The sequence below is a fragment of the Nocardia sp. NPDC004278 genome (genome assembly GCF_053602975.1).
This window is the reverse complement of record NZ_JBSGEQ010000008.1, coordinates 170,945-228,615: the sequence shown is the minus strand read 5'-3', so window position 1 is coordinate 228,615 and position 57,671 is coordinate 170,945. Positions and strand designations below refer to the sequence as shown.

Sequence of the window (57,671 nt, the reverse complement as noted above, 5' to 3'; positions counted from 1 at the left end):
CAGCATCAGTCCCCGAATCGGCAGCATCTGTGCCCGACTCGACCACATCCTGATCAGCCGACACCGCGCCCGCACCCGGCTCCGATACAACTGCTTCGGCACCGTGCTCAACAGCAGCGGCATCCACACCGCTCACCGTCGCCACAGTGTCGGGGGCAGGCTCGCCAGCAGCATCACTGATGACAGCCGCACCGTCCGAGTCGATCCCGTCATCCGCAGCACCGCGGGCCGAATCTGGTTGCGACACAACGGCCTCAGCATCGTCGAGATCCGATCCGGGCTGCGACGCCGCAGCATCGGTGGCCGACTCGACCACATCCTGACCGCTCGCGCCAGCATCTGAGCCAGGCTCCGACACGAACACTTCGGCACTGCGCTCAAGAGCAGCATCACCTGCCGCGCCGACCGTGGCCGTGGGCTCGCCAGCGGCAATAGCCACGGCGGTCACATCGTTCGACCCGACCTCGCCACCTGCGGGAGAACTCGGTTCGACACCGACGGTCGGTGCTGTCGCAGAATCGTCGACCGCAGACGGACCGGATACCGCGTCGGCGATCGGCGCATTGCCCGCGTCGGATACGACGGGCTCAACCACCGCAATCGGCTCGGCGACGACATCGTTGCGCGAGGCAGTCGGGGCGATCGCAGTGTTCGGCTCCGGTGCACCACCGGCACCCGCATGAGGTGTGGGCGCAACATCAGAGATGGCGTCCGCCTCTGGCGCAACGACATTCGACTCAGCCGAAGTGCCCGCCACAACATCACCTGGCAGAGCTGCGCCACCGGACTCGACCGGCGTAGCCGACTTGGCCGCATCACCGGACGCCGTGGTGCTCGGTTCGACCGAGGCGGCCTCGACCACCACCGCCTGATCATCCGGCTCGACCGAAGTCTCCACCGCGACAACGTCACCCGACGCAGACCGGTCACCCGGCTCGACAGCGATCGGCTCGACCACAGCGGCGGGGGTCGGACCGGCGACAACATCGGCGCTGGTCGTGGCCGATGCGGAAGGACTCTGCTCGACTGCCGTATTCGACTCGGCCGCAACCTCACCCGATGCGGTGTCGGCACCGGCTTCGACCGGCGTACCCGACTCGGCCGCATCACCGGCCAACGCCGTAGCGCTCGGTTCGACCGAGGCAGCCTCGACCACCACGGGACCCGACGCCTGATCATCCGGCTCGACAGCGGTCGGCTCTGCTGCGGGAGCGGGATCCGTGACAGCCTCGGGGCTGGTTGTGGTCGGTGCAGAATGCTCGACTGCCGTATTCGACTCGGCCGCAACCTCGCTCGTTGCGGTGTCGGCACCGGGCTCGGCCCCGATGCTCGGCTCGGCAATAACATCGGCCGATGCAGAGGGCGCACCGGGCTCGATCGTGGTTGACACGGTCTGATCCGAGGCAGCCTCGACAATAGGCTCGCTGGCCTCGACCACCTGCTGGTCATCCGGCTGCGTGAAGCTCTGCTCAACCGCCGTATTCGACTCCACCGCAACCTCGCCCGACGCGGTGTCGACACCTGGGGTGAGCGCACTGCGTGACTCAGCCGCGACATCGCCGGATGGGGCTTCGACGTCGCGCTCGAGCACATTGAGCGACTGAGCCGCAGCATCACCCGACGCGACCCCGTCACCGGACTCGCCCGCAACAACCGACTCCGCAACATCACCCGACGGGGCATCGGCATCGCGCTCGCCCTCGGCGACAACATCACCCGAACCAGGCACAGTGCCGGGCTCGGCCGAAGTCGACTCGGTCAGGTCCATGGCAGTCTCGGTACTGGACTCGCTCGGCGCGACGGCGCCTTCTCCATTCGGCACCTCGACGCGCTGCTCGACAGTCGCAGCCGAATCGGCCACAGCGTCGCTCGCTGCGGTCTCCGCATCCTCGGTCGCAACGGCAGGACCGGTGGCGAGCGCCGACGCATCAGCCGAAGCCGCACCACTGTCCGGCTTGCGCAGCGCCTCCGCCGGGACGACATCGAAGGCGTCGTCGTCGTAGGCCTCGTACAGCGGAGATCCGCCGCCGGTCGGGACTTCTACGTCGGAGTGGGCGCCGCAGCCGTATTCGACGTGGACCACTCGGCCGTCCGCGCCCATGGCATTGCCGCAGACGCCGAAGGCGGCGCGCAACGAACCCGCCAGCGGGAGGTAGAAGCCGCAGCGGCCGCAGGTGGATGGGGCGGCCTTGGCCATATCGGTTTCGGGGCCGAATTCGGCGTACCAGCGTTCGGCGGCTGCTTCGCGGCCCTCGCGGCTGAGCACCTTGGTGCGGCCGAGACCGATCTCCATGGCGACCTCGTCGACGGCCGGATCGCCGCTGGCGACATAGCCGGGCACCAGGCGCGGATCGTCGACGGGCGGGGCGAGCAGATCACCGGGCGCCAGATCGCCGGGGCGGATCCGCTGCTCCCACGGAATGAAGTCGGGTGCGACCAGCGCGTCCGGGCCGGGCAGCAGCGCCGACTCGCTCACCGTCGCGTAGGTCGCGTCGGGCGGGGCCGCCACCACGACGGCCCACTGCCAGCCGCGATAGCCGGACAGGGTGGCCTCGAATCGGTGGGTCGCGGCGGTCTCGTCCTCCGCGGTGACGCCGAGATGCGCGCCGACGCCGGTGGGTTCCAGCTCCAAGAGCGCACGGCGGGCCACGTCGACGGCATCGGCAAGGATCGGCCGCACGCCGGACTGCGAAACAGATACTGCGCTCACGGCCTACATTTTGCCGTATGGAGCGCAATCGGCGTTCGTTGGCCGTCGTTGTCCTGATCAGCCTGCTCGGAATAGCCGGGTGCGGCGACTCGGGCGGCGATCCGCCGCGACTACGCATCGAGGTGGTCGACACCCGCCCGCACGATCCGAGGGCGTTTACCGAGGGTCTGGAGGTCGACGGCACCGTGCTGTACGAGAGCACCGGTATGCCGGGCGCGTCGCGCGTGCGCGCCACCGATCTGACCACCGGCGACGAACTGACCAGCGTCGAACTGCCCGCACCCTACTTCGGCGAAGGGGTCACCAAGGCGGGTGCCACCTTGTGGCAGCTCACCTGGCAGGACCGGGTGGCGATCGCCCGCGATCCGGTGACCCTGGCCGAACGATCCCGAGTGTCCTACGAGGGTGAGGGCTGGGGTCTGTGCACCCGCGCGGGCAGGCTGGTGATGAGCAACGGGTCCGACACCCTCACCTTCCGCGACCCGCTCACCTTCGCCCCCACCGGCACCGTCACCCTCACGACCCACAACAACGTGCACCTGAACGAACTCGATTGCGCCGCCGACGGTTCGATCTACGCCAATTCCTACCCCACCGACGAGATCCTGCGCATCGATCCGGAAACCGGTGCGGTCCTCGCCGTCATCGATGCCAGCGGCCTGCTCCCGGCCACCGTCCAGGCGGGCACCGATGTGCTCAACGGCATCGCCCAACTCCCCGGTACCGACCATTTCCTGATCACCGGCAAATACTGGCCGACGATATTCGAGGTCAGATTCGTACCGGAGTGAGCTCGCTGCACTCGCTCGTGCCGGAGTCGAGCGTCAGCGAGGCGCAGGCATGAGCGAGCGCAGCGAGCGAACCATCGACACAGCCGAGCACTCGCTCGTGCCGGAGCCGAGCGTCAGCGAGGCGCAGGCATGAGCGAGCCAGGTCACCTTTCCGGACGGCTTGGAGCCGCAATTGAACCCAAGTCGCCGATGTACGACAGAATTGAGGACGTGACTACTCCCCGCGATCCCTCCGGTTCCGACCGTGGTCCGTGGGATGGCGAGGAGTCCCCACCGATCCAGCGTCACCCCGGCTACGACCGCTACCCGCCACCCCATACGCCACCCCGTCGGTCACCACTACCGCCGCTGCCACCGGAGCCACCAAGCCGCGAACCCCAACGCAACGAACCGCGGCGCAACGAACTACCCGCCACCAAGCCACTACCCGGCGGATCCGCGAAACCATCAGCCCCGCAACCGGAGCCCGAAACCGCATCCGGCAATGCCGAGCCCCAGCGCACCCCACGCAAGCTGACCGTCACCCGCGTCGCCGCGATGCGCGGCCGCGAACTCACCTCCCGCGGCGTCGCCACCTTCCAGCGCGCCGCCAAGGCTGACGGTGCCGATAAATCCGGCCTCACCGCACTCACCTACGCCACCATGGCGAATTTCGCGCTCGACGCCGCGATCGCGGTGGCCCTGGCCAATACGCTGTTCTTCGCCAGCGCCACCGCGGAGAGCAAGACGAAGGTCGCGCTGTACCTGTTGATCACCATCGCCCCGTTCGCGGTGATCGCCCCGCTCATCGGCCCGATGCTCGACCGCCTGCAGCGCGGCCGCAGACTCGCGCTGGCCACCTCCTTCGGCCTGCGCGCGGTGGTCGCGGTGGTGCTGATCATGGCCTTCGACAGCTGGGCGCTGTACCCGCTCGCCCTGTGCATGATGATCGGCAGTAAATCGTTCTCGGTGCTCAAGAGCGCGGTGACGCCCCGCGTGCTGCCACCCGAAATCGACTTGGTGCGCACCAATTCTCGGCTCACCGTCTTCGGTCTGGTCGGCGGCACCATCGGCGCGGGCGCGGTCGCCGCACTGGCCGCCGCCATCGCGGGTTCCAATGGCGCACTGGTCTTCGCCACCGCGATCGCGATCGCGGGCACCTGGCTGAGCCTGCGCATCCCGCGCTGGGTCGAGGTCACCGAGGGCGAGGTCCCGGCGACCCTGAGCTATCACGCCAATACCGAAGTGCTCGATCCGACGACCGAAGCCGCGGTTCCGCCGCGCAAGCGCAGGCAGCCACTCGGCCGCGCGGTCGTCACCGGACTGTGGGGCAATAGCGCCATCCGCATACTGACCGGCTTCCTCACGTTCTATGTGGCCTTCGTCGCCAAGTCCACCGAACACGGCGGCTGGCAGCAGGCGGCCATGCTCGGCGTGGTCGGCGTCGCCGCGGCCGTCGGCAATTTCGTCGGCAATGCAACCGGCGCCCGGATCAAACTGGGCAAACCGTCACTGATCGTGCTCGGCTGCACCGCGGCCTGCTGTGCGGTGGCCCTGCTCGCGGTTTTCCTGAACAACCTGCTCGGCGCCGCACTGGCGACCCTGGTCGCGGCGGCGGCGAGCGCGCTGGCGAAGGTATCGCTGGATGCCTCCATCCAGGACGATCTGCCGCCCGAATCGATCGCCTCCGGCTTCGGCCGTTCCGAAACCGTATTGCAGCTCAGCTGGGTCATCGGCGGTGCGGCGGGCGTGCTGCTGCCGACCACCTACTGGCAGGGTTTCGCGTTCATCTCCGCGCTCCTGCTGTTCGGCCTGCTACAGACCTTCATAAGCGACCGCGGCCACTCCCTGCTGCCCGGTCTCGGCGGCCACCGCCCCGAACACGCGGAGCAGGAAGTCGCGACGCCCCGACACGCCGACGCCGACCGAGCCGCGCAACGCGGCAGAGAACGCGGTGGCGACACTAAGCACATGCAACGAGGCACAGGAGACCCGATCTGGTGAACAAGCCAAGTACCCGCACCGTCGTCGCGCTGGCCGTGGCGGCCCTATTGGTGTTCACTGTCGCCTTTGTCGGCGTGCTGACGGTGCTCGTCCGCAGAGCCGAGCACCCCGATCCGACCGTCACCGCATATGCCCACGGCAGAACGGTCACGGTCGAGCCGTTCCTGTACTGCACGGTGAAGCTGGAGGAATGCAAGTACGGCGAGACCACCGTGCTCGATGTCCCCGCCGGATATCCGCTGCAGCTGTCGCTGCCGAAGAAGATCGCCGATGCGCCCTGGCTGGCCCAGCTGGTCTACACCCTGCCCACCGGTGAAAAGGTGGATCGGGTGGTGAGCCGCAACGACTTTCCCGAGGGCGCGCTCGCCGTCACCATCGACTCGAAGCCCGAGCCCGAACTTCGGCTCGTCGGTGTCGAATTGCAGCTGCCGATCCTCGCGCGCGATGAGACCGGCCGGGAGTTCTACGTTCCGCACGCGGCCTGGTCGATCAGCACGGCACCGTAGCGACTGCTTGCAGGCGCTCGAAAAGGTCAGCAGCGACCGCCTGCAGGTCGCTCGAAAGGGTCAGCAGCGACCGGTTGCAAGTCGCTCGAAAGGGTCAGCAGCGACCGGTTGCAAGTCGCTCGAAAGGGTCAGCAGCGACCGCTTGCAAGTCGCTCGAAAGGGTCAGCAGCGACCGCCTGCAGGTCGCTGGAAAAGGTCAGCAGCGACTACTCGAAAGCCCGCAGAAACGCTTCGCGCGCTGCCCGTGTCCGGGCAGCGCGCGAAATTCGTTATCCGCGAACGTCAGTGATCGAGTTCGCGCGCGACCGCCCGCACCACTTCCGAAATGCGCTGTGCGGTCTTGCGATCCGGATACTTGCCCTTGCGCAGATCCGGCTGCACCTTGGCCTCCAGCAGGGTGATCATGTCCTCGACCATCCCGTGCAGTTCGTCCGGCGTGTGCTTGCGCGCTGCCGGTTCCTTGTGTGCGTTGCGATCGCGGTCCTGGCCCTGCCGGACCGAGGGCGGCGATTCGAGCACCTTGAGGCTCAGCGCCTGCGGCCCACGGCGGCCCGCGGCCATCCCGAATTCGACGCGCTGACCGGGCTTGAGGCCCTCCACTCCATCCGGCAGCGCGGACGAACGGACGTAGACGTCCTCACCCTCGTCCTGGGAAAGGAAGCCGAAGCCCTTTTCGACGTCGTACCACTTCACCCTGCCGGTCGGCACTGCGCTCACCCGTTCATCATCGAAACTCGGGCCCCATCGGCCCGAGCACATCCGTCTGCCCGGGATCCGTCCGATGAAACGCGAACGGATCCTGTCAGTTTGCGAAAAGAACGCGCCCCACAGCTATGCAGGACGCGATAGACACTGAGTCTACCCCGGTGCGAATAACGCAAGCACATCAGTTTTACGGTCGAGCAGTGACGAACCCTTCCGCGCCACCGCCCCCGAGCCGCTCACCACGCCGTGCAAGCGATTGGTTGCTGTATGTGGCGCTCGGCCTGTTCGCGATCGGATTGCTTGCGATCGTCGCCATATTTCTGACGCCGATTTTCAGCGATTCGGACCCGGCCCTGTGGCTGTATCTGACCGCGATGCTGGCGCCGCTCGGTTTCCTGTGCGCGGTCGGCTTCGCGCTGTGGTCCGGCCGACGGTCGCGGTGAACCGGTTACCCCTGCTAATCGTTACCGAATCATCGATGTGATCCTCGTCACATCACAGACCGGTCACGGAGCCGTAGCCGCCCGTCACCGGCCGGGCCGCACCGTCTCTCAACTGCACGGAAGCATCACCGCCGCAACCGATACCGGTCCGAGACCGACACGGACCCGCCGGTTACCAAATAGTGATTTTTCGCGCGGATCGTCGTACGGTCTTACCCAGCCGGGACAACCGGCAACCACCGGCCCGCCGCATCGAACCTCGCCCCGCGGGTACCGGACCCCAACGGAAGCAGGGGTGAGGGCGGGACGGACGACCTCTCAGTCCGGACCACTTGCAGATGCGTACGAGAGGCAGACGAACCCGCAATGAGTGGACGCCATCGCAAGCCAACCTCCACCGGGCGCACCGTAGCCAAGGTCGCCGTCACCGGCGCGATCATCGGCACCGCAGGTGTTGCATTCGCTGGAAATGCCAGCGCGGCACCCGATCAGGACTGGGATCGACTCGCGCAGTGCGAGGCCGGAGGCAACTGGGGCATCAACACCGGCAACGGTTTCCAAGGTGGACTGCAGTTCTCCCCGAGCACCTGGAGTGCACACGGCGGCGGCGAATACGCCGCGACGGCCAACCAGGCCAGCCGCGAACAGCAGATCGCGGTCGCCGAGAAGGTCCTCGCCAGCCAGGGCTGGGGCGCTTGGCCCGGCTGCTCGGCCTCGCTCGGCCTGAGCAGCGCATCCACCCCGCGCACCGCCCCCTCTTCCCCCGAGACCCCGCGCTGGAACCCGGCCCCGGCCGCCCCGCAGCAGGCCGTCGCCGACCCGAGCCAGCAGGTCTTCGATGCGATCGACCGCGCTGTCGCCGTCGTGCAGGGACAGGGCGTCGAGATCCCGAAGGAAGCCCTCGATTTCTTCAACGCCGCCAAGGGCACTCAGCTCGACCCGGCGGTCGTGAGCTTCTACGAGGCGAACAAGGGCCTGCTGCCCTCCTGAGTCGCCACAGAGCCGACCGTACGACGAAGGTCCCCGCATCAATGGTGATGCGGGGACCTTCGTCGTATCCGCGGGTTTTCCGTCTGGGTTCTCAGCGGTTGATCACCGTGTTCGGGTGCATGTACGGCAGCTGATCGGCCGGGACCGGAAACTCGGTGTCCTCGCCGAACGGCGAAAGCCCACCGGAACGAGTCGATGACAGTTCGGTGACCGCGTGGCCACCGTCCTCCAGCGAGGGCCAGCCATTGTCGACGTAGGGTTTCTTCGATTTGTTCACCACGACCACATTGTGGCACGCGAGCGACCCGCGAGCACTCTGCCCTCCGCTGTCGCCCGGCGGCGGGTAGTCCACATCCACTAGGCTGACAAAATCGGCAACATTCGGACTGTGACGCGACAACTGATCTCGAGAGCACATGGGTAACTCGTCGGGGACACCCAAAGCCGTGCCAGGCACACGACCGCAAGCCCGCGACGTAGGTCACGCGGCACTCACGACCGGCAGAAGGCCCGGGGAGCCTGCGACCGATTCACTGGCGGGCTGGCTCGCGGCCCGTAGCGATGCGCAGCTGGTGGCCCTGCTCGAACTCCGGCCCGATCTGGCCGTACCACTGCCCTCCTCGATGGCCGTGCTCGCGGCACGCGCCGAGCAGCGCGCGTCGGTGCTGCGCGCCACCGACGATCTCGACACGCTGGAGTTCGCAATCGTGGAAACCCTTGCGGTGCACCGGTCGACGGGGTCGGGTGGGACGCCGATGAGCCGCAAGGCGCTGCGCTCGCAGTTGAAAGATCGCGTTCGGGTCGCGGCGATCGATGCCGCACTGACCCGCTTATCCGATCGCGCGCTGGTGTGGAACGACGGTGACGATCTGCATCTGATCCCGACCGCCGCCGAGGCACTGCCATGGCCGATCGGCGCCGCCACCGAGATTCCGGACGCCCTGACCGAGCCCGAGGTGGTGGCCGCCCTCGCGGCGGTCTCCGCCGCCGAACACGCACTGCTGGACAAACTGGCCGCCACCGGCCCGCGCGGACGCAGCAGGGACGCCGCACCGGGCACGCCCGCCGACCGCCCGATCCAGCAGCTGCTCGCCCGCCGGCTGCTGCACTGGATCGACGATGAGACGGTCGAACTCCCGGTCACCGTCGGTCAGGTGCTGCGCCGGGAGCCGGTGACCCATCCACACGCGCTGAAACCGCCGGATCCGACACCGACGAAACACACCCCCGCCGAGGTGAACGCGGTCGCGGCGGGCGAAGTGGGCGAACTGCTCCGGCACTGCGCCGACATTCTGGACGCCCTCGGCCAAGCGCCCGCACCCGCCTTGCGGGCCGGTGGGCTCGGGGTGCGGGAATTGCGCCGCATCGCCAAACAGACCGGAATCGACGAACCGCGCGCCGGACTGCTCGTCGAACTGCTCGCGGCGGCCAAACTCGTCGAGAAGGGAATGCCGGACCCGCCACCGGAATTCGACTCCACCGACGACTTCTGGGCACCGACCCCGGCCGCGGACGGCTGGCGCGACGCTCCGCCCGCCCGCCGCTGGGTGGCGCTGGCACTGGCCTGGCTCGACCTGGACCGCATGCCGTGGATGATCGGTATGCGCGATGCCAACGACAAACCGATTGCGGCACTGTCGATCGAACTGCGCACCCCGCACGCACCGCGCGACCGGCGCACCATGCTGAATCTGCTCGCCGAATATCCGACCGGCGCGGCACTGCATTCCGCCGATATCGGCCGGATCCTGTCCTGGCGACAACCGCGGTGGCGCAGGCACTTTCGCTCCGAGGCGGTCGAGCACACGCTGCAGGAGGCCGCGACGCTGGGATTCATCGGGCGCGGCGCACTCGGCTCACCGGCCAGGGCGCTGCTGCACGGTGTGCCGACCAGCGCATCCGATGCCGAAGCCGCGATGGAATCGGCCCTGCCGGAACCGGTCGATCATGTGCTGGTCCAGGCGGATCTGACGGTTATCGCGCCCGGACCGCTGACCCCCGAATTGCAGAGTCGGGTCGCCCTCGTCGCCGATGTCGAATCCGCGGGTGCGGCAACGGTTTACCGGATCAGTGATACCTCGGTGCGGCGCGCGCTGGATGCCGGGATGACGGCGGCCGAACTGCATACCCTGTTCACCACCCACTCCCGCACACCGATCCCCCAGGCGCTGACCTATCTGATCGATGACGTGGCCCGCAGGCACGGCCAGCTACGGGCGGGAATGGCGCAGGCGTTCGTGCGCAGCGACGATCCAGCGCTGCTGGCTCAGGTGCTGGCCTCGCCGGTGGCGAGTGAACTGGCGCTGCGGGGCATCGCACCCACCGTCGCCATTGCGCAGGCCCCGCTCGGCGAACTGCTCGAACGGCTGCGCGCGGCCGGATTCGCCCCGGCCGGCGAGGATTCGGCGGGCACGATTGTGGATCTGCGCCCGCGCGGCGCCCGAATCGCCGTCCGCCCGCATGCCAGGCAGCCGTATCGCCCGACGCCGCCGAGCAGCGAACAGCTGGCACTGCTCGTCGCGGAACTGCGCGCGAGCGAGCGGGCCGCCGGCGCGCGCAAGGGCGAGGCGGTGCGCACCGATGGCACCCGAACCAGTACCGCCGCAACCCTGGCGCTGCTGCAACTGGCGGCGCGGGTGCGGCGGTCGGTCAATATCGGTTATGTCGACGCCCAGGGCGTCGCGTCGCAGCGAGTGGTCGAACCGCTGAAGGTCGGCAACGGCCAGCTCGACGCACTGGACCCGGTGACCGGCGCGATCCGGCATTTCACATTGCACCGGATCGCGTCGGTCGCGCTGCTCGAATAATCAGCCCTTGGCTGCGCCGAGGCAGAAGGTGACCTTCGGATCCGGGACGGTCACGAAGCTGGTCGCATCGGCACCGCACAGCAGTTCGTCGGCCTGGCCGTCGATGCGCTTGACCACCTTGAAGGTGGCCTCCGATGCGGAGCAGTCCACGTACTTGTACGGGTTGGTGCCGACATCGGCGTAGCAGCTGCCCTGCTTGAAGTTCGGCGCCAGGCACATGTAGGCCTTGCTACCGCTCACCAGGTCCTCGGTGTAGGTGGTGTATTCGGCAGCGCAGTCGAGCTTCTTGTCCGCGGTCTGGAATACCTTGTAGACCGCCTTGGCCGAGGAGCAGTCGACCGGCTCGGATTTGGTGGCCGTCGACGAACTGTCGGTGACATTGATGCAGTCACCGACCTTCGCCTTGGCGGTGTCGGACTTACTTGCATCGTCGAGCGCCGAACAACCGGTCACCGCGGCCACCAATGCACCCACCGCCAGGAGGGCGAGCACAAGACGTGCCAGCAGCCTCGTTCCTGGGATCTTCAACGTGAAACCCTCTCTCACCGAACGCGTTCACGGTAGTCGTGAACGCGGTGAGGATACCGTCACGGTCGTCCGAACCGCATCAGCAGTTCGGACGACCGACCAACCCGGGACGCGGCTCAGTACAACCCGTGCAGTCCGGTCAGCCCCGACAACCCGAGGCTGAGGAATTTCGGGATCAGATTGGTGAGGACCACGATTCCTAAATAGCTCACTGGCAATGCCTTTCGCATTTCGAACATATGGACGTTTGTCCAGTACGTGCACTCTGTCGCTTCGGGCGACCCGATCGTTACGCTTGAAAATTATGAGGCTCGAGGAGGTCGCCGTCGACCTGTATGCACTCGCCCCTGGGGAGTTCATCGCCGCCAGGGCGGCACGCGTCGCCGAGGCCAAGGATGCGGGCGATAAGGAACTCGCCGCCGCCATCGGCAAATTGCGCAAACCGACGGTAGTCGCGTGGACGGTGAATCTGCTGGCCCGCGCCGCACCCGACGATGTCGAGGCACTGCTGCGGCTGGGCACGGCCTTGCGCGCGGCACAGCGCGAACTGTCCGGCGATCAGTTGCGCGCGCTGACCGTACAGCGGCAGCAGGTGGTCAATGCCCTTGCCAGACGCGCCGGTGCGCTGGCCGCCGACCGCGGACATTCGGTCGGCGAGGGGGTATTGCGCGAGGTGGGACAGACGCTGACGGCGGCGCTGGCCGATGACAAGGTGGCCGAGCAGGTGCGCACCGGAACATTGGCGACCGCGGCGAGTTACGAAGGCTTCGGACCGAGCGGGGCCGCGCTGCGAGCCGTCGATGCAACGAACACAACGGAATCCGCGGCAGAACCGGCGCAGGACGACGCGCGCCAGGACCTCGACGATGCGCTGGTAGCCCTCGAATCCGCCCGCACCGCAATGGAAACGGCACAGGACGAGGCCGAGCAGGCGGCGAACCGGTTGGCCGAGAGTGAATCTCGGATCGCGGCCGTGCGCGCGGAACTGGCACACGCCGAACAGCAGAAGCAGTTCGCCCGCACCGCCGAGCGCGGCGCGCAGGACGGGTTGCGTTCGGCGCAGAAGCAACTCGATCGGGCCGAGCGCTGGGTGCAACGGGCCCGCGAGCGCGTCGACGACGACTAGTTCTCAATCGCGCAGGGTGCCGGGGAAGAGGTACTCGTCCGAGGGCGGCGTGGTGCGGTTCAGCCAGGCATCGAAGAAGCCGGTCAGATCGGTGGGGGATTTCGACTGCATGAAGGTACGGAATTCCGGCATCGAGGCATTGCCGTAGGCGTGTGCGGTATTGAATTGCCGGACGGCGGCGAAGAATATATCGTCGCCCAACTGTTTGCGCAGCGCGTGCAGGAACAGCGGGCCGCGGTAGTAGACGGAGGTGAATTCATTTCCGACGCCCGGGTTCTCCAGAGGAATATCCCAGAACTTCGGCTCATCACGATTTTTCCGAATGGTTTTGCGGTATTCGGCGTCGACGTCTTTGCCTTCCATTCGCTCCGGCCACAAATAGTCCGCGGTGTAGCTGGCGAAGCATTCGTTGAGACAGATATCGGACCATTGCCGCACCGATACCGAATCGCCCCACCATTGGTGCGCGATTTCGTGCACCACGGTCGGCAGATCGGTCCACGGCGCGTAGATGGGGCGGGTCTGGGTCTCCAGCGAGAAATCCAGGTCCGCGTCGACGTAGATGCCGCCCGCCGAGTCGAACGGATAGGGCCCGTAGAGCGCCTCCGCGAAGTCGAGGATTTCGGGCAGGCGCTGTTCGGTTTCCCGATTGCGCTCCGCGTCCGGGGCGAAGGCGCTGATCAGCGGGGTGCCATTGGCGCGGCGCTGCTCGAGGTAGCTGTAGTGATCGATGGCGACGGTGGTCAGGTAGCCGAGCACCGGTTGGTGTGTCTCCCAGGTGACATTGCGCTTCGCACCGGTGACCGTGTTCTGCGTCCGCACCCCAGTGGAGACCACCTCCCACTCCTCGGGCACCGATGCGTGCAGCGTGAAGGTGGCCTTGTCCAGCGGGGTGTCATTGAGCGGGTACCAGGAGGTCGCCGAACGCGGCTCGCCCGCGACGAAGGCGCCGCCATCGGGCGCGTAGGTCCAGCCCGCGCCCTCGGTATCCGTGACCTGGCCCGCGTAGTCGACGGTCACGGTGAACGGCAGGCCCGGCAGCAGCGGCAGCAGTGGCGTCACGGTCAGTTCGTGCTCGCCGTTGCGGTCGAAGGCGGCGGGCAGATAGTTCACCGAGACCATGCGCACATCGGGGCCGTTGAAGTCGAGGTTGAACATCCGCAGCGCCTGGGTGGCGGTGGCGTCGATCCGAGTGGAGCCGGTGAGCTGGTGGCTCGGCGGGTCGTAGTCGATGCTGACCTCGTAGTGGTCGGCCTCGTAGCCGCCGTTACCGTCCAGCGGATAGTACGGGTCGTTCTGTCCGGCCGCGCCGACCACCGGATCGGTGTTCGGGGCCACCGGATCGGCGTGCACGGGTACCGGAGCCGCGACCAGCGCGCCGACCACCGCCGCACACCACAACCCGGACAACCTCATTCGATGACCACCCCTTCCGGCCCACCCGACCTGGGTGGATGGTAACCGCCTCAGTCGGCGCTACCGCTGAGTGCCACCGATGCGCCGAGACCGAAGATCATTGCACCACCCGCACCGCCGACCGCCTCCAGCCGTTGCGGTGAACGCGCGAACCAGGCGCGCGCCGATGCGGCCAGCAGGCCCCACGCACTATCGGAGACCAGCGCGATAGCCAGGAAGACGGTGCCGAGCATCAGGAACTGCAATGGCAGCGAACCCGCCGCCGGATCGGCAAAATGCGGCAGCACCGCCGAGAAGAAGACGATCGCCTTGGGATTGGTCAGCCCGACGACGATGCTCTGCCGGAACACCCTCGAATCGGCCGGGTCGACCTTGACGTTCAGTGCCTCGCGCAGCGCCTTGCGCTCGCGAATCGCCTGGATACCGAGGTACATCAGATACAGCGCACCCGCGAACTTCACCACGGTGAGAGCGAGCGCCGATGCCGCGAGCAAGGTGCCGAGCCCGACCGAGACCACCAGCAGCGCGACGAAAACGCCCACCGCATGGCCCAGTACCGAGACCAGGGCGGCGCGGCGGCCCAGCGCAAGCGCGCGGCCGATGGTGAAGAGCACACCCGGTCCAGGGATGACGATGAGGACAATCGATGCGGCAGTAAAAGCCAGCAGATTTGACGCCGGAACCATCCACCGAGTCTATTGGGCGGGCGCAAGGGAATTCGGATGATCAGGAACCCAGGTCACCGGGCAACTGGTGCGGGTCGAGCAGCAGACGTTTGGCGGAGGTGCGCCGAACCTTGTCGGCGAGCGCGAGATTATCGGTGAGCAGCCGCCATTCGACCTCGCTGATGGCCGCGCGGGCCCGCTCGATGACCGCGCCGTCCCGGGTGCCCCAGGCGATCGGCATCGCGCTGACCGACTGCCAGCGCTCGCCGACCTGACGCGGCGCCCGATCGGTGCGTACCGCGACCGATGGCACCCGCTCGCCCGCGCGCTTCTCGTGTCCGGGCAGGTCGCGCACCTTCCTGATCACCAGGGCCCAGCGCGGCTCGGGAGTCTCCGGTTTCGAGACGTCGACCAGGGCGAGCAGCACCACCCCGCTCGGATGGGTCTCCGAGACGACCGCGGGGACCAGCTCGCCGTCGGCATAGAGCTTATCGATGCTGGAACGGTGCGGCGTCCAGAACGCCACCCACACCGCGACCACCGCACCGAGCGCGAACGCGACGGCCAGCAGATAGGCCCACGGATGGTTCAGCCAGATCAGGTATGCGGTGCCGGTCGCGGCGATGACGGCGGCCGCGATCGCCATCACGCGCAGTCGACGCAAGTCGGCGAAGACTTCGTTGACCGCATGGGCGTGGTGCCGGTCCACCGCGAATTCGAAGCGTCGCACGTCTCATTCCTAGCACACGTATCGGAGCCGACACCTCCACATAAATGACGCTGCCGGGCGAAGCCCGTCGACCGCCCGCGCTTGCCCGCGCGCAGGCGCGGGCGCCGCTTATCCGATGGGCGGTCCCAGCAAGTCATCGGCATCCGTTATGCGATAGGCGTACCCCTGTTCGGCGAGGAAACGCTGTCGGTGCGCGGCATATTCGGCATCCAGGGTGTCACGCGCGACGACCGAATAGAAGTGGGCTTGGCCACCATCGTGTTTCGGCCGCAACAACCGACCGAGGCGTTGCGCTTCTTCCTGGCGCGAACCGAAGGTTCCCGAAACCTGTACCGCGACAGACGCTTCGGGTAAATCGATGGAAAAATTCGCGACCTTGCTCACCACGAGCACCGGAATCTCACCGCGTCGGAAGGCGTCGAAAAGTTCTTCACGCTCTTTGGTTTTCGTCGAACCCTGAATAACCGGGGCATTGAGATCGGCGCCGAGTTCATCCAATTGCTCGAGATATGCGCCGATGACCAAGGTCGGCGCATCCTTGTGATGGGCCAGAATCGATTCCACCACAGGGATTTTCGTGCGCGCGGTCGAGCAGAGCTTATAGCGCTCCTCTGGTTCGGCGGTGGCGTAGGCCATTCGCTCGGCATCGGTGAGGGTGACCCGGACCTCGATACAGTCGGCCGGGGCGATCCAGCCCTGGGCCTCGATATCCTTCCACGGGGCGTCATAGCGCTTCGGTCCGATCAGCGAGAAGACATCGCCCTCGCGGCCGTCTTCGCGCACCAGGGTCGCGGTGAGACCGAGCCGGCGCCGCGATTGCAGATCGGCGGTCATGCGGAAAACCGGTGCGGGCAGCAGGTGCACCTCGTCGTAGATGACCAGGCCCCAGTCGCGGCTGTCGAAGAGTTCGAGGTGTTTGTACTCGCCCTTGGTGCGGCGGGTGATCACCTGATAGGTGGCAATGGTGACCGGACGGATCTCCTTGCGCTCACCGGAGTATTCGCCGATTTCCTCCTCGGTCAACGAGGTTCGCGCCAGCAGTTCGCGCCGCCACTGCCGTCCGGCCACGGTATTGGTGACCAGGATCAGCGTTGTGGCCTTCGCCATGGCCATCGCCGCCGCGCCGACCATCGTCTTGCCAGCGCCACACGGCAGCACGACCACGCCGGAACCACCGGCCCAGAACGATTCCGCGGCCATCTCCTGATAATCGCGTAGATGCCAGTGGCCGCCGGTGTAGTCCAGCTCGATCGGATGCGCCTCGCCGTCGACGTAACCCGCCAGATCCTCGGCGGGCCAGCCGATCTTCAGCAGCATCTGCTTGATCCGGCCGCGCTCGGACGGGTGCACGACGACGGTGTCCTCATCGACGCGGGCACCGAGCATCGGGGCTATCTTCTTGTGCCGCAGCACCTCCTCGAGCACCGCCCGATCCAGACTGACCAGCGTCAACCCGTGCGCGGGATTCTTCACCAGCTGCAACCGGCCGTACCTGGCCATGGTGTCCACGATGTCGACCAGCAGTGGCTGCGGCACCGCATATCGCGAGTAACTGACCAGCGCGTCCACCACCTGCTCGGCATCATGCCCCGCCGCCCGCGCATTCCACAGCGCCAGCGGTGTCACCCGATAGGTGTGCACATGCTCGGGTGCCCGCTCCAACTCCGCGAACGGCGCAATGGCCTGCCGCGCCACCCCGGCCAACTCATGGTCGACCTCGAGCAGCAGCGTCTTGTCACTCTGAACAATCAGCGGACCATCGGTCACAGCTGCACCTCGCTAGCACTCGGCTCCGCTGCGAACAGCGGTGCTGTGTCTATGGTTCCCTCGCTGCGCTCGGTCACGGCTGCGCCTCGCTAATGCTCGGCTCCGCTGCGACCGGAGGTGCTGTGTCTATGGTTCCCTCGCTGCGCTCGGTCACGTCGTCTCCTCGTATACGGCGTCGGCATGCGTGTCCGATCGCGCGTGCGACTTCGGCCCATTCTTCCCGACACCACCGACAACCCGGCGAATGCGGGGCCAATGCCGACGGGCATAGCTCGCGTCGGCCTCGCACATACAGCGTGTGAGACGGCTGTTTTGTTCCGGGACGCCAGGCCACCGGTGCTCGACTGGACCGAGACGAGCGCGGGAGATGTGGGTCAAGATCGGGGCCATGATCGAAACTGCGGCGGTTCTCGGAGTGGCAGCGGCGGCGTTGGGGATGGTGCTGACGCCAGGGCCGAACATGATGTATCTGGTTTCGCGCAGTGTTTCCCAAGGTCGGCGGGCTGGATTGGTGTCACTCGGGGGCGTGGCGGCCGGGTTCGGGGTGTATCTGGCGGCGGCCACGGCCGGGATCACGGCGGTGTTCGCGGTGGTTCCCGGGCTGTATATGGCGGTGAAATTGGCGGGGGCGGGATATCTGCTGTGGCTGGCCTGGCAGGCGGTGCGGCCCGGTGGGACCTCGGTCTTCGCGCCCACCGAGCTGCCCGCGGATCCGACCCGGCGATTGTTCACCATGGGTCTGGTCACCAATCTGCTGAATCCGAAGATCGCGATCATGTACATGGCGTTGATTCCGCAGTTCGTGGTGCCCGCGCACGGGCGGGTGTGGTTGCAGAGTCTGTGCCTCGGGTCGGTACAGATCGCGGTGGGTTTGTCGGTGGACGCGCTGATCGTGCTCGGGGCGGGTGGGATCGCCGCCTTCCTGACCGGTCGCCCGCTGTGGCTGCGGATCCAGCGCTACGTCACGGGCACGATGCTCGGCGGGATCGCCGTAATGGTCGCGGCCGACCGGGCCCGCCCGATGCCCGCATGAACGCTCCCGGCTTTCGCGCGGAACTGTCCCGGCATCGCCTCGATACGCCCGGCGGATGGAGTCACATCGGCTGGGCACGAGTGGCCATATCGTCGGCGCGCTGACAAGTCCGGGGCACTCAGCGGATGCAACCACCGCCACACATCACGGCGCCGCCGCGGTTGTGCGCGGTGGCCTCGATGCGACCGGTGCGGCGGGTATGTGATCGTGTGCGCATGGCGCATTTCGATTCCGCGGTCAACACCGTGCAGCATGTCGGGGAGTTGTTCGGCGTTGTCGCGTTCGCGACCTCGGGGGCGCTGCTCGCGGTGCGGCGGGGGTTCGATGTCTTCGGGATCGTGGTCTTGGCCTGCAGTACGGCGCTGGGTGGCGGGGTGATCCGGGATCTGGTGATCGGCCGGACCCCACCGGCGTCGTTCGTCGATCTCAGCTATCTGTGGACCGCACTGCTCGCGGCCGCGGTCATCTTCTTCTGGCATCCATCGCCGCGGGTGACCAGCGGACCGCTGGAGGTGACCGATGCATTCGGGCTCGGCTTGTTCTGCGTCACCGGCACGGTGATCGCCTACAACCACGGCCTGGGCGCACCGTCGGCAACGCTGCTCGGACTCGTCACCGCAATCGGCGGCGGGGTGATCCGGGATCTGCTCGGCGGGCAGACGCCGAGTGTGCTGATACCCGAGCAGATCTATGCGGTACCAGCCCTTTTCGGCGCCGCCGCGACGGCGACGCTGCTGCATTTCAATGCCTACAACCCGATCACCGGCGGCGGTGCCGCGCTCGGCGCCATCACATTTCGACTGCTCGCGCTGCGCTACGACTGGCACGCGCCGCAGGCTCGGCGGCGCCCACAGGACCGGGCCTAGGTCGTCGAGTTCACTCGAACGCCCGCGCGGAGTCGGCGCACGCCCTCGTCCAGGGTTTCGTCACGCTTGCAGAAGGTGAAGCGCACCAGGTGCTTCCATGCCTCGGCATGGTCGGCGAAGACGCTGATGGGCACGGCCGCGACACCGAGCCGACCCGGAAGTTCCCGGCAGAACGCCAGACCGTCGGTACCCCCGAGCGGCGTGATATCCGCGCAGATGAAGTAGCCGCCAGCGCTCTGCTTGACCCCGAAACCGGTATCCGACAGCGCGGCGGCGAGGCGCAGGCGCTTCTCCGACAGCGTATCCCGTAGTCCCGCGACCCAGCCGAGTTCATTGTTGAGCGCGTGCGCGACGGCGGGCTGGAACGGCCCGCCCGCCACGAAGGTCATGAACTGTTTGGCCGCGAGCACACCGTCGATGAGATCCGCGGGACCGCAGGCCCAGCCGGTTTTCCAGCCGGTGACGCTGAAAGTCTTTGCCGCGCTGGACACCACCACGGTGCGATCGGCCATACCGGGCAGGGTGGCGAGGCTGATGTGCTCGTTGCCGTCGTAGACGAGATGTTCGTAGACCTCGTCGGTGAGCACCAATAGGTCGTGTTCACAGGCGATTTCGGCGATCGCGGTGAGATCGGCGCGGTCGAGTACGGTGCCGGTCGGATTGTGCGGTGAATTGACGATCAGCATCCTGGTCGCGGGTGTGATCGCGGCGCGCAGGCTGTCCAGGTCGAGGACGAAGCGATCACCGTCGGCGACGAGGTGGGCGGTGCGCCGTCGGGCCCCGGCCAAGGCGATCGCGGCGGCGTAGGAGTCGTAGAAGGGCTCGATCAGCACGACCTCTTGGCCGGGTTCCACCAGACCGAGTACGGCGGCGCTGATCGCCTCCGTCGCCCCGACGGTGACCAGCACCTGGGTGTCCGGGTCGTATCGGGTGCCGTAGCGGCGGGCCCGGTCGGCGGCGATGGCGCGGCGCAGGATCGGCATGCCGCGCCCCGGCGGGTACTGGTTCAACCCGTCGGCGATGGCCTGGCGCGCGACCTCGAGCATGCCTGCGGGTCCATCGGTGTCCGGAAAGCCCTGCCCCAGATTGACCGCCTCATGGCGGACGGCTAATTCGGTCATCTCCGCGAAGATCGTGGAGGCAAAGGGGCGCAGGCGAGCGACGGTCGCGGGTTGCGAGGGCATACCCCGGAGCGTAGCCCAATGGTCGCTATTGTTGCCGTTAGATAGCGAAAGGCTATGTTTCACTTTTGAATTGCGGCTTCCACCTGCATGGTTGTGCGTTTCCCCCACGACGGCTAGCCTCGCCGTGTTCTACCTCACAAACCGCTCACAAGGCGGTAGCTCGAAAGGGGCGCTAATGGCCTCGTATCTGGACCTGGTACTGAATCCGGCCGCGTCGGAGGTCGCCGGAACCGTACTGGGTTTCGTCCGACATGTCGTACACGAACTGATCTCCGGATTCGGCTCCTCCACCGGCGACTGGTTCAGCGGCTCATCGACCGGCAATAGCGGCACCGGATCGTCCACCGGGAACTGGTTCCTGGGTTCGTCCACGCCGTAGCCCGACCGGCGGTGTCAGGCCCGGCGATGAGGGCACGGCCTGACACCGCCTCAACCGAGGCGCACCCTGGACAGCTTCTCCGGATTCGCGAGATCGTAGGCACCGCAGACCAATCCGTCGCGAACGGCGAATCCGAGGACCCGAGCCGGACCTTCGAGGCGCCCGTAGCCCGGGCCGACCCGATGCACGACCAAACCCAATTGCCCATTGACCGAGGCAAATTCGTATTCGAGCGTCGGCTCCGCTGAACCGTCCAACCCGTACTTGCGCACCAGTCCGAGGAAGAAACGGGCGATCTTGTCCGCGCCGCCGATGACATTGACCGCGGTGGAGGTGGTGCCGTTGGCATCGCCGATCAGCACCGAATCCGGGTGCAGCGCCGCGGCTACCGCGCCGATATCTCCGGCGGACAGCGCATCCAAGAACTTCCGCACCGCGGCCTCGTGCTCGGCATTCGGAGTGGGCGGCGGGGCCTGCGCGACGGATTTCCGCGCCCGCACAGCCAGCTGGCGCGCCACCTCCGTCGAGACACCAAGGATTTCCGCGATCTCGCCGAAGGGCACCGAAAGCCCGTCGTGCAGTACGAATGCCACGCGCTGCGGCGGTGTCAGACTTTCCAGTACCACCAAGGCGGCGAGGCTGCATTCCTGCTTGCGCACCACCGCTTCCAGCGGGTCGGGTGTACTCGATGGCAAGATGCCGGTTACCACCGGCTCCGGAAGCCACTGGCCCACATAGCTTTCCCTGCGCACCGCGGCACTGCGCAAGTGGTCCAGGCAGATCCGGCCGACCACCGTGGTCAGCCAGGCCCGCAGATCCTCGATCTCGGACTGATGCGCACCGGCCAGCCGCAGCCAACTCTCCTGCACGGCGTCCTCGGCGTCGCGCGCGCTGCCCGTCAGCCGGTATGCGACCGAGAGCAGATGCGCTCGATGCGATTCGAACAGATCGGCGAGCAGAGCGGAAACCATCGGTCCGATTCTACGGTCTGCGCGATCGTCCCCTGATCGCGGTATGGACCGGCCGTCATGCGAAATCCACATGATCCGACAGGGGGTTGCATGACACGATGATCGAATGCAGGATCACCCGCTCACCGATGGCACCGTCTGGCTGTCGCGGCCGACCGAGGCCGATATCGACGACATCGTCGATTGCTGTCAGGAGCCCACCATCGCCGAGTGGGTGACGATTCCGGTGCCGTATCACCGGGCGAATGCCGAGGCCTTCCTCAACGAGATGGTCACGCCGGGCTGGGCCGCCCGCGGCCCGATCTGGGCGATCCGGCTGCGCGCCGACGGTCCGGTCGTCGGCATGATCAACCTCGGCCAACGTGATGCGTCGACCTCGGAGATCGGCTTCTGGCTCGCGTCCGCACAGCGCAGTCGCGGGGTGATGTCGCGCGCGATCGCGCTGGTCTGCGAATTCGGCTTCCACCCGGACGGATTGGCGCTGGCCCGGATCGGCTGGCGCGCCTTCGTCGGCAACCACGCCTCGGCCGCCGCCGTGCGCCGCAACGGCTTTCATTACGAGGGCATGACCCGGCTCGGCGGCGTCCAGCGTGGCGTCCGCCGCGATATGTGGCTGGCCGGGCGGCTGGCGACGGACCCGCCCGGCCCGGCCGCGGATTGGCCGCCCGGAATCTGAGCGGACGGGCACACCCGCACCAGTCGCAAACCGGCGCCGGGACACCTCATCGACTATCTGGCCACCGCGGGCTTCGACGCCGACACCGTCTGCTCCGGCGATATCCTCGGCGTGGTCGCCAGACCACGCCGAAAACCGTAGCGCGCCCCGGCTTTCACCGGGGCGGACGCCGAGTTCAGCGAGCGCGGCGCAGCTGCACCGCGTCGGCGAGCCGGTCGAGCTGGGCGGCCGTGGTCTCCCAATCGATGCAAGCATCGGTGATGGACTGGCCGTAGGTCAGCGCATCGGCGTGACCGAGGGTCAGATCCTGGCGGCCCGCGACGAGGAAGCTCTCCAACATCACCCCGACCACGCCCGATTCGCCCGCGGCCAACCGGCCCGCGATATCGGTGACCACATCGACCTGCTTGTTGTGATCCTTATTGCTATTGCCGTGGCTGGCATCGACCACGATCCGCTGCGGCAGCGCGGCCTTCTCCAGCCGGATGCAGGCCTCGGCGACCGAGGCGGCATCGTAGTTCGGACCGGTGCTGCCGCCGCGCAGGATCACGTGACAGTCCGGATTGCCGGTGGTGCGGATCAGCGCCGAGCGGCCGTCCAGATCGGTGCCCGGGAAAACGTGGCTGGCCGCGGCGGCGCGGACACCGTCGACGGCCACCTGCACATCGCCGTCGGTGCCGTTCTTGATGCCGACCGGCATGGACAGCGCGCTGCTCAGCTGGCGGTGTACCTGGCTGGCCGCGGTGCGCGCGCCGATGGCTCCGTAGGAGACCAGATCCGCGATGTACTGCGGGGTGATCGGGTCGAGGAATTCACAGGCCACCGGCAGGCCGAGCGCGGTGATATCGACCAGCACCTTGCGGCCGATGCCGAGACCGGTATTGACGTCGAACGAACCGTCCAGGTGCGGATCGTTGATCAGCCCCTTCCAGCCGAGGGTGGTGCGCGGCTTCTCGAAGTAGACCCGCATCACCACATGCAGCCGGTCGTTCAGCTCGGCCGCCTTGGCCGCCAGCCGGCGGGCGTAGTCCAGCGCGGCGACGGGATCGTGTACCGAACACGGCCCGACGATCACCATCAGGCGATCGTCGTCGCCGTTGAGCACATCGATGGTGGCCCTGCGACCGGCGCGGACCACATCCGCCAGGGGATCGGTGATCGGGTGGACCATGCGCACCTCGGCCGGTGAGCGCAATGGGCTCACACTCAGGGTGCGTTGGTCGTCGAGATCGGAATGCCGCGCGTCTATTTCGGCTGCGGTAGTCATCGTTTGTGGGTTCCTTTACTTCAAGGCCGACCCACGGATATCGAACCCGTCGAGCCGGTCTTCATCCGGCTCGGGGTGGAGGTGCAGTCAGCGCATGCGGTTGCCGCAGACCGGCCCACCCAGGGCCGGGTTGCTAAACCAGAAATACACGCGCTGCACGACGCCGACAGTACCAGGTGCAACCTCCCAGTGACGCCGGGGCCAACTTTCGGCACCGCCACCCAGCCGGCTGCACCCGAGCCGGATTGCGGCAGATCCGGGCCGGCTCACCCCCACTGGCCGGGCTGGTAGTCGCCCGCCGGAGTGCGAACGATCACGTTCATCCGGTTCCAGGCATTGATCATCGCGATGGCCGCGATGAGAGCGGCGGTCTGATCGTCGTCGTAGTGCTTGCGCACCTGCGCCCAGGTCTCATCGCTGACGCTGCGGCCGTCACCGATGCGGGTGGCCTCCTCGGTGAGGGCGAGGGCGGCGCGCTCGGCATCGGTGAAGACAGTGGCCTCATGCCAGGCGGCGACCAGGTTCAGCCGCACGGAGGTTTCGCCCGCGTGCGCGGCGTCCTTGGTGTGCATATCGGTGCAGTAGCCGCAGCCATTGATCTGGCTGGCGCGGATCTTGACCAATTCATAGGTGGCGGCGGGCAATTCGGATCCGTCGATCACCTTGCTGGCGGTGGTGAGGCGCTTGACGAAGCTGCCGGCGACCGGGTTGGCGTAGAGGTTGAAGCGCTGTTCCATGATCTGTGCCTTTCCATTCGGATGGGTTCACAGAGAGGACGACGCGCCCCGGCGAGGTGTGACATCACTACATGTGACGTGAGTCATATAGCCTCGCCCGCCGAATTGACCGACTGAGATGCGGTCATTCGCCGAAGCTGTAGGTGACTCCCGTCAGCTTCTCCGACAACTCCCAGAGCTCGCGCGCAACCTGCTCATCCTTGGATGCCGCACTCGAACCGCAGCGCCCCGGATAGCCACGCATTCCACCCCAGCCGAGCGGACCGTAGAACGCGCCCGGCTCGACCGATTCGGTGGCCGCGTAAATCTCTGGCAGCGCGCCCATTTCGGCGCTCTGCGCCAACAGCCGGTTCCCCCATGTCATGACCGTGTCCTGGATGGACTCGGTATGCGACTGCAACTCCGTTGCGGCATAACCGGGATGCGCGGCCACCGAGAGCTTCGACGACCCCGCCGCGGTGAGCCTGCGCTGCAGCTCGTAGGCGAACATCAGGTTGGCCAGTTTGGCCTGACCATAGGCGGGCCAGCGCTGGTACTTGCGGCGGTCCCAGTTCAGGTCCTCGAGATCGATCTTCCCGAGGCGGTGCGCGCCGCTGGACACCGTGACCACCCGATCCGAAATCTTGTCCAGCAGTAGACCGGTCAGCGCGAAGTGTCCGAGATGATTCGTGCCGACCTGCATTTCGAATCCGTCGGCGGTGCGCTGCTCCGGCAGCGCCATCACCCCGGCGTTATTGATCAGCACATCGACCTGGTCCACCCCATCGGCGAACTCACGCACCGAGGCCAGATCCGCGAGATCGAGTTTGCGCACCGAGGCCAGCGGCCCGATCTCCCCGGCCACATGCTCACCCTTGGCCACATTTCGACAGGCCAAGATCACCTGCGCACCGCCCCCCGCGAGCGCACGCGCGGTCACCGCCCCCAACCCGCTGTTGGCGCCGGTGACGATGATCTTCCGGCCGCTCTGATCGGGCATATTCGACAGATCCCACCTGCTCATACGGGAGAGTCTAGTCCGGTGTGGGACGAGTCTCATCCGCTGCGACCCGCCCGGGCCGCAGCGTAGGACAACCGTCAAACCTGGGCGAGCACCTCATCGTCGCTCATCGCCGCCACCTCCAGATACATCCCGGCCACCCGCTCCAGCCTTCCGGTCGCACCCCGGTCGGCTTCGCGGTCGAGCAGGCGCGCGGCCAGACCCGCCACGGTGCGGGCGGTGAAGAGATCGGCAACGATCGCCTCCGGTGTGTCCAGCCACTCGCGGACACGGGCGATCACCGCCGTGGCCAGGACGGAGTCACCGCCGAGGGCGAAGAAGTCGTCGGTGGCCCCGACCCGGGCCGGATCGAGGACCGTGCCGACGATATCGGCGAGCGCGCGTTCCAGAGCGGTGCGCGACACGACGAATTCGACTGTGTCATCGGCGCGTTCGAGCACGGCGCGCACGGCCTTGCGATCCGGTTTGGCATTCGAGGTCAGCGGCAATTCCGCGAGAATTTCCAATCGCGTCGGAATCATGTAGGCGGGCAGGAGCTCCGCCGCGGCCGCCAGTACGGACTCCGGCACCACTTCGGTATTCGCCTCGGGGACAAGGGCGGCGACAAGTTTCGGCGCGGCGCGGCCGACTACGGCGGCAATGGCGTGACGGACGCCGGGGACCTGGCGCAGCGCGCTCTCGACCTCACCGAGTTCCACCCGGTAGCCGCGGATCTGGACCTGATGATCGGCACGGCCGAGGAATTCCAGTGTGCCATCGGGCAGATAGCGGGCCAGATCGCCGGTGCGGTACCAGCGCATGCCGTCATGCACCACAAAGCGTTCGGCGCTGCGTTCCGGATCGCCGCGATAGCCCGCCGCGACGCCATCGCCGCCGATCCACAGTTCACCGGTCACCCAATCGGGGCAGTCGTGCCCGGTCGGGCCGACGACGCGACACTGCACATTGCGCAGCGGAGTGCCGTAGGGCACGGCGGCCCATTCCGCGGCCACCGCGCCGTCGACGACCTCACAGATGGTGGAGTGGATGGCGGTCTCGGTGGCACCACCCAGCCCGGCGAAGCGGGCGGCGGGCGCCACCGCGGCGAGCCGACCGGGCAGGGCGATATCGACCCAGTCGCCGCCGAGAATGACGGTGCGCAGCGAGCCGAGCGGCGCACTCGCGGCGGCGGTGAGCAACATATCGAGCAGGCTCGGCACGCAGTTGAGCACCGAAACCTGGTGGCGGCGAATCAGTTCCACCCAGTCGGCCGGTTCGCCGCGCTGTGCATCGTCCACCGCGACCACCGCGCCGCCCGCGCTGAGCAGGCCGAAGATGTCGTACACCGACAGGTCGAACTCCAGTGCCGAGAGGGCGAGCACGCGATCCGTGGCGCCGACCGCGAAGCGTTCGTTCAGGTCGTCGATGGTGTTCATGGCCGCACGATGCGGGACCTGCACACCCTTGGGCCTACCGGTCGAGCCGGAGGTGAACAGGATGTACGCGATGGTTTCCGGATCACCGAAGATGGGGCGCGCCAACGGCTTCGGATAGGCCCGAGCGGCGGCCAAGGCGACGGTGCCGACCTCCGGGAGCTGCTCGTCGCCGACCGTCACGGCGGCGACCGCATCGCCGATGCGCAGAATCTCCGCGCGCCGTGCGGCCGGTTGGTCGAAGCCGATCGGTACGTAGACCGCGCCCGCGGCAAGCACACCCAGGGTCGCCACCACCTGATCGGGCCCCTTCGGCAGCTGAACCGCGACCGAATCACCCGGCAGCACACCGGCATCGCGCAGCGCACCGGCGACCGACAGCGCCTCGGCAGCGAGTTTGCCGTAGGAGACGACACCGCCCGGTTCCCAGATCAGCGCGGGCGCATCGGGATTCGTCGCGGCATTGGCGAAGAAGCCGGTGTGCAGCAATCCTGCGCTGACCGGTCCGGCGGTGGCATTGACCCGGGCCCGGGTTTCGGCCTGCTCCAGCGGAATCCGCAGCGCCGCCTCGGCATCCCAACCGGCCGCCGACGATATTTCACCGGACCCGATATCTCCGGCCAGTCGCAGGATGGCATCGATATAGCGCGCGAACATCGCCTCGATGACGCCCGCGGGAAAGGCGGATTCGCGCACATCCCAATTCAGCAGCAGCCCACCGCGCACCTCGGTGATCTGCGCGTCCAGCAGCACCTGCGGACCCTGCGAGATGATCCAGACCGGATCGCCGAAGGTCTCGGTCACGGTATCGGCGAACAGTTCACCGAGATTGAGCGCACTGGTGTAGACGATCGGCGCGAGTACCGGCTCACCGCGCTGGCGCCCGAGGTCGCGCAGCACCTCCAGTCCCGAGTACGCCGTATGCGCACCCGCCGCATGCAGCTTCGCCTGTAGCGCCCGCGCCCGTTCGGTGACGGTCGCCGGTTCGGTCACATCCACCTCGAGCAATACCGACGAGGTGAAGTCGCCGACCACGCCGTCGACCTCCGGATGCACCGGTTCGCGATGGAACAGCGGCAGATTGAGCAGGAACCGACGCTGCGCCGACCAGCCGCCGATGGTCTCGGCGAATACCGATGCCAGTGCCATGGCCGGGGTGATGCCGCGAGCGTGCGCGGCCTCGAATATCAGGGCCTTCGCCGCGGGCGCGAGCCAGCGGTGGTGCCGCACGGTACGGCTGGCCCCCGAAACCCTCGACGCCTGTGGCAGTTCCGGCGCGCCGGGCAGTTCGGGCAGCCGCTGCTGCCACCACTGTCGGTCCCGCTCATGTTCGGCACCGGTACCGCTCGGGTGCTCCGCGAGGTAGCGGCGGAACGTATAGGTCTGCGGCGGTAGCGATTCGCCCTGATAGAGCCGAGCCAGGTCGCTGATCAGCATGCGGTAGCTCATCGCATCGGCGGCGAGCATATCGACATCGAGGTGTAGCCGGGTCCGGCCGTCCGCCAACAATGTCAGCGCGATATCGATGACCTGGCCGTCCTCGACCGCCATCCGCTGATGAGTTCTCGCCTCCCGCAATGACTCCAGCCTGCGCTCGGCGGCATCCGACGGCAGCTCACACAGATCGGTGCAGGTCCACACCGAGCGACCCGGCCGAGCCATGGTCTGCTGGGTGCCGTCGGGCAGGAATCGCGTGCGCAGCATCGGATGCCGCAGCACCAGCGCGTCGACGGCCTGCTCGAGCCGGGCGGGATCGACTCCCGCACCGTCGAATTCGACATACAGGTGCGCCGCGACGCCGCCGAGTTCCTGGGATTCGGAGCGCCCGATCCAGTACGCGTGCTGCATCGGCGCGAGCGCGAAGGGGGTATCGTCGTCGGCCCGATCGACCACCGCATCGGCATCCGATACCTCCGGGTCCGGCTGAGCACTATCGCCACTGGATCCGCCGAGCAATTCATGCCATCCGTCCACCGTCGGGTTCGCGGCCAACAGCGCGAAGTTGATGTCGATACCGCGCTTACGCCAACTCCCGGCCAGTTTCATGGTCCGGATGGAGTCCAGCCCCAACTGGATCAGATCGTCGCCGAAGCCGATCGTCTCGACGGCTACGTCGAGTTGCGCAGCGATCGTGGCGCGGATTTCCTCCCGGCCGATCGTCGTCCTCGCCCCGTCCCCCGGTCGCTGTGCTGGCTCCATCTGGCGCTGTCACTCCTTGGTCGCCGCCGCATTCGGCGGATCGAGACTGCTCGGCGGCAGCCTATCGCATTGAGATAGGGTTGCCTAACCTATCTTAGGAGACCTGATCATCAGGCAGTAGATCAAGTACCAGGCATCTGTGAGGCAGACCGTGACTTCGACATCCACCTGGCCCACCCATCGCGACGGCTACGTCCCCTTTCCGACTGCCGACGCCGAGGCATATCGCGCGGCCGGTTACTGGACCGGCCGGCCGCTCGGCGACCTGTTGCGCACGACCGCGACCCAGCATCCGAACCGAACCGCATTGCTGGACGCGGACAGCGCGCGCAGCTACGCGTGGGTCGATGCCGAGGCCGACCGGATGGCACACGGTCTACTCGCGCTCGGGATCGCGCCGGGCGACCGCGTGGTTGTACAGCTGCCGAATGTCCCGCAGTTCCTGACCGTCCTGTTCGGATTGCTGCGCGCCGGAATCATTCCGGTACTGACCCTGCCCGCCCACCGTCGCGCCGAAATCGAACATCTGGCCGGACTTTCCGAGGCGGTCGCCTACCTCATTGCCGACCGGTTCGGCGACTTCGACTACCGCGAACTGGCCGAAACCGTCCGCGCGGCCGTGCCCACCCTGCGCCACATTCTCGTACTCGGCGACCCCGGCAGCTGCACCGATCTGAATTCGATTCCCCGCGACGGCGGCTCGCTGCCGACCATCGACCCGAGTGATATCGCACTGATGCTGGTCTCCGGCGGCACCACCGGCCTGCCCAAACTGATCGCACGCACCCACGACGACTACGTCTACAACGTCACCGCGAGCGCGGAGATCTGCGGACTCACCGAGGACGACGTATACCTCGCGACATTGCCCGCCGCACACAACTTTCCGCTCGCCTGTCCCGGCATTCTCGGCACCGTCGCGGTCGGCGCGGCCGTTGCCTTCACGACCGATCCGAGTCCGGAGAGCGCCTTCGCCGCGATCGCCCGCCATCGGGTCACGGTCACCGCGGTGGTGCCGCCACTGGCCCAACTCTGGTGCGCGGCAACCGAATGGGAGGATGCCGAGCTCGGCTCACTGCGACTACTCCAGGTCGGCGGCGCCCGGCTCGCGGAAGTGAATGCCCGCGAGGTGGCACCGGCGCTGGACGTACAACTGCAACAGGTATTCGGCATGGCCGAGGGCCTGCTCAACTACACCCGCCTCGACGACAGCGCCGAGCTCGTCTGCACCACCCAGGGCCGCCCGCTCTCCCCCGCCGATGAGATCCGCGTCGTGGATGCCGACGGCAATGATGTCGCCCCGGGCGAGGAGGGCGAACTGCTCACCAAGGGCCCCTACACGATCCGTGGCTACTACCGCGCCCCCGAGCACAATTCCCGCGCCTTCACCGCCGACGGCTACTACCGCTCCGGCGACCTCGTGCGCCGCCTCCCCAGCGGACACCTGATCGTCTCCGGCCGCATCAAGGACGTCATCAACCGCGGCGGCGAGAACATCTCCTGCGACGAACTCGAGGAACATCTGCTCGCCCATCCATCGGTCCGCCATGCCGCCGCCGTCGGCCTCCCCGATGCCGCACTCGGCGAAAAGGTATGCGCCGTCCTGGTCGTCGACGGCGAGATGCCGACCCTGGCCCAGCTCAAGTCCTTCCTGACCGATCGCGGTCTGGCCACCTACAAGCTGCCGGACCTGGTGCGCCGGGCCGACCGGCTCCCGATCACCGCCGTCGGCAAGATCGATAAGAAGGCCCTGCGCGCCGGACACGCCTGATCGGACGATCGGGGGCGGCGTGAGTCCGACCTACGCCGCCCCCGATCTACCCGGATGTCGCCGATAACCGGGTTGCCCCGGCAGATATTCGGAGCCCACCCCGAAGTTGATGGGTCCGCTATGACGCTTTGACGACATAGGGGGCGATACTGCCCAGCTTTTCGCAGGTCTCCTCGAATTCCCGGTCCGGCCGTGACTGCCCGACGATGCCAGCGCCCGCACGCAGCCAGGCGCCCTCGGTGGTCTGATAGACCGCGCGCAGCACCAGCGTGGCCTCCAGCGCACCGGACGGCGAAACCGTCACGACGGCACCGGAGTACAGACCGCGCGGCGCACCGTCGAGTCGGAATACCGAATCCACGCCCGCCCGCTTCGGAATGCCGGACGCGGTGACCGACGGGAAAAGCACTTCCAGCGCATCCCAACTGGTGCGGTCCGCCGCGAGGCGTCCCCGCACGGTGGAGGCCAGATGCTGCACGCTGCCGCGTTCGCGAACCGCCATGAAATCGGAGACCGCGGGCGTGCCCGGATCGGCCACCGCGGTGATCTCGGCAAAGGAGGTCTGGACCGAAATCGCGTGCTCCACGATCTCTTTGGGATCGGTGACCAGGTCCGCACGAGCCGCCATATCGATCGCCGCACCGAGGCCGAAGGCACGGGTTCCGGCGAGCGGCTCGGTGGTGACCACCCGATCCTCATCGACGGCGGCGACCAGTTCCGGACTGAATCCCGCCGCCTCCAGCCCACCGAGGCGCAGCAGGAACGACCGTGCGGGAGTGTTGTTGGCACGGCCGAGCCGGTAGGTGGCCGGTACGTCGACCGCGAAGGGCAGATCGACCTTTCTGGACAGAATGACCTTCTGGTAACGGCCGGAACGGATCTCCGCGACCGCCTCGGTGACCCGGTCGCGATATCCGGTCGGATCCAGGCGCACATCGACCGGCTGCGCGCGCGGCAATTCGGTGTCCTGCGAGGCGGCAATGAGATCGTGAATGTCGTTGGCCTCGGCGGGGGTAGCACCGGAGATCCGGACGCCGAATGCGCCGACCCGCACCTCGATGCGCGGAATCATCAAATGGGCCAGCGTCGTTCGCGGATCCAGATGTGCGGTCGCATCCAATGCCCATGCGCAGAATTCGAATCCGATCCAGCCGTAGGCCCGGCGCCCACCCAGCGGCAGCATGCCGAGTGCCCGGTCGATGACACTGGCCGGACTGCCCTCCCACGCACCGGCCGTAACGCGCCCGTCCCAACTCACGCGCAATTCATTCGCGTCGAGTTCAACGCCGCCCAGGGGGTCGGCTGCGAATACCCATTCGCCGAGCCGCTCGTACACCACGTATTCGCCGAAGCGCTCGGCCGCCGCCAGCCGGGACATCGCTGCCGCCGGATCGGTCACATACTCAACGCGCAAGCGCTCCGTGGTCGACAACGATCCTCCAAGGTTATGCTGACCTAACTTTGAGAAGTAAGGTTAGCATTACCTCTCTAGATCGCCAGCGTCCCGACGGCCGCAGCGACGACCGCGAAAACCGTTACTCCGCAGGCAGCGCGAGCGCAGCACGCTCGACACTCAACAGACTCTCCGTACTGTGCTCCGCGTGGTAAGCCGCCCCGCCGCCGCGCAGGCCGAACAGGCGCTTGCTGTAGACCAGCCAGACCACCGCGGCGATATTGATCAACAGCGCGCCGATGCGCAGCACGGTGATCTTCTCGGTCAATTCGTAGATCTCCAACGGCAGGAAGATGCTGGTCGCGATGACGGCGAAATATTCGCCCCAGCGCTTGACCAGCCACAGCCCGACCGCCTCGATGGCCTGCAGCGCCGCGTAGCAAAGGATGCCGATACCCACCCACAGCAGCGTCGTATTCGACAGCGAGAACGCTTGATCGATCAGATGCACGATCTTGGATCGGTCGATATCCCACCCGATCTGATCGGCCAGCGGCCGCAGCAGCGGCAGATCCCGTTCGAAGTCGGCCCGCATGGTCTCGCGCGAGGAACGGAACTTGAAGACGGCGAGCGCGGCCACCACCAACAGCAATCCGCGTACCACCCGCTCGATCGCCAGCGCCCGCATCAGCCAGCGGTCGCGCAGCAGTCGCCCGCGCGGCACCTCCGGCGCATGATCGGCGGGCCCGGAGCCGACCGGTTCGCCCGGTACGAAGGTGCCGCAGCGCAGACACCGCCACGCAACCCCCGCCACGGTCTGCACATGCAGACGCTCCGCCAGATCCTGCTCATCCGGCGCGTAGGTGTAGTGGCCGTGCCAGCCGCACGCGCGTAACGCCCAATCCATGCGCGCAGCCTAGTTAATGATCACCATCGGCAGCGATCGAAACCATCGTGTCCGCCGCCGCTCACCGGGCTCGCGGCCGACTCGCCCGCCGGAGTTCCTGCGCGGAATCCCCTGGCGGGCTTGAATAGGGGGATCGGCAGTTGCGGAGGAAAAGCATGATCGATCACCGCGGGGATTCGCCCGCTCCGGCTCGAGCGACCGCACCCGGATCGGTGGTGGCGCTCATCGACGCGGGCTCCGGAGTGGAACGCGAACTCGTCGGCGCCTGGCTCGCCGACGGCGGGCTCGAGCACGAACTCGGCATCGACGCACCCGTCACCCAGTTGGATCTGGACGCGGGCGCGATCGGCGCTCGACTGGTCGGACGGCGCGACGATCCACTCGTGGTACCGATCCGTGTGCTGTGGCTACCGCCCGAGCGCGACGGGGTCCGACGCATCACCTTCGCCGACCTGGCCCTGCTGACCAATCCACGCAAGCCGAACCGCCTCGCACAGCGCCGGTTGGTCGGCGAGCCGGACCGGCACGTGGTGCTCACCGGTCAGCCCGCCCTGCTCAGCGAGCTGCGCGCCAATAATCCGGAGGCGGCGGCATTGCTGGTCAAGGGCTCCACCGAGCCGTTCGCCCGCGCCATTGTGCGCGCGGCGGTGGTCGCGCTGGAACGCGCGGAACGCTCCGTCATCGGCGACCGGTACAAGGTGCCGCGGCTGGTAGCCGAGGAGATCCTGGACTCCCCGGAATTCCTGCGCCGTCTCGAATTCATCGCCGATCAGCTCGGCGCCAGTCCGCATGAGGTGTACCGGCGGGCGGAGAAGGCGCTGCGCGAACTCGTCGCCGCGCAGAGCAGGCTGGTCACGGATCTGTTCACCCAGGCGATGCGCCCGGTCCACGCCTCGACCTGGAAGGTGGACTCCGACGACACCGGTCTGGACGGACTGCGCGCGCTCAACCGGAGCTATCCGCTGGTCTTCCTGCCTTCGCACCGGTCCTATGTCGATGCGTTCGTCCTCGGTGATGTGCTGGCCCGCAATGACTTCCCGCCGAATCATGTGATCGGCGGCGCGAATCTGAGCTTCTGGCCGATGGGACCGATCGCCCGGCGCACCGGCACCGTCTTCATTCGCCGCAGCTTCGGTGACGACGAGGTCTACAAGGCGGTGGTCGAGGAGTACTTCGCCTATCTGCTGTCCAAGCGATTCAATATGGAGTGGTACTTCGAGGGCGGCCGGACGCGCACCGGGAAGCTGCGTCCACCGCGCTACGGACTGCTGAACTACCTTGCCGCCGCGGTCCGTTCGAATCGGATCGACGATGTCCTGCTCGTCCCGGTCTCGATCACCTATGAGCGGCTCAACGAACTCGGCGCCATCGCGACCGAGCAGGTGGGCGGGACCAAGAAGCCGGAGGGGCTGGCCTGGCTGGCGCGTTATGTACGCAGCCAACAGCATTCGGCCGGACACGTCTACGTGCGCTTCGGTGCGCCGCTGTCGGCGCGCGATCGCCTTGCGGCATACGGTGATCCGCTCACCCCGCCGCCGGTGACGATTCCGCTGCACGGCGTCGAGCGGTCCGCGCCCCAGCCGACCGCGACGGCGGAGTCCGAGCATGTCGCAGAGCTGGAGCGAAAGGCGGTGCAGCGGTTGGCCTTCGAGGTCGCCGTCGGCATCAACGAGGTCACGCCGATCACCGTCAACGCGCTGGTCACGCTGGCGCTGCTCGGTGTGCACGAGCGCGCGCTCACCCTCGGCGAGGTGCGCGCCGTGCTGGCCCCGGTGCTGGGCTATATCGAGAAGCGCGATCTGCCGCGCGGCGAGCTGGCGGCATTGCGCGATGAACAGAGCCTGGCGGTCGTGCTCGAGCAGCTGTCGCTGGCCAGGGTCGTCACGGTGTATCGCGGTGGGCTGGAACCGGTCTACTCGATCGAAGCGGGTGCGCACCTGGAGGCCGCATTCTATCGCAATAGCGCGGTGCACTGGTTCATCAACCGCGCCATCCTCGAATTGTCCATCCTGGCGGGGCTGGAGAAGCAGGCGCCGGATCAGCTGCGGGCCGGCTGGGACGAGGCCTTCGAGCTACGCGATCTGCTGAAGTTCGAATTCTTCTTCCCGGAGCGGGCCGAATTCTCGGCGCAGATGACCGCGGAGATGCTGCTGGTCGATCCGGATTGGTATGCCCACACCGCCGAGGACACGCTCGGAGTGGACATTCTGCACAAGCTCACCGCCTCCGGATTCATGATGGCCCACCGTGCGCTGCGCTCGTTCGTCGACGCGCAGCTGGTGGTGGCCGAGCGGCTGGCGGCCCGCGATAACGCCGAGCAGATCGACCGCAAGGAATTCATCGACGAATGCGTCGCTGTCGGCCAACAGATGCTGTTGCAGCAGCGGCTGCACAGTCCGGAGTCGGTCTCCACCGAACTGTTCACCAGCGCATTGAAACTCGCGGACAACCGCGGCCTGCTGGCTCCGGTGAGTCGTGATTCGGCCAAGCGCAGGGCCGAATTGACCCGGCGCCGAATCGAGTTCGCCGATCAGCTGCGCACCATCGCCGCCCTGATCTCGCAGGCCGCCGCACTCGATCCGTCGAATCGGCCCGGGCTGGGGGCCTGATGGAGTCATCGAATACCGCGGAGTCGCAGCACCGAGCGACCCCAGCGGATCTGGCGACGGCGATTGCCGCGATCCGATCCGGACCGCAGGGACCGCAGATCGCCGCGGTCTTCGATTTCGGTGGCACCGTGGTGGACGGTTTCGCACGTCCGCCTTGGTGGCGGCGGAGACTCCAGCGCGACAGAGCCCCCGCGAAAACACTGCTCGGCGGTATCCGCGACGGGCTCACCGACGGCGAATACGGTCGGTTTCTACAGCAGGCCGAGCGCACACTGGCCGACCATCCGGAGGCCGAACTGGAGCAATTGGGCGAGCGGCTGTTCCGGCGCACCATCTACGGACATCTGTATCCCGAAGCGTGGCAGCTGATCCGCACGCACGAGGCCGCGGGGCACACCGTGGTACTGGTGACCGCGCTGACCCGGTTCCAGGTCGAGCCCGCCGCGGACGCACTCGGCATCGACCATGTGCTGTACACCCGAATGGCGACGACCGACGGCGTACTGACCGGATACGCCGAGGGAAGAACGCTGTGGCGCAATGGCAAAGCCGATGCGGTCCGCGAATTCGCCGCGGCACACGGCCTGGATATCACCCACAGCTACGCCTACGCCGACAGCATCGCCGATCTGCCGTTGCTATCGGTGGTCGGATATCCGGTCGCGGTGAATCCCGATCGCAAGCTCGGCATCGCTGCCGCCGAACAGCATTGGCCGATCGTGACCTTCCGTCCTCGGCAACCGCCACGCCCGAGTGACTATCTACGCACCATCGCCGGATTCGCCGGACTGCTGGGCGGGGCGCTATTCGGCGTGCTGACCAAGTCGTACACCCATCAGCGGCGGCAGATGGCCGATGCGCTGATGGCCGATGGGACCGGCGCGACGCTGGCGGCGACCGGGATCCGACTGCGGGTCACCGGTGCGCAGCACGCCCGTGCGCCGCGGCCCGCCGTCTTCCTGTTCAACCATCAGAGCCAATTCGACGTCATCATCCTGCCCAAGGTGCTCGGGGGTGGTGTGACGGGAATCGGCAAGAAGGAGCTGACCAAGAATCCGATTTTCGGTCCGCTGATGCGGTTCGTCGGTGTCACCTTTATCGACCGTGCCAACACCACACAGGCCAAGGCGGCCCTCGCCCCGGTGGTGGGGACGTTGCGCGATGGATTGTCGATCGTGGTCGCGCCCGAGGGGACCCGGTCGTACACGCCGGGTATCGGCCCGTTCAAGAAGGGCGCTTTCCACATCGCGATCCAGGCCGGGGTGCCGGTGATCCCGGTGGTGATCCGCAATGCGGGCGAGGTCAACTGGCGCAATTCGATGGTCGCGCGTAAGGGCACGGTGGATGTCGCCATCCTCGACCCGATCGACGTCAGCGGCTGGGATCCGAACGATATGGACGACCAGGTCGAAGCTGTCCGTCAGCGCTACCTCGACACCCTGCTGAACTGGCCCGCGCCGGACTAGACCGCGCGGCCGAACAGCAGCTTCCACGGCATCAGCGCCGATTCCAGCTGCACCTTGAGGCTCATCTTGGAGGCGCCGAGGGTGCGCTCCTCGAACCGGATCGGAACCTCCGCGATCCCAATGCCCTTCTGCACGGTCCGGTAGTTCATCTCGACCTGGAACGAGTACCCGTTGCTGTGAATCGAGGCCACGTCGATGGCGCGCAGGGTGTCGGCCCGCCATGCCTTGAATCCGGCGGTCGCATCCTTCACACCGATCCGCAGGATCAGGTTCACGTAGAAGTTGGCCCACGCCGACAGCGCCTTGCGGTACCACTTCCATTCCTCGGCGGTCGACCCGCCGGGCACATAGCGCGAACCGAGTACGACACCGGCATCGGTGGTGTTCAGCTTCTCCAGCATCGCCGGAATGACCTCGGCCGGATGTGACAGGTCGGCGTCCATCTGGATCACCACATCGGCGCCCTCGTCCAGTGCCCGGGTGATCCCGGCCACGTAGGCGCGGCCCAATCCGTTCTTCTCGGTTCGGTGCAGCACGCCGACCACGTTCGGCAGCTCCGCCGCCAACTTGTCGGCGACCTCACCGGTACCGTCCGGCGAATTGTCATCCACCACGAGCACATGCAGGTCGGGCACCGGCAGCGCCGTCAGCCGCTCCACCGCAACCGGCAGATTTTCCCGCTCGTTGTAGGTCGGCACAACAACGGTAACCCTCAAGGGTCGCCCTCCCTGCTCACCTGTTCCAGCCCGCTGACCCACGACAGGACCCCGAGCATTCGTCTGATTGCAAAGAACCGTACTTGATCGACCTAAAGAGCTCCTGAGCGCATACGGGCTCCCGTCACCGCCCGTTTTCCGGCGACATGCCGACTACCTCGCAGATCGCACCGCCCACCGCCCGGGCACTCCGGCCCGCGGCCCCACTCCTGGGATGAAATCAGTTGCCCCGCACCGCCCCTGACGCGCCCTCACTTCTGCTCGTCGCGCCAATCCCGATCCCGGGCATCCTCGCGGGCATTGCGCGCATGCACGATCTCCAAGGCCCGTTCGGCCGTCCGCTGATCCGGATAAGGCCCCATCCGATCCCGGAACCAGCACTGCTTCCCGTTCTCGGCCCGCTGATGCTTCAAGCAGTAGTACCACTTCTCCGCCATGCCCCCAGCATTGCACCACCATGATCACCGCACCGAGATTTCCGGCCATCCCGGCTCATGCGCAGTCGGTGCGGACCGGTGATCTATCCGTGAGCGCGCCCCTGCGTCGCCTCGACGTAGATCCGCATCCCCTCGCCGATCTTTCCGGCCGCGTTCTCCAACTGCTCGGGAGTCAGATGTTTGCCGAATGCGGCGGCGTCGAGGAGTTGCCCGCGAACCTGCTCGAGGTTCGTCCGTGCCCGGTCGAGGCGAGAACTGTCCGGCATAACCGGAGACTACCGCTGATCGAACAAATTTTCGATAGCGAACTCCTCTAGCGCTCGAACTTCTTAGCAGGGTTGCTCGGTTTACGCTCCGAGCACATCGAGGGATGCCTGGACATCGAGGTCCACCGATTCCGCGTCAGCTACATCCACACCAAGCTCGGCGATCGAACCCCCAGCACGGCCTATACCGGGCGTGAACAGCGGCAAACCCGCGCGATCAGCGGCACTATCGCTCACTCGACCACGCTGTTATCAGTCTGACGAGACTGGGCGCCGGAGCCGGTGGCGGCCATTATCGACGTCGGCCGACAATAGGCTCACATGGTGCCTGATATCCACCAGAAGCCCGCTCTGGTCACGCAGATCGTGGATAAGCGGGGGCTGCTCGCGCACGGGGACGCTGTCACGCCGCACCGTCATACGGAGGGGCAGTTGCTGTATCCCTCGGCGGGCGTCCTCGCCACCACGACAGAGCGGGGCACGTGGGTCGCCCCGGCCAACTGTGTCGCGTGGACGCCGCCGGGTTTCGAGCACTACCACCGCGCGTACGGGCAAACGGAGGTCCGGGTGGTGGAAATATCCGGCACACTGTGCGCGTCGCTGCCGGACCAGCCAATGGTGTTCGCGGTATCCCCGCTGCTGCGGGAGGCGTTGCTGGTGCTCACCAGTGGTCGTGAGCTTCGGCCGGAGGCGCGGGACCGGCTTCGCGGGGTGGTCGTGGACGAACTGGTCGATGGTCGCGAGCAGACCCTGTACCTTCCGGAGCCGGCCGATGATCGTCTTCGTGCGGTCACGGACCTACTGCATGCCGATCCCGCGGCACCGTCGACGTTGGCGGAATTGGGGCGGGCGGTCGGGGCCAGCGAACGGACCCTGAGCCGCCTGTTCCAGGCCGAGCTGGGGATGGGCTTTCATCAGTGGCGGAGCCTGCTGCGGGTCCAGCACGCGCTCATCAGGCTTACCGAGGGAGATGCGGTCATCGATACGGCCGCCCGGCTGGGATGGGCCAACCCGACCAGCTTCATCGAAGCATTCACCGCCATCATCGGCCGAACACCGGGGCGATATCAGATGGAACTCCGACGCGGAGACCCATGAGCACCACAGACTTGGCGGGTTTCCGGCATATTGCGTCAACATACCGGTACCGCGCAGCACCGAGGTCCAGCGACCATGGGGTATGCCAACAAACCAACCAACGTTCGAAGCGGACGAGAACACCACCGTGGTGATCGTGGGAGCGGGAATCGCCGGGCTCACGCTCGGCAATTTCCTGCTACACAGCGGGATCAATTGCGTCATCTTGGAGCAGCGCAGCCGCGAGTACGTCGAGCAGCGGCAGCGGGCCGGGGTTATCGATACCCGGGCGACACGCATGTTCCGTGCGTGGGGGCTCGAAGATCGGGTGGTCGGCGGTGTCCCGACCGAGTCTGCGCTGAACTTCCGCATCGATGGACAGACGCGCGCCCTCGAACTCGACTCGAACGATCACGGCGACGGCCGTTTCTGCCCCCAGCAGGTCCTTGTCCGCAACCTGATCGATGTCTTCCTCAGCGACGGTGGAGACCTGCGCTTCGACGCCGAGGTCTCGGTGGAGAACCTCGCCGGTGACGAACGCCCGCTCGTCCGCTACCGGGACAGCACCGGCTCGGCACGGGTGATCAGCTGCGAGTTCATCGCCGGCTGTGACGGTGACCGCGGGGTCAGCCGGGCCGCCATCCCCGATGAGATACTCACGCGTCACTCGCATGAGTACGGGTACGCGTGGCTGACCATCCTGGCGGAGGTGCCCGCCGATCACCAGTCCATGATGGCGCTGCACCCACGTGGATTCGCCGGGCAGTTCGCTCGCGGTCCACACGCGAGCCGGTTCTATCTGCAGTGCCCGCTCGGTACTCCACAGTGGACAAACGAGCGCATTTGGGACGAGCTCGAGACTCGATTCGGTGAGCCCATGTCCCGCGGCCCGATCAGCAGCACGCAGTTGGTTCCGCTGCGCAGTGTGGTGTACGACCCGATGAGTTACGGTCGGCTGTACCTACTCGGGGACGCTGCCCACATCGCTCCCCCGATGAGCGCCAAAGGAATGAACCTCGCCCTGCACGACGCCGAGGTATTCGCGAACGCCGTAGTCCGCTACCGGACGGATCACGACTCGAGCCTGCTCGACACATACTCGTCGACGTGTCTCGCTCACGTATGGAACTACCAGGCATTCGCGACGTGGTGGACCGAACTGGTGCACAACGCCGCCGACGCCTCGCATCAAGGCGAATTCCGGCACCGGATCGCCCGAGCAGACCTTGCGCGCCTGTTCGAGTCCGGCTCGGCGAACCGACTGTTCAGTGAGTTCATCGCCGGGCTGAACTAACCGGCCTGGCGGCGGGCGTAGAGCGGAAGGACGTCCGGTCGATGAGCCCCAAAAACCAAAAAGACGAGGGAACTCCCGCGTGCGCTCTGTGTACGCAGGGGTCCCTCGTTTTTGAGTGGCCAGGGCCGGGATCGAACCGGCGACCTTCCGCTTTTCAGGCGGACGCTCGTACCAACTGAGCTACCTGGCCGCAGGCACCCGTGGTGAATGCCATACGCGAAACGCCGGATTACTCCGGCGCTCACTTGCGACCCTGACGGGACTCGAACCCGCGACCTCCGCCGTGACAGGGCGGCGCGCTAACCAACTGCGCCACAGGGCCTTGCGTTACTTCCAACGATCCGAAGACCGTACCCCCTACGGGATTCGAACCCGCGCTACCGCCTTGAAAGGGCGGCGTCCTAGGCCGCTAGACGAAGGGGGCTCGCCCCGGATTTCTCCGGATCGGCTTCAACGGCTGTCCGTTGGGAGCTGGGATAGCTTATGACAGACCGACCACGTTTCCCAAATCGGCTGTTCAGGCTCCCAATCCGAGCTCTTCCAGCCGGGCCTGGGCGCGCCAGCCGTCATTGCGGAACTTCTCCTCCCACTCCTGGGTGGCCATCGCCTCGACCACGACCTCGAGCGCTTCCTGGAACCGGGCACGCAGATCGACCCCGTTGCCGAGGATGTCCACCAGGTAGCGCTGGCCGGCCAGCGCGGCGGAGAGGGTGCGAGTGAAGCGGTCCGGGTCGGCGTCGGAGCGCAGCTGCCCCTGATCGATGGCCCGGATCGCGAGCGCCCTGGTCGCGCGGCCGAGGATCCGACCGCCGCCGGTCTGCACATCGCGATAGAAGTCCGGTTCGATGATCAGCCGGAATTCGGCCTGCACGATGATGTCGTGCTCGAGCCGCAACGCCATCTCGTCGATCATCCCGTGCAGCACATCGAGCGGACCGAGATCGGTTCTGGCAAGCCAACGTTCGGCCGATGCCCGGTATCGTTCGACCGCGGTGTCGAGAACGGCGCGTGCCAGATCTTCCTTGGAATCGAAATGAAAGTACATGGCGCCCTTAGTGGCGCGTGAACCTTCCAATATGCGGTTGAGCGATGCAGCGGCATAGCCGCTCTTCCCGAACTCAACGGCGGCGGACCTGATTATCGCCGCGCGTGTCCGGCGGGCCCGCTCTTGCTGCCGTGCCATGCTCGAAACGCCTCCGAAGCCTACTCGCCGCCAAACGGTGCCCCCCAATGGAACGGACCCTTGGCGCGAAGTTATGAGTTTTATCAATACTTCAAACCGGGATTTCGCCCAGTTTCAAACTTTCGGTACGAAAACTTGCGAAAATCCTGAAACACACCAGCTGGTATAGTTTTCCTGCCCAGGTGCGCCGCAGGGGGTGCGCACCTGGGCATTACTTCGTCTCGGATCTGCCTCCCCCGGCGTCGACTCGTAGGAGGTCACGATCGGCCGTACCGGTCGCGACACGTTCGGGCACAACAACGATAAGCCGAATTCCGGATCGCCGGGTAAGTCGGCGATTCCTCCGTAATTCACCAAGTCGTCACGGTACCCGGAAAGGCCATCCGACACGCGGCAAACCGAAGACTCGAGCGGACGAAACATCCGGATATCTGTTACAGCTAACATCGCGCAATCACGCGATCGAGCCGCTTTGATTTCCGAATTCGGCAGCGACGCAGCACCGTTCACCCGAGTCGACCAGCGCACCGATCGCCGCGGCACCGACCGCGCGACACCGGCCAGCCGCCTCGCTGCGTCCCCCCGTGCGCTGACCCTACACCCCCCGCAAATCCAAAGACATTGGTACGCAACATGATTGGATGGTAGCCCGGCGCGGGCGAAATGAACAAAGCTGGGCACCAAACGTTTACCCGCAGCATCGCCGCGCGCACGCGCCGTGTTACCCGCTACACCAGCATGACTCGCCCCCGCCCCCGGTAACCCCGAGCGAACCGAACCGCGGCCCACCTGCCGCGTCCCGCCCCCGGTTACCCGATCCGCGCCGAGCCAACTACACTGTCCCTCCGCGCCCCTATAGCTCAGTTGGTAGAGCTACGGACTTTTAATCCGCAGGTCGTAGGTTCGAGCCCTACTGGGGGCACCGCATCAGGCGTCCGGTTTCATACCGGACGCCTGAGTCTTTTTCGGTCCGTTCGCACACCCGACGTACGTCGGCACCGACCGCGAATCGGCACATTTTCGGGCAGGCTTTCCCATACCGCGGGCACGTCCCCGCACACCGGGGACACCCCCCGACAACATGTGGAGACGATGACGCCCTTCGATGATCTGCTCTCCCGAGTTCCCATTGCACAGCTCGCCGACAAAGTTGGGTGTCGACCAACTCACTGCGACGAATGCGGTAAAGGCGGCATTGCCGACCCTGCTCGGCGGATCACCGGCCAACGCGACCGAACCGGCGGGCGCTCTGATCGGCGCGCTGGACCAGCACGGGCGAACTCGTCGAAGGCGAGGGCGCGGCGGATGTCAGGTCGATATCGCCAGCGGGTCGAAGATCGTCGACAAGGCCTACGGCGCGAAGCAGAATGCGGTGATCAGCGCGCTCGGCGCGACCGCGGGCACCGTCGGCAACGACCTGGTCGCCAAGCTGCTGCCAATGCTGGCTCCCATCGTGATGGCCCATCCGGCCGAGCAGTTGACCCGCGGCGGTGACGGCATGGCGGCGCCGCGGACACAGTCGGGCGGCGGCATCGGCGACATGCTCGGCGGTCTGCTCGGCGGCAGCAGCAACAGCGGCGGCATCGGGGGCACGATCGGAGAAGCGTTGGCCGAGAACGCAGGTGGTGCGCTCGAAAGCATGCTGGACGGTCTTTTCTGGCGCAAACGCTGAGGCTCGCCCGCGCCGACACTCCCGACTCTGTGCGATGTCCCACGCTGGGCTAACGACTCTCGGGCCATAGCGATAGACCCCGCACGCGGACCAACCCCCTACACTCGGGATGGTTGTCGTACGCCAACGTTGGCGTATGACGTCTATCACGACGTGTTCTTTGTCGGCCGGATGCGTTTCGCATCACACCTACGGTGCCGTAAGGTATGGCCGCATCGACACGGTCTAACCAGGGGACTGACCAGCAAGAGCGCCACGCACACATGAAGGGCTTGTATATGGCAAGGGATCTGACTCAACTCGAGCTGCTCACGGAGTTGGAGCCGGTTGCCGAAGAAAACGTCAACCGGCACCTCTCCATGGCAAAGGAATGGCATCCGCACGACTATGTCCCGTGGGATGAAGGCCGCAACTTCGCGGCACTCGGCGGCGTGGACTGGGACCCGGAGCAGTCCCGACTGAACGAGGTCGCGAAGGCGGCCATGATCACGAATCTGCTGACCGAAGACAACCTGCCCTCCTACCACCGCGAGATCGCTGAGAACTTCTCCCAGGACGGCGCTTGGGGCACCTGGGTCGGCCGCTGGACGGCCGAGGAGAACCGCCACGGCATCGTCATGCGCGACTACCTCGTTGTCACCCGTGGCGTCGATCCCGTGGCGCTCGAGGAAGCGCGCATGGTCCACATGACCAACGGCTTCGCCTCCCCCACCGAGGCCGATGCGGGCTTCCTGCATTCGGTCGCGTACGTGACCTTCCAGGAGCTGGCCACCCGGGTCAGCCACCGCAATACCGGCAGGGTCTGCGACGACCCGATCGCCGACCGCATGCTGCAGCGCGTCGCCGCCGACGAGAACCTACACATGATCTTCTACCGCAACATGTGCGGCGCGGCCCTCGACCTGTCCCCCGACCAGGCGCTCGAGGCGATCACTCTGATCCTGGAGAACTTCCAGATGCCCGGCGCGGGTATGCCCAACTTCCGCCGCAACGGCGTGCTGATGGCCAAGCACGGCATCTACGACCTGCGCCAGCACCTCGAAGAGGTGGTACAGCCGGTGCTCAAGAAGTGGAACATCTTCGAGCGCACCGACTTCACCGCGCGCGGTGAGGCCGTCCGCGAGCGGCTCGGTCTGTTCCTGGAGAAGCTGGGCCAGGACGTCATCAAGTTCGAAGAGCAGCGCGACCGCATGCTCGCCCGCGAGGCGAAGAAGCGGGAGCTGGCCGGGGTCGCCAGCTGATCTCGCCCCGCAAACGACAACGCGCCGCCGCCGGATTTCTCCGGCGGCGGCGCGTTTATATCCGGCAACGCCGATCTCTTCGGCGAGTTTTTAGGTTCAACCGCCGAAACTCGCGGCGGCCCTACTTCATCGGCAGTGCGCCGTCGACACCGCCGACATCGGTGATCTTCCAGTCCGAGTTCTTATCCAGTGTGACGTTGTAGGTCACCGTTGTCTGCGCGCCCTCCGGGCTCTGCGCATTCGTCGAACTCACATTTACGAACACGTCGACTTTGTAGACACCGCCTTGTTCCGACATCACCTTTGCGGTAATCGGCGCGGCGGTGGAGGTCCACTTCAACGGAACCAGAATCTGTTCGAGCTTGGGCGCGGTCGCATCGAACTTATTTGCCAGCTGCGGAACGGTATTCGCCTTCAGCTTGGCCACCCAGGACGGGATGTCCTGGTAATTGACGGTGGCCGCGCCGACCGCATATTCGCTGGCGACCTGTTCGGCCCTCTTATCCGCGGCCGCCCGATCCTTTTGCTCGGCGAGATCGCTGCGCGCCGACCACAGCAATCCGGTCAATATGCCGACTGCGATCACCAATGCGCCGATTACGGCGCCGGTGACCACGGTGGAGACGCGAATCGATACGGTTCCCGACTGCCGGTCCGAACGCTGCCCGGACGTATCGGCCTTCGTATCGGATGCCCTCGTCTCGGCAGTCTTGTCCGACTCCATACCGGAGTCGCCGTCCCTGCCTGATGCGGTGCCCTCGATCCGTTCCGTCATTCGTCCTCTCCGATGAGTCTGGTGGTCACGGGCGATACCCGCGAGTAACAGGCTACTGAGGGCGTCCGAGAAGGCCCTGGCACCCTCGGCGCACCGGGAGTGTGCAGCCAGTTCGAACGCTATTCCGAATCCGCCGACGAGCCGGCCGCAAACCTCGACACTGAAGGTATCGCCGCCGACGGCGCGCTGCGCCGACCGGCCACAGTCATAGGACCGTAGGAGGCCGAGGACATGTCCAGCACATCGAAGGACAACGGGACGCTCACCGGCAAGGTCGTCGCGATCACCGGAGGGGCGCGCGGTATCGGACGCGCCACCGCCGAGGCATTCCTCGCGGCAGGCGCCGCGGTCGCGATCGGCGATATCGATGTCGAACTGGTGGCGAAGACGGCGGCGGAGTTGGGTGCGGATCCGGATGCCAAGATCGTCGGTCTGCCGCTCAATGTGACCGATCGCGCCGCCTTCGCCGCATTCCTCGACACCGTGGACAGCGAACTCGGGCCATTGGACGTACTCGTCAATAATGCCGGAATCATGCCGACCGGCCTGTTTGCTGATGAGGACGAGAAGATGACCGATCGGATCATCGATATCAACCTCAACGGGGTGATCCACGGCTCCCGGCTCGCGGTGCAACGGTTCAAGGACCGCGGCAGCGGACATCTGATCAATATCGCGTCCTTGGCCGGGACACAGGGCTTTCCGGGCCTGGCCACCTACTGTGCGACCAAACACGCGGTGGTCGGGTTCACCTCGGCGCTGCACCTGGAGATGAAGGAGCACGGTGTGCACGTCGGCGCGGTGCTGCCCGGCATCGTCCGCACCGAACTATCGGCCGGTGCCAATATGCCGAACTGGATCACGCCGCTGACCACAGTGGATCCGGAGGATGTCGCGCAGGCGATCGTGCGATCGGTACGGACGAACAAGCCGCTGACCACCGTCCCGCGCAGACTCGCGGCCATTATCAAGTCGGCCCAGCTGCTGCCCTACCGCGCCCAGCTGCTCGTCGCCGAATTCACCGGCGCGACAACGGCCTATGCCCAGCCCGATCCCGCCGTACGCGAGATCTACCACCGCAGACTCCGCAACCTATAGGTCGTATCGCGCCGAACCGGCGTGCGCCAGCGCATATCGGACAGCGGTGGCATCGGCGCTGCCTCGGGGCGGATGAGACACTGGTGGGCGTGACTATTACCGCTGAGGCCAAGAGCACGCTGCGGATCGGGCCGTATCCGGTCGATCCGGCGGTGGTGCTCGCACCGATGGCGGGCATCACGAATCTGGCGTTCCGCAAGCTGTGCCGGGAGTTCGGCAGCTCCACATCAATCTATGTGTGCGAGATGATCACCGCGCGCGCGGTGGTGGAGCGCAATGAGAAGACGCTGCACATGATGTCCTTCGACGAGGATGAGCATCCGCGCTCGATGCAGCTGTACGGCGTGGATCCGGCCACGCTCGGCGAGGCCGTGCGGATCATTGTCGGCGAGGGTTGGGCCGATCACATCGATCTCAATCTCGGCTGCCCGGTACCGAAGGTCACCCGGCTGGGTGGCGGCGCGGCACTGCCGTACAAGCGCGCGCTGTTCAGCAAGATCGTCAAGGCCATGGTCTCGGGTGCCGAACCGGCCGGTGTCCCGGTGACGGTGAAGTTCCGCATCGGCATCGACGATGACCACCTGACCTACCTGGACGCAGGCCGCATCGCCGAGGCCGAGGGCGCCAAGGCCGTCGCATTGCACGCCCGCACCGCCGCACAGCGCTATTCGGGCCACGCCGACTGGAGCGCGATCGCCCGACTCAAGGAAGCCGTCACCACGATCCCGGTGCTCGGCAACGGCGATATCTTTTCCGCCGCCGACGCGGTGCGCATGATGGACGAAACCGGTTGCGACGGAGTGGTTGTCGGGCGCGGCTGCCTCGGCCGCCCGTGGCTGTTCGCCGAACTGCAGGCGGCACTGCGCGGCGAAGCATTGCCCGAGGCGCCGAATCTCGGCCGGGTCGGCGAGGTGCTATACCGGCACGGCGCGCTCCTCGCCGAACATCTCGGCGAGGACAAGGCCATGCGCGATCTGCGCAAGCATATGGCCTGGTATCTGATGGGCTTCCCGGTCGGCGCCGAGCTGCGCCGCAGCTTCGCCACTGTGTCGAGTCTCACCCAATTGCAGGATCTCATCGGCGAACTCGACCCGACCGCGCCGTTCCCCCGCGATGCCGAAGGTCCGCGCGGCCGCCAGGGGTCACCGGGCAAGGTGGCGCTGCCGCACGGCTGGCTCGATGATCCGGACGATCCGGCCGTTCCGGCGGGTGCCGATCTGATGCACAGCGGCGGCTGACCCTTTCGAGCGACCTGCAAGCAGTCGCTACGGGATCCTTTCGAGCGACCTGCAAGCAATCGCTACGGGATCGTCTCGTGCGAGGTGCTTCGGTCACACCGGCGTGATCGGTGTGCACTCGAAATGAAATCCGATCGTCAAAAACCCTCCCACCAGCGCGCATGCAGTTCCGAAACACCTCTGCGGCCTGTTGATTTCGCACTGGGCTGGCTCGCCGTGGCGGAATCGTTATCATTGGCGGAATCGGTCATGCGGGTCGAAAGCGGCCGAAACGGCAGCAGAGACGAAAAGCGAGGTTCGTTAGTGGGTGACGATCGGCACGGGCAGTCGCCACGGCCCGGAGGTCGCGCCCCGTGGGAGCGCTACCCCACGGCGGATTACACCGACCGGGACGGCGCACGGTCGTCCCGCAGAGCCCGACATAACGATTCCGAACCCGGCTCGGCCCCGCTGACGGTTCAGGACCTGGTCCAGAAGGTCGACAACGAACGCTCCGGACGCAGGCGGCAGTCCGAGAGCGCCGCTCCGCAACCCCCGGAATCCGCCCCGTCCCGGTCCGCGGACTCCGCGCGCCAGTCCGATATGCCACCGCGCAAATCGAGCGCCCCTGCCGGACGTCAGGCGGACGCACCGCCTCGCACATCGGGCATGCCAGCCGGGCCGAAAGCGGACGCACCATCGCGCACATCGGGCATCCCGGCCGGACGCAAGGCCGACGCACCACCGCGCACATCGGGCATCCCGGCCGGGCGCAAGGCCGATGCACCGCCTCGCACGTCGGGCATGCCAGCCGGGCCGAAAGCGGACGCACCATCGCGCACGTCGGGCATCCCGGCCGGGCGCAAGGCCGACGCACCGCCCCGCACATCGGGCATCCCGGCCGGGCGCAAGGCCGATGCACCGCCTCGCACGTCGGGCATGCCAGCCGGGCCGAAAGCGGACGCACCATCGCGCACGTCGAGCATCCCGGCCGGACGCAAGGCCGACGCACCGCCCCGCACATCGAGTACCCCAGCGGCCAGCAAGGCGGACGCGCCGCCTCGCGCGTCCGGCACCACTCGCAGAGCCGGGTCCTCCGCAGTTGTCGACGACATCGCGGGTACCTCGACGGCCGCCCACCCCGCGAAGCGCCGTACCGCGACGGCGTCCGGCGAGAATGAGCCGCCCGAGGTCGTCACCGATGTCATTCCCCCGGTCGAGGACACCCCGCCCGCCAAAAAGCGCGCCAACGGCTGGCCGACCACCGATTCGGAGGCCCCCAAGACGGCCGCGGCATCGACCCGCGTCGGCCTGTCCCGGCTCGCTGCGAGTCGGCAGCGCCGCAGTAAGCGGCTGCAACTGGCGGGCCGGGCCACCATGACGATCTGCGCGGTGGTCTCACTCCTGGTTACCGGCGCGGGCTGGAGCTATCTGCGTTCGACCGCCAACGGCTTCACCCAGGTCTCCGCGCTCGACGACCATCCCGAGGATGTCGTCGACTCGGGCGCACAGCTCGGCGATGAGAACTACCTGCTCGTCGGCACCGACACCCGCGCCGGTGTCAACGGACAGGTGGGCGCCGGCACGCTCGACGACGCCGAGGGCGCCCGCGCCGACACTGTCATGCTGGTGAACATCCCCAAGAACCGCTCGCGCGTCGTGGTCGTCTCGTTCCCGCGCGACCTGGACGTCACCCGGCCGCAGTGCAACGCCTGGGACAACGACAAGGCCGAGTACACCAGCGAGGTGTTTCCCTCGGCCATGGGTGACAAGCTCAACGCCGTATACGCACTCGGCGGACCGAAGTGTCTGGTCAATGTGATCCGGAAGATGACCGGCCTGAGTATCGGACACTTCATCGGCATCGACTTCGCCGGCTTCGAGGCGATGGTCGACCAGGTCGGCGGCGTCGATGTCTGTACCCCCAAGCCGATCCAGGACGGCATCCTCGGCACCGTGCTGGAGAATCCGGGCCGACAGCGCATCAATGGCGCGACCGCACTCAACTACGTGCGCGCCAGGCACGTCTACGGCGAGGAACGCAGTGACTACGACCGGATCAACCGCCAGCAGCGGTTCCTGGCCTCGCTGCTGCGCGGTGCGCTGTCGAGCCGGGTGCTCTTCGATCCCGGCAAGTTGAACGGTTTCATCTCCGCGTTCACCAGCCACACCTTCGTGGACAAGGTCCAGCCCACCGATCTGCTGACCCTGGGCCGTTCGCTGCAGAAGGTCGACGCCGGCGCGGTCACCTTCCTGACCATCCCGACCGCGGGCACCACCTCGTACGGCAATGAGATCCCCCGCGAGTCCGATATCAAGGCGATCTTCCGCGCCGTCATCGATGACCAGCCGCTGCCGGGCGAGAAGAAGTCGGCTCCGGCCCCCGGATCGATCCCGTCGGCCCAACCGGCGCCGCCGAAGCTGTTCGCGGTCGATCCGGGCACGGTGTCGCTGCTGGTCTCCAATGGTTCGGGGACGCCGGGCGTGGCCAATAAGGCGGCGACCAAACTCGGCAACCAGGGCTTCCAGATCTACAACACCGGCAATTACTCCGGCGGGAATTCCGAGGTCGCCACCAAGGTCCGCTTCGGGTCCGGCCATGAGGCCGAGGCGGCCACCGTGGCCAGCTCCCTGCCCGGGGCGACCATGGAGGAAGCGAAGGATCTCGGCGGCATCGTCGAGGTCGTGATCGGCGCCGACTACGCGGGCACCGTGAAGACTCCGACGCCGGTCGGTGATCCGATCTCGAATGTGTCGGTCACGGTATCGAGTGCGGCACCGGTCACACTGCCCTCGGATCTGGAGCACGTCAACGCCGCCGACGACACCTGCAAGTAGGTACAGCCCCGAACTGGGGCAACACCGTCGCTAATGTTCGGCACCACCCATTAACCCTGCGTTGGTGACTAGGTCAGCAGTGGGCACTAATGTCTGATTTCATGCGTGTCATCTACAACGAGCAAATGGCCGATCTTGCCCACCTGCTGGGCGAGATGGCTGGTCTGGCGGGTTCGGCAATGGACCGGGCCACCCAGTCACTGCTCCAGGCCGACCTCACCCTGGCTGAGTCGGTGATCAGCGAGGACGACCGGATCTCCGAAATGATCACCGACGCCGAGGAGAAGGCGTTTGCCCTGCTTGCGCTGCAGGCACCGGTGGCCGGCGATCTGCGGCAGGTCGTGAGCGCGATCCAGATCGTCCAGGATGTGAACCGAATGGGCGCGCTGGCGCTACACGTCGCCAAGGTGACCCGTAGGCGCCACCCCAATCACGCGCTCCCCGAGGCGGTGAACGGCTACTTCGCCGAGATGGGCCGTATCGCGGTGAATATGGGCGAGAGCGCCAGGGAGGTGCTCGAGACTCGCGATCCCGAGCGCGCCGCCCAGCTCAATGAGGACGACGAGGCGATGGACGATCTGCACCGTCACCTGTTCACCCTGCTGATGGACCGCGACTGGAAGTACGGCGTCGCCGCGGCCGTCGACGTGACCCTGCTCGGCCGCTACTACGAGCGCTTCGCCGACCACGCGGTGGAGATCGGCCGTCGGGTGATCTTCCTGGTCACCGGCGTGCTACCGCCGGACGTCGACGCCGAGGCCTGATCCCGGCGAAACCGCTCACCGGACCAGGCAAAACCAGGGCACGCACGCGAACATCCCCGCAACGGGACAAGGCACGCGCCGCGCCGTCGCTCCGATCGCCGGATCCACTGGATCCGGGCGCAAACCGGGGACGACGGCGTGGCGTTCATACAGCTCGAACAAGTTACATTTGCCGACAGAGCGAAAAAGGCCCGCGCCGTAGCGCGGGCCTTTCGCATTTCAGCCGGTTCCGCTGATTTCGCGAGCACATGGGTAACTCGCCGGGTACGGGCTCAGGTGCTCCGCTCCTGCTGCCAGCCGCCAACGTCACCTTCGGGCACCTGAGTCCGGTGCCTGAAAGGTGCGGGGAGGCGGGGGAGCCGCTATCCGAAGCGACCGGAGATGTAGTCCTCTGTCGCCTTCTGGCCCGGGTTGGAGAAGATCTTCTCGGTATCGTCGATCTCGATCAGCTTGCCCGGCTTGCCCTGCGCCTCCAGGTTGAAGAAGCCGGTCTGGTCACTCACGCGCGCAGCCTGCTGCATGTTGTGGGTGACGATGACGATGGTGAATTCCTTCTTCAGCTCGGTGATCAGGTCCTCGATCGCCAGGGTGGAGATCGGGTCCAGCGCCGAACACGGCTCGTCCATCAGCAGCACATCGGGCGATACCGCGATCGCACGCGCGATGCACAGACGCTGCTGCTGACCACCGGAGAGGCCGCCACCCGGCTTGTCGAGGCGGTCCTTGACCTCGTTCCAGAGGTTGGCGCCCCGCAACGAGCGCTCGGCGACCTCGTCGAGCTCCTTCTTGTTGCGCACACCCTGCAGCTTGAGCCCGGCCACCACATTGTCGCGAATCGACATGGTGGGGAACGGGTTCGGGCGCTGGAACACCATGCCGATGGTGCGGCGCACGCCGACCGGGTCGACCTGCGAGCCGTAGATGTCCTCGCCGTCGAGCAGCACCGCGCCCTCGACGCGAGCATTCGGGGTCACCTCGTGCATCCGGTTGAGCGAACGCAGCACGGTGGACTTACCGCAACCGGACGGGCCGATGAAGGCAGTCACGCTGCGCGGCAATACCGACAGCTTGACATCGGCAACCGCGTGGAATTTGCCGTAGTAGATGTTCAGGTCTTTGACGTCGATCCGCTTGGCCATCTGAATATCCGTTTCGCTTCTATCGGTTCCGCGTGAGCAGCTTGTTGACGACCGCGGCCGCCGCGTACAGCAGGGCGATCAGCAGGATGAGCGTCAGCGCCGCACCCCACACCCGCGCCCGGCCCGCAGGCTCCGGATTCGCCAACTCTTGGTAGATCAACAGCGGCAGCGAGGCCATATTGCCGTCGAAGAGGTTGGTGTTGATCGACTTGCTGTAGCCGACGAGCACCAGCACCGGAGCGGTCTCACCCATCACGCGGGCCAGTGCGAGCAGGATGCCGCTGATCATGCCGGGCGCCGCGGTCGGCACGACGATCCGAACGATGGTCTTCCACTTCGGAATTCCGAGTGCGTAGGACGCCTCGCGCAATTCGTCGGGCACCAGCTTCAGCATTTCCTCGGTGCTGCGGATCACCACCGGCAGCATCAGCAGCACCAGGGCCAGCGATACCGCGAACGAGCTCTGCGGGAAGCCGAATGTCGCGATCCACAGCGCGAAGATGAACAGGGCCGCGACGATGGACGGCACACCCGCGAGGATGTCCACCATGAAGGTGGTCACCTTGGCCAGCACGCCACGGCCGTATTCGACCAGGTACACCGCGGCCATGATGCCCAGCGGCACCGCGATGATCGCGGCGACGAGGGTCTGCACGATGGTGCCGTAGATCGCGTGGTACACACCGCCACCGGTCTGATCCGGCAGGATGCCCTTCTGCGATTTCTGCCACCAGTCCGGCGAGACGACAGATTCGAGGCCCTTCGACACCACCATGAACAGCACCCAGACCAGCGGCACGAGTGCGATGGCGAAGCAGAGCCAGACCACTCCGGTGGCGATATTGTTCTTGATCCGGCGGGCCGTGCTGACATGCCGGAAGGTGGGTGCCTTGACCGGCTTGTCGAGAGTCGTCGTGGTGGTCATTACCCGTTCACCCTTCCACCGGATACGAGCCGCGCGAGCGCATTGACGATGAAGGTCAGTGCGAACAGCACGAAGCCAGCCGCGATATAGGCACCGGTCGGCAGTGGCTGACTGAATTCCGAAGCGGCGGCAGCGATTTTGGAGGCGAAGGTGTAGCCGCCGTCGAACAGCGACCAGTGTCCGGCCTGCGCCGATGTGCGCAGAATGACCAGCACCGCGATCGTCTCACCGAGCGCGCGGCCGAGGCCGAGCATGGACCCGGCAATCACACCGCTGCGGCCATAGGGCAGCACCGTCATCCGGACCATCTCCCATTTGGTCGCGCCGAGCGCCTGCGCGGCCTCGATATGCGAAATGGGCGTCAGGTTGAAGACCTCACGGGAGACCGAGGTGATGATCGGCAGGATCATTACCGCGAGCACCACGCCCGCGGTGAAGATGGTGCCGCCGCCGGAGATCGACACATTGCCGTCGGAGAACAGGAAGAACCAGCCGAGCTTGTCGTTGAGGAATGTCTCGACGGGTTCCAGCCGCGGTGCGAGCACCAGGAAACCCCACAGGCCGAACACGATCGACGGCACCGCCGCCAGCAGATCGACGAGCATCGCGAACGGACGCGCCATCGGCTTCGGCGAATAGTGGGTCAGGAACAGCGCGATGCCGACACCGATCGGCACCGCGATCACCAGTGCCAGTATCGAGCTCAGCACCGTGACCATGAGCAGGTCCCGAATGCCGAACCGCAGATGGTCGGCATTGGTGGTGCTGAACTCGGTGCTGGTGAAGAAGTTCGCCTCGTTCGCCATGATCGAGGGCCAGGCCCGGATCAGTAGGAACAGGGCGATCAGCGCGATGGCCGCCACGACCGTCGCACCCGCCGCGGTCGCTAACGACCGGAAGACGACCTCGGCCCCTTGGCTGTGGCCTTTCCTTGCCTTCGGGGCAGCCGGATCCTTCGGTGAGGCCGGTTCGGTGCTCGGTTCACTCGACATAGGGGCAGTATCTCCAGCCGTCCGCGGGCCAGTCGAGTCCGACTGGCCCGCGGCGGTCACCTCAGGGTGCACGGTCATGGCGTGGCGGCTATCAGTTGATGGCGGCGATGGCGGTGGTCAGCTTGGTCTTGAACTTGTCCGGGATCGAGACGTAGCCCGCGGTGTCCAGACCCTTCTGGCCGTTGTTGACGGCCGAGGTCAGGAATGCCTTGACCGCCTTGGAGGTGTCGGCGTCGGCGTACTTCGAGCAGACGATCTCGTACGTCGGCAGGATGATCGGGTAGGCACCGGCCGCGGTCGGCTTGTAGAACGACGAGGTGTCGAGCACCAGGTCGTTGCCCTCACCCTTGATCTTCACGCTGTCGACGGCCTTGGCCGCGGACTCCGGGGTCAGCTTGACCGGGTCCTTGGAGGCCGAGGTGACGATCTGCGCGATCGTCAGGTTCTGCGCCTTGGCGAAGGACCACTCGTTGTAGGTGATCGAGTTCTTGGTGCTCTTGATGGCGGCCGAGGTGCCCTCGTTGCCCTTGGCGCCCTCACCGACACCGCCGTTGAAGGTCTTGCCGGCACCCTTGCCCCACGCGCCGTCAGAGGCGGCGTCGAGGTAGAGCTGGAAGTTGTCGGTGGTGCCCGACTCGTCGGAACGGAAGATCACCGCGATGGGGCCGGACGGCAGGGTGGCCTTCGGGTTCAGTGCCTTGACCTCGGGGGCATCCCAGGAGGTGATGGCGCCGGTGAAGACCTTGGCCAGGGTCGGGCCGTCGAGCACGAGGTCGCTCACGCCGTCGATGTTGTAGGTGACCGCGATGGGGCCGAAGACGGTCGGCAGGTTCCAAGCCGGGGCACCGCAGCGCTCCTGCGCCTTGGCGGGCTCACCCTTCTTGTCGCTCAGCGGCGAGTCGGAACCGGCGAAATCGGTCTGGCCACCGAGGAATTCGTTGACACCGGCGCCCGAACCGCTGGAGGTGTAGTTCAGGGTCTGGCCGCTGCAGTTGCCCTCGTAGGCGGCGATGAAGCGCTCCATGGCGTTCTTCTGCGCCGAGGAGCCGCTGGCCTTGAGGGCCTTCTTGCCACCGCAGGCGACGTCGACCTTGGCGACGTTGCTGGTGTCACCGCCGGTCGAGTTGTCATCACTGCCACAGGCGGCCAGGGGCATGGCGACGGCCGCCAGCACACCGATCATGGCGCTGCTGCGCTTGAGGTTCACTATTCCTCCGGGAATCGCGTTCGACACGCCCGGTCCCTCACCGGCCCGGGCGGGTTTCGTGGTGCCGTTCGCGGGGAACTTGCGCACCAGGCGGCAACTGCGCCGCCCGTATGTAACGTAAGGTCGCTCGGTTGACAGTTGGACCAAGCTGAGTGAACACAGGGTGAACACCCCGGCGCGATCAGGCACGTTGTGTGTGACATTTGCCCCAGCGTTACTCGAGTAACCCCGGCGGGCCGCTTGTTATTCAGTCACGGGCCGAATACGCGACGTCGATGTGTGCCGGAGCGAAACCGAGTCGAGTGTAGGTGTGCACCGCCGCGGCGTTATCCGCCTCGGTGTAGAGCAGCACCTCCGCGAGATCCCGTTCCCGCAGGTAGTGCAGGCCAGCGAGGGTGAGCAGACGGCCCAGCCCCCGACCCTGCGCGACCGGATCGATGCCGACCACATAGACCTCGCCGATCGGCGGGCTCTGTTCGTAATGCACCTTGGTCCAATGGAATCCGAGGATGCGGTCCGGATCGGCCGGATCCACCGCGATGAACAGCCCTTTCGGGTCGAACCAGGACTCCGCGCGCCGCAGCTCGATATCGCGTTCGGTCCAGCCACCCTGTTCCGGATGCCAGGCGAAGGCCGCGCTGTTGACGCGCAGCAGTTCGGCATCGTCGGCCGGGCCTTCGTAGGTCCGCAGCGCGATGCCATCCGGTACCGCCAACTCAGGTAGCTCTGGTGTTGCCAATGGGCGCCGCATCTGCCACAGCTCGCGTGCGGTGCGCAGTCCGAGCCGGGTCGCGAGTGCCTTGGCCGCGGGCCGATCACCGTGCGCCCACACCCGAGCTCCCGGTCCGCCCCTTTCCAATGCGGCGCTGACCAATTCCGCCCCGATGCCATTGCGGCGGGCGGCGGGATCGACGGCGACCTCGGCCATTGCGGGGTGTTCGCCATGTGCCGCAATGAGATTCGCGTAACCGGCGATGACATCGTCGCGCACCGCGACCAAGTGCTCGGCCTCGGAATCGGCCGCGGTCAGCGAGAGCACCGCCTGTTCGGAGACCGGCGCAACGCCATCGGCCGCGGCCGCCCGCGCGAGCAGTTCGCGCACCGCGCGCGCCGCCTCGGCGTCGATCCGCTGGCTCCACCACAGTGTCGTCTCACCCATGAGTCACGTCTCCCTCGTCGTACCGCCCCGTCACCGCAGCGAACGCGCGAGCCCGGTAGGTAATTCCGATCGTCGGCTATTGAACGGAGCCGTTGACCGTGACCGACTGGGAGCCATCGGTGCCCTCGGCGGCTTCGTCGTCGGGGAAGGTGACGGGCTCGCCCTTGCTGGCGACGCGGGCGGGGCGGACGGCCTTGTAGCCGACATTGCGAACGGTACCGATCAGCGATTCGTATTCGCTGCCGAGTTTGGCGCGCAGGCGTCGCACGTGCACATCGACCGTGCGGGTGCCACCGAAGAAGTCATAGCCCCAGACCTCCTGCAGCAGCTGGGCGCGGGTGAAGACCCGGCCCGCGTGCTGCGCGAGGTATTTGAGGAGTTCGAATTCCTTATAGGTAAGGTCGAGCGGGCGACCGCGCAGCCGCGCCGTGTAAGTGCCCTCATCGATCACCAGTTCACCGAGGGTGATCTTGCCGGTGTTCTCCGGGCTCGCCACACCGCCGTTGCGGCCGACCAGCAGCCGCAGTCGGGCGTCCAATTCGGCCGGTCCGGTGCCGGGCAGCAGGATGTCGTCCAGGCCCCAGTCGGCATTGACGGCGACCAGCCCGCCCTCGGTGAGCACGGCGACCACCGG

The 57,671-nt window shown here is 66.6% G+C and carries 50 protein-coding genes and 4 tRNA genes (2 of these 54 running past the window's edge); 23 read left to right on the top strand and 31 right to left on the bottom strand.

Annotated elements, in window-relative coordinates:
- On the bottom strand, positions 1-2,710 hold the 5' portion of the coding sequence (locus ACWEO2_RS15375) for a DUF3027 domain-containing protein (RefSeq protein WP_452405853.1). 182 nt of this gene lie to the left of the window's left edge; 2,710 of the gene's 2,892 nt are visible here — the first part of the coding sequence; it begins with the start codon at positions 2,708-2,710; its stop codon lies off the left edge, out of view.
- Positions 2,711-2,727: 17 nt separating this feature from the next.
- Between ACWEO2_RS15375 and ACWEO2_RS15370 the strand changes: the two genes are divergently transcribed.
- The 3 genes from ACWEO2_RS15370 to ACWEO2_RS15360 all read left to right on the top strand — a co-directional run bounded on the left by ACWEO2_RS15370 (position 2,728) and on the right by ACWEO2_RS15360 (position 5,990).
- Entirely contained in the window at positions 2,728-3,501 is a 774-nt protein-coding gene (locus ACWEO2_RS15370; RefSeq protein ID WP_452405852.1) for a glutaminyl-peptide cyclotransferase, read from the top strand.
- Positions 3,502-3,711: 210 nt separating this feature from the next.
- Positions 3,712-5,484 carry an MFS transporter gene (locus ACWEO2_RS15365; RefSeq protein WP_452405851.1) on the top strand — a complete coding sequence of 591 codons (1,773 nt, stop codon included), beginning with the start codon at positions 3,712-3,714 and terminating at the stop codon, positions 5,482-5,484.
- Positions 5,481-5,990: a DUF2771 domain-containing protein gene (locus ACWEO2_RS15360; RefSeq protein ID WP_354960663.1), complete on the top strand. Its 510-nt coding sequence runs from the start codon at positions 5,481-5,483 to the stop codon at positions 5,988-5,990. Before ACWEO2_RS15365 ends, ACWEO2_RS15360 begins: the two co-directional genes overlap by 4 nt.
- 282 nt (positions 5,991-6,272) lie before the next feature.
- On the opposite strand, the gene ACWEO2_RS15355 is transcribed toward ACWEO2_RS15360, so the two are convergent.
- Positions 6,273-6,698 (bottom strand): cold-shock protein, encoded by a 426-nt coding sequence (locus ACWEO2_RS15355; protein ID WP_452405931.1) that lies wholly within the window; start codon positions 6,696-6,698, stop codon positions 6,273-6,275.
- Between the two features lie 197 nt (positions 6,699-6,895).
- Between ACWEO2_RS15355 and ACWEO2_RS15350 the strand changes: the two genes are divergently transcribed.
- Positions 6,896-7,138: a hypothetical protein gene (locus ACWEO2_RS15350; protein WP_355179995.1), complete on the top strand. Its 243-nt coding sequence runs from the start codon at positions 6,896-6,898 to the stop codon at positions 7,136-7,138.
- A gap of 366 nt (positions 7,139-7,504) precedes the next feature.
- Positions 7,505-8,128 (top strand): transglycosylase family protein, encoded by a 624-nt coding sequence (locus ACWEO2_RS15345; protein WP_452405850.1) that lies wholly within the window; start codon positions 7,505-7,507, stop codon positions 8,126-8,128.
- A gap of 91 nt (positions 8,129-8,219) precedes the next feature.
- Here ACWEO2_RS15345 and ACWEO2_RS15340 read toward each other — a convergent pair whose 3' ends face one another.
- Positions 8,220-8,408 carry a hypothetical protein gene (locus tag ACWEO2_RS15340; protein ID WP_062988419.1) on the bottom strand — a complete coding sequence of 63 codons (189 nt, stop codon included), beginning with the start codon at positions 8,406-8,408 and terminating at the stop codon, positions 8,220-8,222.
- A gap of 253 nt (positions 8,409-8,661) precedes the next feature.
- On the opposite strand from ACWEO2_RS15340, the gene ACWEO2_RS15335 reads away from it, so the two are divergent.
- Positions 8,662-10,935 (top strand): helicase-associated domain-containing protein, encoded by a 2,274-nt coding sequence (locus ACWEO2_RS15335; protein WP_452405930.1) that lies wholly within the window; start codon positions 8,662-8,664, stop codon positions 10,933-10,935.
- Here the strand turns inward: ACWEO2_RS15335 and ACWEO2_RS15330 are convergent, their stop codons facing one another.
- Together ACWEO2_RS15330 and ACWEO2_RS15325 are read right to left on the bottom strand one after the other, a co-directional pair.
- On the bottom strand, positions 10,936-11,463 hold the full coding sequence (locus ACWEO2_RS15330; protein WP_452405849.1) for an LppU/SCO3897 family protein: 528 nt from the start codon (positions 11,461-11,463) through the stop codon (positions 10,936-10,938).
- A 116-nt stretch (positions 11,464-11,579) separates the two neighbouring features.
- Complete coding sequence (locus ACWEO2_RS15325) at positions 11,580-11,702, bottom strand: hypothetical protein (protein ID WP_452405848.1); 123 nt, start codon at positions 11,700-11,702, stop codon at positions 11,580-11,582.
- 65 nt (positions 11,703-11,767) lie between these two features.
- On the opposite strand from ACWEO2_RS15325, the gene ACWEO2_RS15320 reads away from it, so the two are divergent.
- On the top strand, positions 11,768-12,589 hold the full coding sequence (locus ACWEO2_RS15320) for a hypothetical protein (protein ID WP_452405847.1): 822 nt from the start codon (positions 11,768-11,770) through the stop codon (positions 12,587-12,589).
- A gap of 3 nt (positions 12,590-12,592) precedes the next feature.
- On the opposite strand, the gene ACWEO2_RS15315 is transcribed toward ACWEO2_RS15320, so the two are convergent.
- The 4 genes from ACWEO2_RS15315 to ACWEO2_RS15300 form a co-directional block, all read right to left on the bottom strand.
- Positions 12,593-14,005 (bottom strand): M1 family metallopeptidase, encoded by a 1,413-nt coding sequence (locus ACWEO2_RS15315; RefSeq protein ID WP_452405846.1) that lies wholly within the window; start codon positions 14,003-14,005, stop codon positions 12,593-12,595.
- 50 nt (positions 14,006-14,055) lie between these two features.
- A complete protein-coding gene (locus tag ACWEO2_RS15310; protein ID WP_452405845.1) occupies positions 14,056-14,691 on the bottom strand; it encodes a LysE family translocator in 636 nt (211 codons plus the stop codon).
- 40 nt (positions 14,692-14,731) lie between these two features.
- Positions 14,732-15,400: a DUF3239 domain-containing protein gene (locus ACWEO2_RS15305; protein ID WP_355181896.1), complete on the bottom strand. Its 669-nt coding sequence runs from the start codon at positions 15,398-15,400 to the stop codon at positions 14,732-14,734.
- A 108-nt stretch (positions 15,401-15,508) separates the two neighbouring features.
- On the bottom strand, positions 15,509-17,167 hold the full coding sequence (locus ACWEO2_RS15300; protein WP_452405844.1) for a DNA repair helicase XPB: 1,659 nt from the start codon (positions 17,165-17,167) through the stop codon (positions 15,509-15,511).
- A 388-nt stretch (positions 17,168-17,555) separates the two neighbouring features.
- Between ACWEO2_RS15300 and ACWEO2_RS15295 the strand changes: the two genes are divergently transcribed.
- Positions 17,556-18,200 carry a LysE family translocator gene (locus ACWEO2_RS15295; protein WP_452405843.1) on the top strand — a complete coding sequence of 215 codons (645 nt, stop codon included), beginning with the start codon at positions 17,556-17,558 and terminating at the stop codon, positions 18,198-18,200.
- 215 nt (positions 18,201-18,415) lie between these two features.
- A complete protein-coding gene (locus ACWEO2_RS15290) occupies positions 18,416-19,066 on the top strand; it encodes a trimeric intracellular cation channel family protein (RefSeq protein WP_354959202.1) in 651 nt (216 codons plus the stop codon).
- On the opposite strand, the gene ACWEO2_RS15285 is transcribed toward ACWEO2_RS15290, so the two are convergent.
- Positions 19,063-20,250 (bottom strand): pyridoxal phosphate-dependent aminotransferase, encoded by a 1,188-nt coding sequence (locus tag ACWEO2_RS15285; RefSeq protein ID WP_452405842.1) that lies wholly within the window; start codon positions 20,248-20,250, stop codon positions 19,063-19,065. The genes ACWEO2_RS15290 and ACWEO2_RS15285 overlap by 4 nt on opposite strands.
- A 175-nt stretch (positions 20,251-20,425) precedes the next feature.
- On the opposite strand from ACWEO2_RS15285, the gene ACWEO2_RS15280 reads away from it, so the two are divergent.
- Complete coding sequence (locus tag ACWEO2_RS15280; RefSeq protein WP_355181886.1) at positions 20,426-20,629, top strand: hypothetical protein; 204 nt, start codon at positions 20,426-20,428, stop codon at positions 20,627-20,629.
- A 50-nt stretch (positions 20,630-20,679) separates the two neighbouring features.
- On the opposite strand, the gene ACWEO2_RS15275 is transcribed toward ACWEO2_RS15280, so the two are convergent.
- Positions 20,680-21,600 carry a sigma-70 family RNA polymerase sigma factor gene (locus ACWEO2_RS15275; protein ID WP_452405841.1) on the bottom strand — a complete coding sequence of 307 codons (921 nt, stop codon included), beginning with the start codon at positions 21,598-21,600 and terminating at the stop codon, positions 20,680-20,682.
- A 106-nt stretch (positions 21,601-21,706) separates the two neighbouring features.
- Between ACWEO2_RS15275 and ACWEO2_RS15270 the strand changes: the two genes are divergently transcribed.
- Positions 21,707-22,276, top strand: a complete 570-nt coding sequence (locus ACWEO2_RS15270; protein ID WP_452405840.1) for a GNAT family N-acetyltransferase — start codon at positions 21,707-21,709, stop codon at positions 22,274-22,276.
- Positions 22,277-22,451: 175 nt separating this feature from the next.
- Here ACWEO2_RS15270 and ACWEO2_RS15265 read toward each other — a convergent pair whose 3' ends face one another.
- The 4 genes from ACWEO2_RS15265 to ACWEO2_RS15250 all read right to left on the bottom strand — a co-directional run bounded on the left by ACWEO2_RS15265 (position 22,452) and on the right by ACWEO2_RS15250 (position 28,891).
- A complete protein-coding gene (locus ACWEO2_RS15265) occupies positions 22,452-23,543 on the bottom strand; it encodes a 3-deoxy-7-phosphoheptulonate synthase (protein ID WP_452405839.1) in 1,092 nt (363 codons plus the stop codon).
- Positions 23,544-23,809: 266 nt separating this feature from the next.
- Complete coding sequence (locus ACWEO2_RS15260; RefSeq protein ID WP_355181878.1) at positions 23,810-24,280, bottom strand: carboxymuconolactone decarboxylase family protein; 471 nt, start codon at positions 24,278-24,280, stop codon at positions 23,810-23,812.
- 124 nt (positions 24,281-24,404) lie between these two features.
- Positions 24,405-25,283, bottom strand: coding sequence for an oxidoreductase (locus ACWEO2_RS15255; RefSeq protein ID WP_452405838.1), 879 nt, complete (start codon positions 25,281-25,283; stop codon positions 24,405-24,407).
- A gap of 74 nt (positions 25,284-25,357) precedes the next feature.
- Complete coding sequence (locus ACWEO2_RS15250) at positions 25,358-28,891, bottom strand: non-ribosomal peptide synthetase (protein WP_452405837.1); 3,534 nt, start codon at positions 28,889-28,891, stop codon at positions 25,358-25,360.
- 151 nt (positions 28,892-29,042) lie between these two features.
- Between ACWEO2_RS15250 and ACWEO2_RS15245 the strand changes: the two genes are divergently transcribed.
- Complete coding sequence (locus ACWEO2_RS15245) at positions 29,043-30,662, top strand: (2,3-dihydroxybenzoyl)adenylate synthase (protein ID WP_452405836.1); 1,620 nt, start codon at positions 29,043-29,045, stop codon at positions 30,660-30,662.
- 118 nt (positions 30,663-30,780) lie between these two features.
- On the opposite strand, the gene nbtS is transcribed toward ACWEO2_RS15245, so the two are convergent.
- Both nbtS and ACWEO2_RS15235 read right to left on the bottom strand, forming a co-directional pair.
- Positions 30,781-32,094 (bottom strand): nocobactin biosynthesis salicylate synthase NbtS, encoded by a 1,314-nt coding sequence (nbtS, locus tag ACWEO2_RS15240; protein ID WP_452405835.1) that lies wholly within the window; start codon positions 32,092-32,094, stop codon positions 30,781-30,783.
- A 103-nt stretch (positions 32,095-32,197) separates the two neighbouring features.
- Complete coding sequence (locus tag ACWEO2_RS15235) at positions 32,198-32,962, bottom strand: DUF2127 domain-containing protein (protein ID WP_355181868.1); 765 nt, start codon at positions 32,960-32,962, stop codon at positions 32,198-32,200.
- Positions 32,963-33,117: 155 nt separating this feature from the next.
- Here ACWEO2_RS15235 and ACWEO2_RS15230 point away from each other — a divergent pair, with 155 nt between their 5' ends.
- Positions 33,118-35,571 carry a glycerol-3-phosphate 1-O-acyltransferase gene (locus ACWEO2_RS15230; protein WP_452405834.1) on the top strand — a complete coding sequence of 818 codons (2,454 nt, stop codon included), beginning with the start codon at positions 33,118-33,120 and terminating at the stop codon, positions 35,569-35,571.
- Positions 35,571-37,037: an HAD-IB family hydrolase gene (locus ACWEO2_RS15225; protein ID WP_452405833.1), complete on the top strand. Its 1,467-nt coding sequence runs from the start codon at positions 35,571-35,573 to the stop codon at positions 37,035-37,037. Before ACWEO2_RS15230 ends, ACWEO2_RS15225 begins: the two co-directional genes overlap by 1 nt.
- Here the strand turns inward: ACWEO2_RS15225 and ACWEO2_RS15220 are convergent.
- The 3 genes from ACWEO2_RS15220 to ACWEO2_RS15210 all read right to left on the bottom strand — a co-directional run bounded on the left by ACWEO2_RS15220 (position 37,034) and on the right by ACWEO2_RS15210 (position 38,456).
- Entirely contained in the window at positions 37,034-37,753 is a 720-nt protein-coding gene (locus tag ACWEO2_RS15220; RefSeq protein WP_452405832.1) for a polyprenol monophosphomannose synthase, read from the bottom strand. The two genes, ACWEO2_RS15225 and ACWEO2_RS15220, sit on opposite strands and share 4 nt — an antisense overlap.
- A 251-nt stretch (positions 37,754-38,004) precedes the next feature.
- Positions 38,005-38,190 carry a hypothetical protein gene (locus ACWEO2_RS15215; protein ID WP_452405831.1) on the bottom strand — a complete coding sequence of 62 codons (186 nt, stop codon included), beginning with the start codon at positions 38,188-38,190 and terminating at the stop codon, positions 38,005-38,007.
- Between the two features lie 83 nt (positions 38,191-38,273).
- A complete protein-coding gene (locus ACWEO2_RS15210; RefSeq protein ID WP_355181858.1) occupies positions 38,274-38,456 on the bottom strand; it encodes a DUF6374 family protein in 183 nt (60 codons plus the stop codon).
- A gap of 324 nt (positions 38,457-38,780) precedes the next feature.
- Between ACWEO2_RS15210 and ACWEO2_RS15205 the strand changes: the two genes are divergently transcribed.
- Both ACWEO2_RS15205 and ACWEO2_RS15200 read left to right on the top strand, forming a co-directional pair.
- Positions 38,781-39,554 (top strand): AraC family transcriptional regulator, encoded by a 774-nt coding sequence (locus ACWEO2_RS15205; RefSeq protein WP_452405830.1) that lies wholly within the window; start codon positions 38,781-38,783, stop codon positions 39,552-39,554.
- 82 nt (positions 39,555-39,636) lie between these two features.
- Complete coding sequence (locus tag ACWEO2_RS15200) at positions 39,637-40,827, top strand: 4-hydroxybenzoate 3-monooxygenase (RefSeq protein ID WP_452405829.1); 1,191 nt, start codon at positions 39,637-39,639, stop codon at positions 40,825-40,827.
- A gap of 116 nt (positions 40,828-40,943) precedes the next feature.
- Here the strand turns inward: ACWEO2_RS15200 and ACWEO2_RS15195 are convergent.
- The 4 genes from ACWEO2_RS15195 to ACWEO2_RS15180 form a co-directional block, all read right to left on the bottom strand.
- Positions 40,944-41,017: transfer RNA gene (locus tag ACWEO2_RS15195), tRNA-Phe, on the bottom strand.
- A gap of 58 nt (positions 41,018-41,075) precedes the next feature.
- A tRNA-Asp gene (locus tag ACWEO2_RS15190) sits at positions 41,076-41,149 on the bottom strand.
- 29 nt (positions 41,150-41,178) lie between these two features.
- Positions 41,179-41,251 (bottom strand) — tRNA-Glu (locus ACWEO2_RS15185).
- Positions 41,252-41,344: 93 nt separating this feature from the next.
- A complete protein-coding gene (locus ACWEO2_RS15180; protein WP_355181856.1) occupies positions 41,345-42,010 on the bottom strand; it encodes a TetR/AcrR family transcriptional regulator in 666 nt (221 codons plus the stop codon).
- Between the two features lie 849 nt (positions 42,011-42,859).
- On the opposite strand from ACWEO2_RS15180, the gene ACWEO2_RS15175 reads away from it, so the two are divergent.
- The 3 genes from ACWEO2_RS15175 (at position 42,860) to ACWEO2_RS15165 (ending at position 44,923) form a co-directional block, all read left to right on the top strand.
- A tRNA-Lys gene (locus ACWEO2_RS15175) sits at positions 42,860-42,932 on the top strand.
- A 183-nt stretch (positions 42,933-43,115) separates the two neighbouring features.
- Positions 43,116-43,682: a DUF937 domain-containing protein gene (locus tag ACWEO2_RS15170; protein ID WP_452405828.1), complete on the top strand. Its 567-nt coding sequence runs from the start codon at positions 43,116-43,118 to the stop codon at positions 43,680-43,682.
- Between the two features lie 278 nt (positions 43,683-43,960).
- A complete protein-coding gene (locus tag ACWEO2_RS15165; protein ID WP_354961786.1) occupies positions 43,961-44,923 on the top strand; it encodes an acyl-ACP desaturase in 963 nt (320 codons plus the stop codon).
- 121 nt (positions 44,924-45,044) lie between these two features.
- Here ACWEO2_RS15165 and ACWEO2_RS15160 read toward each other — a convergent pair whose 3' ends face one another.
- Positions 45,045-45,698, bottom strand: a complete 654-nt coding sequence (locus ACWEO2_RS15160) for a hypothetical protein (RefSeq protein ID WP_452405827.1) — start codon at positions 45,696-45,698, stop codon at positions 45,045-45,047.
- Positions 45,699-45,929: 231 nt separating this feature from the next.
- Between ACWEO2_RS15160 and ACWEO2_RS15155 the strand changes: the two genes are divergently transcribed.
- From ACWEO2_RS15155 to phoU, 4 genes are all read left to right on the top strand, one after another.
- The gene (locus tag ACWEO2_RS15155) at positions 45,930-46,796 is read left to right on the top strand and encodes an SDR family oxidoreductase (RefSeq protein WP_452405826.1); all 867 of its coding nucleotides are present in this window, start codon (positions 45,930-45,932) and stop codon (positions 46,794-46,796) included.
- 89 nt (positions 46,797-46,885) lie between these two features.
- On the top strand, positions 46,886-48,034 hold the full coding sequence (gene dusB / locus ACWEO2_RS15150) for a tRNA dihydrouridine synthase DusB (protein WP_452405825.1): 1,149 nt from the start codon (positions 46,886-46,888) through the stop codon (positions 48,032-48,034).
- A gap of 303 nt (positions 48,035-48,337) precedes the next feature.
- The gene (locus ACWEO2_RS15145) at positions 48,338-50,851 is read left to right on the top strand and encodes an LCP family glycopolymer transferase (protein WP_452405824.1); all 2,514 of its coding nucleotides are present in this window, start codon (positions 48,338-48,340) and stop codon (positions 50,849-50,851) included.
- Positions 50,852-50,952: 101 nt separating this feature from the next.
- On the top strand, positions 50,953-51,615 hold the full coding sequence (gene phoU, locus ACWEO2_RS15140; protein WP_452405823.1) for a phosphate signaling complex protein PhoU: 663 nt from the start codon (positions 50,953-50,955) through the stop codon (positions 51,613-51,615).
- 362 nt (positions 51,616-51,977) lie between these two features.
- Here phoU and pstB read toward each other — a convergent pair whose 3' ends face one another.
- The 6 genes from pstB to ACWEO2_RS15110 all read right to left on the bottom strand — a co-directional run.
- Positions 51,978-52,754, bottom strand: a complete 777-nt coding sequence (gene pstB / locus ACWEO2_RS15135) for a phosphate ABC transporter ATP-binding protein PstB (protein ID WP_355181844.1) — start codon at positions 52,752-52,754, stop codon at positions 51,978-51,980.
- Positions 52,755-52,773: 19 nt separating this feature from the next.
- The gene (pstA, locus tag ACWEO2_RS15130; protein WP_452405822.1) at positions 52,774-53,679 is read right to left on the bottom strand and encodes a phosphate ABC transporter permease PstA; all 906 of its coding nucleotides are present in this window, start codon (positions 53,677-53,679) and stop codon (positions 52,774-52,776) included.
- Positions 53,679-54,671 carry a phosphate ABC transporter permease subunit PstC gene (gene pstC, locus ACWEO2_RS15125; RefSeq protein ID WP_452405821.1) on the bottom strand — a complete coding sequence of 331 codons (993 nt, stop codon included), beginning with the start codon at positions 54,669-54,671 and terminating at the stop codon, positions 53,679-53,681. Before pstC ends, pstA begins: the two co-directional genes overlap by 1 nt.
- Positions 54,672-54,762: 91 nt before the next feature.
- Positions 54,763-55,878, bottom strand: a complete 1,116-nt coding sequence (pstS, locus tag ACWEO2_RS15120; protein ID WP_452405820.1) for a phosphate ABC transporter substrate-binding protein PstS — start codon at positions 55,876-55,878, stop codon at positions 54,763-54,765.
- Positions 55,879-56,125: 247 nt separating this feature from the next.
- Positions 56,126-57,037, bottom strand: a complete 912-nt coding sequence (mshD, locus tag ACWEO2_RS15115) for a mycothiol synthase (RefSeq protein ID WP_452405819.1) — start codon at positions 57,035-57,037, stop codon at positions 56,126-56,128.
- Between the two features lie 76 nt (positions 57,038-57,113).
- On the bottom strand, positions 57,114-57,671 hold the 3' portion of the coding sequence (locus tag ACWEO2_RS15110; RefSeq protein ID WP_452405818.1) for a winged helix-turn-helix transcriptional regulator. Its footprint extends 210 nt past the window's final position; only the last 558 of its 768 coding nucleotides appear in the window; its start codon lies off the right edge, out of view; its stop codon occupies positions 57,114-57,116.

Excerpts from the sequence above, each read along its gene's own strand:
- ACWEO2_RS15370 (WP_452405852.1), top strand. The coding sequence starts at position 2,728 with ATGGAGCGCAATCGGCGTTCGTTGGCCGTCGTTGTCCTGATCAGCCTG.
- ACWEO2_RS15345 (WP_452405850.1), top strand. The coding sequence starts at position 7,505 with ATGAGTGGACGCCATCGCAAGCCAACCTCCACCGGGCGCACCGTAGCC.
- ACWEO2_RS15325 (WP_452405848.1), bottom strand. The coding sequence starts at position 11,702 with ATGTTCGAAATGCGAAAGGCATTGCCAGTGAGCTATTTAGGAATCGTG.
- ACWEO2_RS15320 (WP_452405847.1), top strand. The coding sequence starts at position 11,768 with ATGAGGCTCGAGGAGGTCGCCGTCGACCTGTATGCACTCGCCCCTGGG.
- ACWEO2_RS15315 (WP_452405846.1), bottom strand. The coding sequence starts at position 14,005 with ATGAGGTTGTCCGGGTTGTGGTGTGCGGCGGTGGTCGGCGCGCTGGTC.
- ACWEO2_RS15310 (WP_452405845.1), bottom strand. The coding sequence starts at position 14,691 with ATGGTTCCGGCGTCAAATCTGCTGGCTTTTACTGCCGCATCGATTGTC.
- ACWEO2_RS15295 (WP_452405843.1), top strand. The coding sequence starts at position 17,556 with ATGATCGAAACTGCGGCGGTTCTCGGAGTGGCAGCGGCGGCGTTGGGG.
- ACWEO2_RS15290 (WP_354959202.1), top strand. The coding sequence starts at position 18,416 with ATGGCGCATTTCGATTCCGCGGTCAACACCGTGCAGCATGTCGGGGAG.
- ACWEO2_RS15285 (WP_452405842.1), bottom strand. The coding sequence starts at position 20,250 with ATGCCCTCGCAACCCGCGACCGTCGCTCGCCTGCGCCCCTTTGCCTCC.
- ACWEO2_RS15280 (WP_355181886.1), top strand. The coding sequence starts at position 20,426 with ATGGCCTCGTATCTGGACCTGGTACTGAATCCGGCCGCGTCGGAGGTC.
- ACWEO2_RS15275 (WP_452405841.1), bottom strand. The coding sequence starts at position 21,600 with ATGGTTTCCGCTCTGCTCGCCGATCTGTTCGAATCGCATCGAGCGCAT.
- ACWEO2_RS15270 (WP_452405840.1), top strand. The coding sequence starts at position 21,707 with ATGCAGGATCACCCGCTCACCGATGGCACCGTCTGGCTGTCGCGGCCG.
- ACWEO2_RS15265 (WP_452405839.1), bottom strand. The coding sequence starts at position 23,543 with ATGACTACCGCAGCCGAAATAGACGCGCGGCATTCCGATCTCGACGAC.
- ACWEO2_RS15260 (WP_355181878.1), bottom strand. The coding sequence starts at position 24,280 with ATGGAACAGCGCTTCAACCTCTACGCCAACCCGGTCGCCGGCAGCTTC.
- ACWEO2_RS15255 (WP_452405838.1), bottom strand. The coding sequence starts at position 25,283 with ATGAGCAGGTGGGATCTGTCGAATATGCCCGATCAGAGCGGCCGGAAG.
- ACWEO2_RS15250 (WP_452405837.1), bottom strand. The coding sequence starts at position 28,891 with ATGGAGCCAGCACAGCGACCGGGGGACGGGGCGAGGACGACGATCGGC.
- ACWEO2_RS15235 (WP_355181868.1), bottom strand. The coding sequence starts at position 32,962 with ATGGATTGGGCGTTACGCGCGTGCGGCTGGCACGGCCACTACACCTAC.
- ACWEO2_RS15230 (WP_452405834.1), top strand. The coding sequence starts at position 33,118 with ATGATCGATCACCGCGGGGATTCGCCCGCTCCGGCTCGAGCGACCGCA.
- ACWEO2_RS15225 (WP_452405833.1), top strand. The coding sequence starts at position 35,571 with ATGGAGTCATCGAATACCGCGGAGTCGCAGCACCGAGCGACCCCAGCG.
- ACWEO2_RS15215 (WP_452405831.1), bottom strand. The coding sequence starts at position 38,190 with ATGGCGGAGAAGTGGTACTACTGCTTGAAGCATCAGCGGGCCGAGAAC.
- ACWEO2_RS15210 (WP_355181858.1), bottom strand. The coding sequence starts at position 38,456 with ATGCCGGACAGTTCTCGCCTCGACCGGGCACGGACGAACCTCGAGCAG.
- ACWEO2_RS15200 (WP_452405829.1), top strand. The coding sequence starts at position 39,637 with ATGCCAACAAACCAACCAACGTTCGAAGCGGACGAGAACACCACCGTG.
- ACWEO2_RS15180 (WP_355181856.1), bottom strand. The coding sequence starts at position 42,010 with ATGGCACGGCAGCAAGAGCGGGCCCGCCGGACACGCGCGGCGATAATC.
- ACWEO2_RS15170 (WP_452405828.1), top strand. The coding sequence starts at position 43,116 with ATGATCTGCTCTCCCGAGTTCCCATTGCACAGCTCGCCGACAAAGTTG.
- ACWEO2_RS15165 (WP_354961786.1), top strand. The coding sequence starts at position 43,961 with ATGGCAAGGGATCTGACTCAACTCGAGCTGCTCACGGAGTTGGAGCCG.
- ACWEO2_RS15160 (WP_452405827.1), bottom strand. The coding sequence starts at position 45,698 with ATGACGGAACGGATCGAGGGCACCGCATCAGGCAGGGACGGCGACTCC.
- ACWEO2_RS15155 (WP_452405826.1), top strand. The coding sequence starts at position 45,930 with ATGTCCAGCACATCGAAGGACAACGGGACGCTCACCGGCAAGGTCGTC.
- phoU (WP_452405823.1), top strand. The coding sequence starts at position 50,953 with ATGCGTGTCATCTACAACGAGCAAATGGCCGATCTTGCCCACCTGCTG.
- pstB (WP_355181844.1), bottom strand. The coding sequence starts at position 52,754 with ATGGCCAAGCGGATCGACGTCAAAGACCTGAACATCTACTACGGCAAA.
- pstA (WP_452405822.1), bottom strand. The coding sequence starts at position 53,679 with ATGACCACCACGACGACTCTCGACAAGCCGGTCAAGGCACCCACCTTC.
- pstC (WP_452405821.1), bottom strand. The coding sequence starts at position 54,671 with ATGTCGAGTGAACCGAGCACCGAACCGGCCTCACCGAAGGATCCGGCT.
- mshD (WP_452405819.1), bottom strand. The coding sequence starts at position 57,037 with ATGGGTGAGACGACACTGTGGTGGAGCCAGCGGATCGACGCCGAGGCG.